The following is a 54,020-nucleotide window of genomic DNA, read 5'->3' on the forward strand; positions in this document are numbered from 1 at the left end:
TCGCAGGAGTCCGCCGCGGGGTGGGACGAGCCCGGCGTGCACGCCTGCGGCCGGTGCGACTACTGCTCCGTCCAGGTCCAGGAACGCCGGGACCTCTTCCTGACCGCCGGGATGTCCGCCCCACGCCGGCGGGCACTGCGGGAGCTGGGTGTCCGCACGATCGACGGGCTCGCGGCGCTCGACCCCCCGGCGGGGGACGCGACGCTCGCGCGGCTCGTCGCGCGGCGCGGCTGCAGACAGGCGCGGCGACCGGCGACGGCGGGGCGCTCGCCCCCGCGCACGGAGACTCCCCCGAGCACTGGGTCGCCTACGAGGTGCTCCCGGACCACCGGCTCGGTGCCATCCCGCCGCCATCCCCCGGAGACGTCTTCTTCGACTTCGAGGGCGACCCGCTCTGGTTCGACAGGACGTCGCGGACGTGGGGCCTGGAGTACCTGTTCGGCATCGTCGAGGCGCCCGGACCCGGTGCCGCCGCGGAGTACCGGGCCTTCACCGCGCACACGCTGTCCGAGGAGCGGCAGGCCCTCATCGACTTCGTCGACTACATCCAGCGGCGCCGGGGGCAGCACCCCGGCCTGCACGTCTACCACTACGCCGCGTACGAGAAGGCGGCCCTGCGCAAGCTCTCGGTGCGCCACGGCGTGTGCGAGGCCGAGATCGACTCCTGGCTGCGTGAAGGCCTGCTCGTGGACCTCTACCAGTCCGTCCGGCAGGGGATCCGGATCTCGGAGCGCTCCTACTCCATCAAGAAGCTGGAGCCGCTGTACATGGGCGGGGACCTGCGGACCGCCGAGCTGCAGGGCGGCGCCGCCTCGGTGGAGATGTACGCGCGGTTCACGGCCGCCCGCGAGAGCGGGGACCGGGCCGAGGCGGAGAGGGTCATGGACGCGATCCTCGAGTACAACCGCGACGACTGCGTCTCCACCCTGCGGCTGTGCGAGTGGCTGCGCGCACTCGCCGCCGCCCATCCCTCCACCACGCGGATTCCGGCGCGCGAGCGGCCCGCTCCCCCTCCGCCGGAACCCGTGGACGCCGCCGAGGCGGAGCTTGCAGCGTTCGTTGCGCGGCGGCGCGCAGCCCGCGCTGAGGGCGGAGCGGGTCCCGCTCGCGAGGCTGCGGACGACGACGCCCTCGGGCTCCTGGCCGCCGCCGTGCGCTACCACCCCCGCGAGCGCAAGGCGTACTGGTGGGCGCACTTCGACCGGCTCGAGAGGCCCCTCGCGTCGCTCGAGTCCGTGCGCGACGCGTTCCTCGTGGACCGGGTCGAGATCCTCCGGGACTGGGAGCCCGACGGGCGCAGCCACGCCCGCACCCTGCGCCTCATCGGGCTCGCCACCCCCGGCTCGGACTTCCGCGAGGGCAGCACCTGGTTCCGGGAGTTCGAGCCGCCCCTGCCGGAGGGGCTCGCCGCGACCGATGCCCTGGGGCTCGGCCGCAACGGGCTGTTCGGCACGAGGGTCCTGGGCGTGGGCATGGAGGACGGCGAGGACGTGCTCCAGGTGCTCGAGAGGTCCACCGCGAAGGTGCCGCCGTACCCGAACCTGCCGGTCGCGCTCACGGAGGATGCGCCGGTCAGGACAGCATCCATCGAGGCCGCGCAGCGTGAGGTGGCCCGCGCGGCCGCAGACGCGCTGCCCGGCATGCTCGCCCAGCCGGCGGTCGACCTCCTGCGACGCGTCCCGCCCCGGACTGTGGGCGGGGTGCCGCTGCCGGCACCGGCACCGTCTGCCGATGGCCTGGCGGAGTCCATCGAGGCGGCGCTCCGGTCCCTCGACCGCTCCTATCTGGCCGTCCAGGGGCCGCCAGGGAGCGGCAAGACCCATCTGGGCGGCCGGGTGATCGCCCGGCTCGTCTCCTCAGGATGGAAGGTCGGGGTGGTCGGCAGCTCGCATGCCGTCGTGGAGAACCTGCTCGTGCGCGTCGTGGGCGCCGGCGTCCCCCCAGAGCGCGTCGCGAAGAAGGCCAATCCACGGCCCGGGCCGTCGGCTTCACCCGCTGCGTGGCCCGAGGAGAACCAGCGGGAGGGTTCGGTCGCCGCACTCGTGTCCGCGCCCGGCGGCTGCCTGGTGGGCGGCACGGCCTGGCAGTTGACGGGTCCCGAAGTCCCGGCCGATTCGCTCGATCTGGTCGTCGTGGACGAGGCGGGCCAGTTCTCCCTCGCCGACACCGTCGCCGTGAGCCGGGCGGCGCCGCGCCTGCTCCTCCTCGGCGACCCGCAGCAGCTCCCGCAGGTCAGCCAGGGCCAGCACCCGGAACCGGTCAATGAATCCGCCCTCGGCTGGCTCGCCGCCGGTGCCCGGGTCCTCCCGGCCGCGTTCGGGTACTTCCTTCCGGAGTCCTGGCGGATGGCACCGCCGCTGTGCGCCGCCGTCTCCCGGCTCTCCTACGCCGCGCGGCTGCACTCCGCGCCCATTGCCGCGGCGCGCCGTCTGGACGGAGCGGCCGCGGGAGTCGAGACGGTCATGGTCGACCACGCAGACGACCGGGCGCATGAGCCGAGTATCCCAGACCGCAGCGTCAATTCCGCGTGCCGGCGGCGAAGATTCCCGTGCCGACGTACGGAGCCAGCCGCTCCCGCTGGTCCGGGGTGAGCCGCATGAGACGCCCGGAGGACTCCTCGACGAAGGCGAGCTGCGTCGTCGCACGCACGCACTCGTGGCCGTCGACAGGGTCGCGCACCACGTAGTCGAGAGTGAGGGCGGCCGCCTTGAGCCCGCTGACCCACACGTCGACCTCCGCGGGGACATTGCGGTAGTCGAGGGGCCTGAGGTACCGGACGCGGTGCTCGACGACGAGCGCGAGCGTCCCGTCCGGCACCGCGGAGAAGAGCGGCACGAGGGGCTCCACCCCGGCGGCGCCTGTGCCCCCGGGAGGGCCGAACGCAGCGATGCGGGCCTCCTCGAGCATGCGGATGATCTCGACATTGTTGATGTGCCCGTACGCGTCCATGTCGCCCCAGCGCATGGGGACCGTGACGCGGAGCCGCTCGCCGCCGTCGTGCGTCGTCACGTCCCCGCCGCCCGCGGGCCGCGCCGCGCTCTCACTGCTCACCCCACCGGTCTACCACAGCCGATCCCGGGGGCCGGGACAGGCATGACCGCGCGGTCAGGACCGCGCGGTCAGGACCGCGCGGTCCTGCCCGCGCGGGGCGCACGACGGCGCGCGGCGGCAAGGTGGCGCCCCGCCGCCGGGGTGACCTCCCGGGGCGGGGCGCAGTGCCGGGCGGTGCCTCTCCGCCCGACGCCGGTGGCCGCGGGGAACCGCCCGGGACGCTCCGTGCCCCGCCGGCGCCAGCCCCGCGGCTGGCCTGTGCTGTGCTCAGTTGTGCTCTGGGACCCAGTGCGCTGCTGCCTGGCCGTCCCGTCCGAACCGATGGCTCCAGCGTACGGAGGGCAGCTTGCGCCGGGGTGTCCCGTGTGTTTAATCGCGGTTACGGCGCTTGCTGGGGTTTCACCGTCGAGCTGCGGCTCCGAGCGGACGTGGCCAGCGGCTACGGTAAAGAGGTTCCGCAACCCTTCATCAAGGAAGTCCGCTGATGCACGTGACACCCGCTGAGCACCGAAGTGCGGATCGTGGCGGCCGGGACATGGATCGTGCGGCCGTGACGCGCCTCCCGCTGGCCCTCCTGAGGAGCCAGGCCCAGATCTTCTTCCAGCCCGCGTGGCTCACGGGAGTCCTGCTCCTCGCCGCCTTCGCGGTCGCGAGCCCTCTCCTGGCGGGGCTCGCGCTGCTCGGCGCGGCGGTCCAGTCCGCCACAGCCTGGTTCATCCCGGCGCTGGACCGGACCGACGTCGTCGAGGGCAAGCACGGGTTCTGCGGGGCCCTGACCGCCGTCGCGGCCGGCACGGCCCTGGGCCCGACGCCCGCGGCGCTCGTGTGGGCGGTGGCGGGCTCGGTGGCGTGCGCCGGCGTCGTGCTCCTCATGGACCGCGGCAGGACCGCCGAGCGGGGCCTGCCCGCGATGACCGCGCCGTTCTGCGCCGTCAGCAGCGTTGCGCTCCTGGCCACCGCGTCGATGCAGTCGCCGCCCCCGGCCTTCGCCTACCACCCGACGGGCACGCTCCTCGACCCGGTCGTCGCCGTGCTCCTCAGCGTCGCCCAGGTGGTCCTGCTGGACAACGTCTGGAGCGGCGCCCTCATCCTGGCGGGGCTCTTCGCCGCGGGATGGGCTGTGGGCCTGTGGGCCCTCGTCGGCGCCGCCGTGGCCTCCGCCGTCGCATGGGCCGTCGGCGCGGACGCGGACGGCGTGCTCAACGGCCTGGACGGGTACTCGGGCGTGCTCGTGGCGCTGAGCCTCGGACTGGTCTTCGCGCGGTCCCGGTACCGGGTCCCGATCACCCTCGCCGGAGTGGCGCTCACGGTCCCGGTGCGGCTCCTCCTGGCAGGCGCCGGCGTGCCCGTGTACACGTGGACGTTCGTGCTCGTGACGTGGGCCGCGCTGGTGCTGATCCACCTGGCGCGAAGCAGGACGAAAGGCGGTTCCGGAGCACCTCCCCGGCATGCCTAGGATGGGATCACTCGGAGAGAAAGAGGCGACAACGATGCTGTTCGACCACGACAACGACGATCCGATCCGCGTCCTGAACGACGCCGAGAGCTGGGAACTGCTCGAGGCCGCGCGCCATGGCCGTCTGGCCACCTTCGCCGCGGGTGAGCTCGACATCGTGCCCATCAACTTCCGGGCCTCGGGCCGCCGCCTGTTCCTCAAGACGACGCCCGGCACCAAGCTCGCGGAACTCACCATCCACCCCGGCGTCGCCTTCGAGGCCGACGGCGTGATGCAGGACGAGGCGTGGAGCGTCGTCGTCAAGGGCACCGCCCGAGTGCTCGAGCACTCCGCCGAGATCGAGGAGGCGGAGGCCGTCGGCATCGAGACGTGGCTGCCCACCGTCAAGTCCGTGTACGTCGAGATCGAGCCCCAGCACGTCGAGGGCCGCCACTTCCGCCTCGGCGCGGAGCCGGAGGCCACGACCGCGCACGACTACTGAGCCCTGGCACCGCGCCATGGCCAACTCGCCGTCGGGCGACTCGATGGTCCACCGCCTCGTGCGGGTCATCGAGGCGTTCGACGGCGAGCACCGCACCTTGAGCGCGGCGGAGCTCGCCCGCCGCGCCGGCCTGCCCACGACCACCGCGTACCGGCTCGTCGAGGAACTGCTCGCGGAGTCGCTCCTCGACCGTGACGGGCGGCGGCTCCGGCTCGGGACCCGGCTCTGGGAGCTGGTCTCCCGTGGCTCCAAGGTCCTGGGGCTCCGCGAGGCGGCCCTGCCCTTCATGGAAGACGTGCAGTCCGTGGTGGGCCACCACACCGTCCTCGGGATCCTGGACCAGAACGAGGTCCTCTACATCGAGCGGATCGGCTCCAACTCCTCGACCATCAACATCACCAAGGTGGCCGGCCGCCTGCCCGTCCACGCGACGTCGACCGGCCTGGTCCTCATGGCCTTCGGCCCCGCGGACGCGCAGGAGACCTTCCTGCGCCGGCGCCTGCCCCGGTACACCGACACGACCACGACCGATCCGGACGAGCTCCGCCGCAGGCTCGCCGAGGTCCGCCAGATGGGCTTCTGCGTCATGACCGGGGCCATCGTTCCCGAATCCACCGGCGTCGCCGTGCCGGTCTTCAACGCCGAGGGCACCGCTATCGCGGGCCTCAGCGTCGTCATCCCCCGCGCCGGGGGCCCCCTGCAGACCTCGATCTCCGCGCTCCAGACCGCTGCCCGCGGCATCTCCCGCGCGCTGGGGTGGGACGGGACGCTGCGGGACGCGATCCGCAGGAGCCTCTAGGGCACACGACGGCCGACCCCTTGCCCGAAACAATTCCCGATGATCGGGAATGTGTGATGTGCAGAACACGCCGAACCCCGACTCTCGTGAGTAGCCAGTTTCCCGGCTCGAAGGAGAGTCCCATGAAGTACCTCATCGGCGCCCCGCGCAGCTCGTACGACGTCGTCGTGCTCGGCTCCGGCGCAGGCGCCCTCACCGCCGCGGCGACGGCCGCGCGCTCCGGCAAGTCCGTCCTCGTCCTCGAGAAGGCCAGCCTGCTCGGCGGAACGAGCGCCATCTCGGGCGGCATGCTCTGGATCGCGGCGAACCACCACGCCCGCGAGGCCATGGCGGACGGCGGGTTCGCCGACACCCGCGAGGCCGCCGCTGAGTACGTCCGCGCAGTCTCCCGCGGCCGCGGCCGCGAGGAGCTCCTCGACGCCGCGGTCTCCTACGGCGACACCATGCTCCGCTACGCCGAGGACGAGCTCGGCGTGAAGTTCCTCTTCCTCGACAACTTCCCCGACTACCGCCAGGACCTCCCGGGCGCGCTGGACGGCGGCCGCACCATCGAGCCGCAGCTGGCCAACATCGCCGAGCTCCTCGGCGACCTCGCCGAGCATGTGCGCTCCGACGGCCGCGCCCCCTTCACGATGCAGGAGTACGAGGACTGGGGCGCCTTCACGCGCTTCCCCTGGGACGAGCTCGACGCCCGCGCGAAGGCCGGACTCGTCGCCAAGGGCCGCGCCCTCATCGCGATGCTCCTCGCGGCCGCCGTCCGCCACGGCGTCCACGTCGCGGTCGAGGCCCGCGGCGAGAGGCTGGCGCACGACGGCGGCCGGGTCACCGGCGTCGTACTCGCCACCGGGGAGGAGATCGCCGCGGCGGACGCCGTGGTGATCGGCACCGGCGGGTTCGAGTGGGACCACGCCCTCGCCGACTCGATGCTCGCGAGCCGCCTCTACACCATGTGCTCCCCGCCCACGAACGAGGGCGACGGCCTGCGCATGGCCCAGCGCCTCGGCGCCCAGACGCGCGGCACGCGCGAGGCCTGGTGGGCGCCCATGTCCATCACCGGCGACACCCGGGACGGCAAGCCGATCGGCACCCTCCTGCGCTTCGAGCGCCAGGGACCGGGCTCGATCATGGTCAACCGCCACGGGAAGCGCTTCGCCAACGAGTCGCAGAACTACAACGACCTGGCCCGCTGCCTCCAGTCCTGGGACTCCCCCGCCAACACCACGCTCAACACCCCCGCGCACGTCGTCTTCGACCACGCCTACCTCGAGCGCTACGGCATCCTCGCCCACCGCGCGGGCGAGCCCACGCCGTCGTACCTCATCGAGGGCGCGACCCTGCCGGAGCTCGCGGCGAAGATCGGCGTGCCCGCCGAGAACCTCGTCGCGACGGTCGAGCGGTTCAACGCGTTCGCGGTCAAGGGCGAGGACCCGGACTTCCACCGCGGCGAGACGGCCTACGACAGGTACTGGGGCGACGCCGAGAACGCGTGGCCCAACCCCTCGCTCGGCCCGCTCGAGCGCGGCCCGTTCTACGCGATGGAGGTGGTCAACGGCGCGTTCGGCACGAACGGCGGGATCGCCACCGACGGCCGGGCCCGCGTGCTCGACGTCGACGGCGCCCCGATCGCCGGCCTCTTCGCCGTGGGCAACGCGACCGAGAGCGCCTACGCGGCGGGCTACCCCGGCGCCGGCGCGACCCTCGGCCCGCTCATGACGATGGGCTACCTTGCCGGCCGGACGATCGCCGGGGAGCCGGCCGAGTACGACGCCGGGGCTGCCGCCGCCGGCGCTGTCACCGCCGAGCTGGCGGGGGCGGCGCGATGATCCGCCACGCCGTCCTGTTCAAGTTCAAGCCCGACTTCCCTGCCGAGCAGCGGGAGGCCTGGACCGCGGGACTGGACCGCATGCGCGGGAACGTCCCCGGGCTCCTGGCCCTGACGCACGGGCCGGACGTCATCCGCTCCGAGCGGGCCTTCGACTACGCGATCGTCGCGGACTTCGAGTCCGTCGCCGACATCGAGGTGTACAACACCCACCCCCTGCACGAACCGCTGAAGAAGTACTCCTTCCCCAACAGCGAGCAGATCATCTCCGTCGACTTCGAGATCAGCAAGGATGCACCATGAGCAACGTCGCTCCGCGCACCGCAGCAGCACCCGCGCCCTCCGCTGCGCAGCCCCGCAAGACCCCGGGCAAGGCGGCACTCGCGTCGTTCCTCGGCTCCACGCTCGAGTACTACGACTTCTTCATCTACGGCACCGCGGCCGCGCTGGTGTTCCCCGCGCTGTTCTTCCCCGCCGACAACCCGACCGCGGGCCTCGTGGCGGCGTTCGCGACCTTCGGCGTCGCCTACGTGGCCCGCCCGCTCGGCGGCATGGTCATGGGCCACTTCGGCGACCGCCTCGGGCGCCGCAACGTGCTCCTCGTGACGCTCTCGCTCATGGGGCTCGCCTCGCTCGGCATCGGCTTCCTCCCGACGTACGACGCCGTGGGCCTCCTCGCGCCCGTGCTCCTCACCCTCGGCCGGCTCATCCAGGGCTTCTCCGCGGGTGCGGAGTCGGCAGGCGCCTCGACGCTGACCCTCGAGCACTCCCCCGACGGCCGCCGCGGCTTCTTCACCTCGTTCGTCATGACCGGCTACGCCTCCGGGATGGTCCTGGCGACCCTCGTGTTCGTCCCGATCACGGCGCTGCCGAAGGACGACCTCATGTCCTGGGGCTGGCGCGTGCCGTTCTGGTGCTCCATCGTGGTCCTCGCGATCGCCTACTGGGTCCGGACGCACCTCGAGGAGACCCCGGTGTTCGAGGAGGCCAAGGAGGAGGCCCTCGAGACGGGCACGGCCCGCAAGCTCCCGCTCGGCCAGGTGCTCCGGTTCCAGGCGCCCGACGTGCTGCGGGTCCTGTTCATGTCCATCTTCTCGGTCATGCAGACCATCTTCACGGTGTTCGGGCTCTCCTACGCCACCGCCCACGGCGGCTTCGACAAGGGCGCGATCCTGACGATCAACGCCGTGACCATCGGCGCCTCCATGCTGGTGATGCCCGCCGTGGCCACACTCTCGGACCGGATCGGCCGCAAGCCCCTCATGCTCACCGCGATGCTCGGCTGCTCCGCCGCCCTGTTCGCCTACTTCTGGGCCCTCGGCACCGGCAACCTCGTCCTCGTGTTCATCGCGAGCTTCGTCTTCATGACGCTGCTGTACTCGGGCTTCAACGGCGTGTGGCCGGCCTTCTTCGCGGAGCTCTTCGCCGCCCCCGTCCGCTACACGGGCATGGCCCTGGGCAACCAGCTCGGCCTCCTCGTCGCGGGCTTCGGGCCCATGATCGGCGGCCTGCTCATGACGGCGGGCCCGACAGGCTGGGTCCCGGTTGCCGTCTTCGGGGCGGCCTGCGCGATCGCCGCCGCGATCGCCGCCTTCAGCGCCCGCGAGACCGCCCACACGCCGGTCGACGAGCTCGGCGAGCCCTACCTCACCGCCACCCGCACGAAGTGACCTCAGGAGACATCGGCACCATGAGCAACGACAAGACAGTGGCCTGCGACGTCCTCGTCGTCGGATCGGGAGCGGCCGGGATGGCCGCAGCCCTCAAGGCGGCGAGCCAGGGCCTGAGCGTGATCGTCGCCGAGAAGGAGCAGCACTTCGGCGGCACGACGGCGATCTCCGCCGGCTGGGCCTGGGTGCCCGGCAACCGTGTCGGCGCCGCCGCCGGGGACACCCGCGAGGAGGTCGAGACCTACCTGAAGAACCTTGCCCCCGAGACGTACAACGCCGACGGCGTCAGGCAGTTCCTCGACACCGTCCCCGAGGCGCTGGAGTTCTTCGAGCGGGAGACCGACGTCGAATTCGTCTACCCCGAGAAGGCTCCCGACTACCAGATGGACCTCCCCGGCGCGCGCCTGGGCGGCCGCGCGATCCTGCCCAAGGACACCGATGCACGCATCCTCGGGGACAAGCGCCTGCTCATGCAGCCCTACCTGTCCTCCTACACGGTGTTCGGGTACATGCCCCAGGTCGGGCCGGACATGAACGAGTTCGTCCACGTCAACCAGTCGCTGAAGTCCTTCGTGTACGTGGCGAAGAAGCTCCTGCGGACCTGGTTCGACACGGCCCGCTACCGCCGCCCGGTGCTGCGCACCAACGGCAACGCGCTCATGACCCTCATGGTCAAGAGCGCCCTCGACGCCGGCATCCGGCTGTGGGAGGGCACCCCGGTCGTCTCCCTCACCCGGGGCGACGACGGCGCCGTCACCGGTGCCGTGCTCGGCGGCCGGCACGCCGGGCGCGTCGAGGCGAGGCTCGGCGTCGTGCTCGCCGCCGGCGGGTTCTCCGGCAGCGCCGAGCTGCGGCAGAAGTACTTCCCGCACGACGCCGCGGGCGACGACCACTTCACCCCCACCGTGGGCCACGGCGGCGATGCCGCGAACCTCGCGCTGTCCGCGGGCGGCTACATCGACGACCGCGTCTCCTCGGTCGGCTCGTGGGCCCCCGTGACTGTGTTCCGGCACAACGACGGGCGCCAGCGGCTCTTCCCGCACCTTCGCGCGATCGGCCTTCCCGGCCTCATCGCAGTGGACCGGCACGGGAAGCGCTTCGGCAACGAGGCCCTGAGCTACCACGACTTCGGCGGGGCGATGATCGCCCACAACGCCGGCGAGGAGAAGACCTTCGGCTGGGTCATCGGGGACGCGAAGACCATGCACAAGTACGGCATCGGCTACGCCAAGCCGTGGCCCATGCCGCGCGGGTACTTCTACAGGGTCGGGTACCTCGTCAAGGGCGCCACCCTCCCGGAGCTCGCGGGGAAGATCGGCGTGGACGCCGCCGGGCTCGAAGCGACCGTCGCCGAGTTCAACCGCAACGCCGCAGCCGGCACCGACCCGGAGTTCGGCCGCGGCTCCACCGAGTACAACCACTTCCGGGGCGACATGGACCACCGCCCCAACCCCAACCTCGCCCCGCTGGACAAGGGCCCGTTCTACGCGGCCAAGATCCAGATGGGAGACCTGGGCACGTTCGCCGGGGTGGCCGTGGACTCGGACAACACGGTCGTGACCGAGGAGGGCGCGCCCATCCCGGGCCTGTACGCGGTCGGCGCCGCGGCGCGCAGCGTGTTCGGCGGCGGGTACCCAGGCTACGGCTCGCACATCGGCGCGGCCCTCGTGTTCGGCTACCGCGCCGGACGCGACATCGCCCAGCTCGCCGCCGAGCGCGGGGCGGCCCGCGGGATCGAGACCACCGAGGAGGCGGCACGATGAGCACGCTGTCGGACCGCGTCGCCGGAAAGGTCGCCCTCATCTCCGGCGCCGCCCGCGGCATGGGCGCCTCCCACGCCCGCGTGCTCGCCGCGCACGGGGCGAAGGTCGTCATCGGGGACCTGCTCGACGACGAGGGCCGCGCCCTCGCCGCAAAGATCAACGCGGAGTTCAACGCCGGCTTCGGCGGTGATGTGGCGCTGTTCGTCCACCTTGACGTGACGGACTTCGCGAGCTGGGAACAGGCGGTGGGCGCCGCCGTCGAGCGTTTCGGGACGCTGGACGTGCTGGTGAACAACGCCGGCATCTTCACGCGCGGCAGCGTCGAGGAGGCGGACGTCGACGAGTGGCGCCGCACCATAGACATCGACCTGACCGGGAACTTCCTCGGCATGAAGGCGGCGGTTCCGGCCATGAAGGCCTCAGGCGGCTCGATCATCAACATCTCCTCGATCGCCGGGCTCGTCGGGTTCAAGAACCGCGCCGCGTACGCCGCGGCGAAGTGGGGCGTCCAGGGTCTCACCAAGACGAGCGCGCTGGATCTCGGGCCGTACGGCATCCGCGTCAACTCCGTGCACCCGGGGTCGGTCAAGACGCCTCTGACGGCGGGCCTGAAGCGCGGGTTCGGGCAGATCCCGCTGGGCCGGGACGCGGCGCCTGAGGAGATCTCCGACCTCATCCTGTACCTCGCCTCGGACGAGTCGCGGTTCATGACCGGGGCGAACCTCGCGATCGACGGCGGCGAGACCGCGGGCAACAACCTGCGGCAGGACGCGTGAGCGCGTCCTTCACGGACCGCGTCGCCGTCATCACCGGTGCGGCGTCGGGCATCGGGGCCGCGACGGCGAGGCTGCTCGCCCAGCGGGGCGCCGCCGTCGTGCTCGGCGACGTCGCGGAGGGGGCGCACGACGTCGCGCGCTCCCTCCGCGGGGACGGGCACCGGGCGCTGTGCGTGCGCACCGACGTCACGGACGAGGACTCGGTGGCTGCGCTCATGGACCGCGCAGCCGCCGAGTTCGGCGGTCCCGACGTGCTCGTGGCCAACGCCGGCATCGCCGAGCCGAAGGCGCCGCTGCACGAGCTCGACGTCGACGCGTGGCGGCGCGTCGTGGAGATCGACCTCACCGGGGTAGCGCTGTGCGGGAAGCACGCGCTGCGGCACATGGTCGCCGCCGGCGGCGGCTCGATCGTCAACGTGTCCTCGATCCTCGGGACCGTGGGCCAGGCGAACAGCACGTCCTACTCGGCGGCGAAGGCCGCCGTCGCGAATCTGACCCGGTCCGCAGCCGTGACGTACGCGTCCCAGGGGATCCGTGTCAACGCGGTCGCGCCCGGCTATGCCGACACCCCGCTCGTGGCCGGTCTTCCCGACGAGGTCCGCGCGGCGATCGCGGCGCGGCAGCCGATCGGGCGGCTTGCCCGGCCCGAGGAGGTGGCCGAGGCCATCGCCTTCCTCGCCTCGGACGCGGCGTCGTTCGTGGTCGGCGCGGTCCTCGCGGTCGACGGCGGGTACACGGCGGTGTAGCCGGCCATGCCCACGCCCGCCGAACCCACCCGCGACTCGATCATCAGCCGCGTGGTGCGGATCCTGAGCTGCTTCGACCGCAGCACCGCAGCCCTGAGCCTGAGCAGCCTCGCTCGGCGCTCGGGGCTGCCGCTCACCACCGCCCACCGGCTCTGCGAGGAGCTGCTCCGGCATGGCCTCCTCGAGCGTGACGCCGCCGGCGACCTGCGTCCCGGGCTGCGCATCTGGGAGCTGGGTTCCCGCGCCTCCCACGCCCTCACGCTGAGCGAGGCCTGCCGCCCCTACATGGAGGACCTCCAGGACACCGTGCGCCAGCACGTGACCCTGGCGGTGATGGACCGCGGGAGCGCCCTCTACGTGGAGCGGCTCTCCGCGCCCGAGTCCCCGCTCGACGCCGCCCACATCGCCCAGCGCATGCCGCTGCACGCGTCCTCGAGCGGCCTCGTCCTGCTCGCGTTCTCGGACCCGGAGGTCAGGGCCAGCGCCCTTGCCGGCCCGCTCGAGAAGGTCACCCCCGCCACCGTCACCGACCCCGAGCAACTGCGGCGCCACCTCGCCGACATCCGGCAGAGGGGCTTCGCCGCGCCGCCCGGCGTGGGACGCGCCGAATGGATCGGCGTCGCCGTGCCGGTGTTCGGGCCCGGCCAGAGCGCGCACGGGCCCTGCATCGCGGCGGCTCTGAACTGCATCCTCCCCCTCGACGCCGCGGACCTCGTCCCGCGCGTCGTCCCGGCGCTGACGACGGCTGCCCGCGGCATGTCCCGCGCCCTCCGCGGCTGAGCCCTGCCCTCTCCCCACGCCCCACGTTGAGGAGCCACCTCCCCCTGTCGAGGGGTCACCTCCCCGTGTCGAGGGGTCACCTCCGCGCCGGGGGCGGCGACTTCTTCCGGTGACCGGAAGGGCGCCTCCCGCCACCCGCCGGGCTCGGCCAGACTCAATCCATCGACGTGATCAGCGTCACGGGGCAGGGCCCAGCACCCGCTCCGACACCCCAACCCTTGCGACCGCAGTGCGCGCAGTGCCGCGCGCCCTCGGCGGAAAGGACCCAGGATGACCATCACCTGCCCCTTCACCGGAGCCACGGCCGACGCCGCCGGTGCGGCTCCCAGCCCCGGCGACCAGGCCGGCGTCGTGCGCCCGACCGAACCGACCCTGCCGCCGTACTCGCACGAGCTCGACTGGCCCGACGGCCTGGAGCCCTTCAAGGTGGTCGACGACGGCAGTCAGGGCGACCCCTACGCTCACTACGCGTGGATGCTCGAGAACGCCCCGGTCCTGCGCGCGGCTTCCGCGACCACGGACGTCTGGTTCATCTCGCGCTTCGAGGACGTCCGCAAGGCGCTCCGCGCCCCCAAGGTGTTCTCCTCCGAGGTGGTCAAGCCGGTGCCGCTGACGTTCCTGACGCTCATCGACGCCCCGGACCACGCCCGGCTGCGGCAGATCGTCGCGAAGGCGTTCACGCCGAAGGCGATCGGCCTCTTCGAGGACCGCATCCGCGAAACCGCCACACGCCTGCTCGACGGGCTGATCGCCCGCGGAGGCGGCGACGTCGTCGAGGAGTACGCGATCCCGCTGAGCATGTCCACCATCAGCGCCCTCCTCGACGTCCCGGCCGAGGACTTCGACAAGATGAAGTTCTGGTCCGACGAGACGTTCAGCTACTTCGGCCGCCTCGCCCGCAACGCCCCGGGCACCGGGACGGACGAGGAGAGCGCCCTCGCGTTCTTCGCGTACCTCAAGGACACGATGGAGCGCCTGCACGCCGCCGGCAACGAGTCGGTCGGAGGCCAGATCGCCCGGATGTGGAAGGACGGGCAGCTCTCCGAGAAGGAAGCCAAGGAGCTGTGCGCGTTCGTCTTCATCGCCGGCCACGACACCACGACGATCCTCCTGGCCAACGCGTTCCGCGTCTGCGCCGAGAACCCGCAGCTGCTCGCGCAGGTGCGTGAGACGCCGTCGGGCGCCGAGAAGTTCGTCGAGGAGCTTGCCCGGTTCCGGGGCACCGTCCAGCGCGTTTCCCGGGTCACGACCGAGGACGTCGAGGTCGCGGGGGTGGTGGTCCCCGCCGGGTCGATCGTCCGGCTCATGCCCGCGGCGGCGAACCACGACCCCCGCAAGTACCCCAACCCGGACGTGTTCGACCTCGACCGGGACACGAGCGGCCACATGGGCTTCGGCCACGGTGTCCACGCGTGCCTCGGCGCACCCCTGGCCCGCCTCGAGACGGTCGTGACCGCCGAGCTCCTGAGCCAGCGCCTCGCCGGTGTGGCGCTCGACCCGGCGCAACCGATCGAGTATGTGCGCGGCAACAACCTGACCAACTCGGGGCCGGAGCGCCTCGTCGTCTCCGTGGAGGGACTCAAGACCGTGGAGGGAAGCCATGAGTGAGACCATCCAGCCGGCGCGGCCGATCGTCGTCGTCGGATCGGGACACGCAGGGGTCGGCGTCGCCGCGGGGCTGCGCTCGCGCGGCTGGGACGGCCGTGTGGTCCTCATCGACGCCGAGGGGCAGCTTCCGTACGAGCGGCCGCCGCTCTCCAAGGACCTCCTCGCCCCCGGCGCCGCGGCCGAGCCCGTGCCCATGCGCAAGGAGGCCTGGTACGCCGCGCGGCGGATCGAGCGCGTGCACGGCACGGCCGTTGCGGTGGACCGGGAGCGCCGCGAACTGACGCTCGACGACGGGCGCGTCCTGCCGTACGCGAAGCTCGTCCTCGCGACGGGTTCGACGCCGCGCCGGCTCACCGTCCCGGGTGGGGACCTCGACGGCGTCCTGCTCCTCAAGACCCTCCCGGACGCCCGCCGCCTCGCGGGCGAGCTGGCGCCCGGCCGGCACGTCGTCGTCATCGGGGCCGGCTACATCGGACTCGAGGTGGCTGCGGCGGCGGCGAAGCTCGGCTGCTCGGTCACCGTCCTCGAGTTCCAGGACCGGGTCATGAGCCGCGTGACCAGCGAGCCCGTATCCCGGTTCTTCGAGGACGTCCACCGGCGTGCCGGGGTCGAGTTCCGCTTCGGCGCCGCGGTCACCGCGATCGAGGGCACGGGTTCCGCGGGAGGCGCGGACCGGGTCGAGTGGGTCGTGACGGCCGACGGCGCGCGGCACCGTGCCGACGTCGTCGTCGCCGGGATCGGGGTGGTGCCCGAGCAGGGGCTCGCCGTCGCGGCCGGCCTGGACGTGAGCGACGGCGTGCTCGTCGATGCGGCCGGGCGGACCTCCGACCCGGACATCTACGCCGCCGGCGATGCGACCCGGTTCGCGAGCCTCTACGACGGGGCGAGCCAGCGTCTCGAATGCATCCAGAATGCCCGCGCCCAGGCCGAGGCCATCGCGGCGGACATCACCGGGCAGGCGCAGCCGGCCGCCGAGGTGCCCTGGTTCTGGACGGTCCAGCACGGCGTGCGACTGCAGACCGCGGGCGTGCGCCACCCGGACGACGACGTCATCCTGCGCGGCGCCCCGGCCACGGGGAAGTTCACCGTTGTCTACCTCCGCGACGGCCGCGTTGCTGCCGTGGACACCGTCGGATCGCTCGCCGACTTCAACGCCGGCAAGCGGCTCGTCGCCCAGCGGGCTGCACTCTCCCCCGCGCTTGCCGCGGACCCGTCCGTCCCGCTCGAGCAGGCCGTTGTGTCGCTCGAACCGGCATTCTGACCCCCCAACAACCACTGCCGAAAGGTGAGCGACATGCCCACGACCATCACCGCCGTCGACCGCGACGGCACCCAGCACTCCCTCGAATGGGACGAGGATCAGTCCCTCATGGAGGTCCTCCGCGACAACGACCTGCCCGTGCTCGCCTCGTGCGGCGGGACGGCGTCCTGCGCGACGTGCCACGTGTACCTCGACGAGCCCGTCGCGGTCCGGCTGGGCGCGCGCAGCGGCGACGAGGAGGAGCTCCTGGCCGACGCCGAGGGGTTCCGCGAGTGCGGCTCCCGCCTCTCCTGCCAGATCGCGCACGACCAGGAGCTGGACGGCATCCGCGTGGAGCTCGCGCCGGAGTCCTGAGGGGCCCCGCCGCGCCCGCGCCGTCTCGGGTACAGATATCCACGCCCCACGCCGTCTCGGGTACAGATATCCACGCCCCCGCCGTCTCGGGTACAGATATCCACGCCCCGCGCCATCTCGGGTACGCACGACGCCGTCGGGCGACCCACCTCCACATGCAGCCCGAGCCTGCTGGCCGACTTCTCGGTCAGGCCGGCCGAGTCGCCTGGCAGGGCGGTTCCTCCCCGACTGAGGCGCCGAGACGCGGATGAGACGGGTTGCGGGGGACGGCGAGACGCCCTGCCGCCGGTAAGACGCCCTCAAGCCGCCTCCCTCGCCGCAAGGCGTCTCCGCGTCTTGACGCTCGCCCCACCCGTCCGCCCGCAGCCCGCAGCCCGCAGCCCGCTCCAGAGTTGGCGTACCCGAGACGCCGCCAGCGCGAATCTGCCGTACCCGAAACGCCACCAGCGCGAATCTGCCGTACCCGAGACGCCGCCAGCGCGAATCTGCCGTACCCGAAACGCCGCCAGCGCGAATCTGCCGTACCCGAAACGGGGGGCGGGTCCCAGGGCGGGTGGGCACGGCCTCCCGGTACCCGAGACGCCGCAGGAGGGTGCGGGGCACCTAGGTGCGGGGCGGCGCTCCGGCCGACGCCGCGGTCTGCTCGTCGAGGTCGATCCCCCCTGCGAACTGGCTCATGTAGAGCCGGTGGTAGGCGCCGCCGCGCTCGAGGAGCTCCTCGTGCCGGCCCTGCTCGACGATCTTGCCGTTCTCCATGACGAGGATCGTGTCCGCGTCCCGGATCGTGGAGAGCCGGTGGGCGATCACGAACGAGGTGCGGTCCGTGCGGAGCGCGGCCATGGCCTTCTGCACGAGCAGCTCGGTGCGGGTGTCCACGGACGAGGTGGCCTCGTCGAGGATCAGCAGCGAGGGGTTCGAGACGAAGGCGCGGGCGATCGTGATGAGCTGCTTCTCGCCGGCGGAGACGTTGGTGCCCTCCTCGTCGATGACGGTCTGGTAGCCGTCGGGAAGCGCCCTGACGAACCGGTCCACGTAGGTCGCCCTCGCCGCGGCGATGACCTCCTCCTCCGTCGCATCGAGGTTCCCGTAGCGGATGTTGTCGTAGATCGTCCCGCCGAACAGCCACGCATCCTGCAGGACCATGCCCACCTTCGAACGCAGCTCGGCGCGCGAGAGGTCGCGGATGTCCACGCCGTCGAGCAGGATCCGGCCGGCCTGGATCTCGTAGAACCGCATCACGAGATTCACGAGGGTCGTCTTGCCGGCGCCGGTGGGGCCGACGATGGCGACGGTGTGGCCCGGCTCTGCCGTGAGCGACAGGTCCTCGATGAGCGGCTTGTCCTCGGAGTAGGAGAACGAGACGTGCTCGAAGTCGACGTGCCCGTCCGTGACCGCCGGCAGGTGCGAAGTGGCCGTCTCCGGCTCCTCTTCGTCGGCGTCGAGCAGCTCGAAGGTCCGCTCGGCGGAGGCGACGCCGGACTGGAGCATGTTGGCCATGCCCGCGATCTGGCCCAGCGGCTGCGTGAACTCGCGGGAGTACTGGATGAACGCGGTCGCGTCGCCGAGGCTCATCTGGCCGGCGGCGACTCGCAGGCCGCCGACGACGGCGATGCCCACGTAGGCGAGGTAGCTCACCCAGTTCATGACCGGGAAGATCATGCCGGACACGAACTGCGCGTTGAACGAGGCCCGGTACAGTTCCTCGTTCTTCTCGTCGAACCTTCGCACCATGTCCGCCTGGCGGCCGAACACCGTCGCGAGGTCGTGGCCGGAGAAGGACTCCTCGATCTGTCCGTTGAGCAGACCCGTGTTCTTCCACTGCGACTGGAACATCTTCTGGCTGCGCGAGCCGATCACGCCCGCCACGACGCCCGAGAGGGGCAGCGCGATGAGGGCGATGAGGGCGAGCTGCCACGACACGATGAACATCATGACGACGATGCCGAGCACCTGCAGGAGCGAGGACAGCAGCTGCGAGAACGCCTGCTGGAGGCCCTGCTGGATGTTGTCCACGTCGTTCGTCACCCGGGAGAGCACGTCGCCGCGCTGCCGGGTGTCGAAGTAGCCGAGCGGGAGGCGGTTGATCTTCGCCTCGATGTCCTGACGGAGCCGGTAGACGACCCGCATGACGAGCCGGTTGAGGATGTAGCCCTGCGCCCACATGAACACGCCGGCAACGAAGTACATGAGCAGCACGACGGCGATGAGGAACGTCAGCCGCGAGAAGTCGATGCCCTGCCCCGGCACGAGGTTCATGCCGGAGAGCATGTCCGCGAAGTTGCCCTGGCCCTGCGCCCGCAGGCCCTCGACGACCTGGTCCTTCGTGACGCCGGCAGGCATCTGCTTGCCGATGGCGCCGGCGAAGATGACGTCCATGGCCTGGCCGAGGATCTTCGGGGCGATCACGGTGAGCACCACGGAGACGAGGATGAAGAGCACGACGACGCTCATGAGCGCCCGCTCGGGCTTCAGCAGCCCCATGAGCCGCTTGGCGCTGGGGCCGAAGTTCTTGGCCTTCTTGGCCGGCATCTCGCCGAACATGCCGCCGTCGGCCTCGGTGGGGCGGTACTCCTCCTCGAGGATCTCCTCGGCTTCGGCGACCACCTGGCCGCCCTGGGGCGCTCCGTCCTGGGACACGGCTTCCTTCCGGACCTCGTTCTTGCCCTGCCTCGTGAATCGGCGATCAGCCACCGTGCACCTCCTTGCTGCCGGAGGAGACGCTCGCGGCCTCTTCGGCCGTGATCTGCGACTGCACGATCTCCTGGTACGTCGGCGAGGTCTCGAGCAGTTCCTCGTGCGTGCCGCGGTCCACGATCTTGCCCTTGTCGAGCACGAGGATGAGGTCGGCGTCGATGATCGTGGACACCCGCTGGGCCACGATGATGACCGTCGCGTCGGCGGTCTGCTTCTTCAGGGCGCGGCGCAGCCTCGCGTCGGTCGTGACGTCGAGGGCCGAGAACGAGTCGTCGAACAGGTACACGGCGGGCTTCGCGACGAGGGCGCGCGCGATGCACAGGCGCTGGCGCTGGCCGCCGGAGACGTTCGTGCCGCCCTGCGCGATGCCGGCCTCGAGGCCCTTGGGCTTCTCGCGGACGAAGTCCGCCCCCTGTGCCACGTCGAGTGCCTGCCAGAGCTCATCCTCGCTCGCGTCCTCGCGGCCGAACCGGAGGTTGTGGGCGATCGAGCCCGAGAACAGGTAGGGCCGCTGCGGGACCATGGCCACGCGGGAGGTGATCTCGGAGCGGGGCATCCTGTCTACGGGCACCCCGTCGAGGAGCACGTGGCCGCTCCCCGCGTCGTAGAGGCGCGGGATGAGGGACAGCAGGGTCGTCTTGCCCGAACCGGTCGCACCGATGATCGCCACCGTCTGGCCCGGCCGCGCGGTGAAAGTGAGGCCCGAGAGGACCGCGGCCTCCGCGCCCGGATACGAGAAGGAGACGTCGCGGAACTCGACGACGCCCTCGCGCTTGGCCGGGATCTCCGGATCGCCGGGAGCGGCCATCGAGGGCACGACGGCGAGCACCTCGCCGATGCGGTCGGCGCAGACGGAGGCGCGCGGGATCATCATGGCCATGAACGTGCCCATCATGACGGCCATGAGGATCTGCAGGAGGTACTGGAGGAACGCCGTGAGGGACCCGACCTGCATCTCGCCCGCGTCCACGCGCTGGCCGCCGAAGTAGAGGACCGCGGCGGTGGACAGGTGCAGGAGCATCATGATGATCGGGAACATGAGCACGAAGATCGCGCCGACCCGGAGGGAGATGTCGGTGAGGGCCTTGTTCGCCTCGGCGAACCGCCCTTCCTCGAACGGCTCGCGCACGAAGGCGCGCACCACTCGGATGCCCATGATCTGCTCGCGCAGCACCCCGTTGATCCCGTCGACCCGCTTCTGCATGCCGCGGAAGAGCGGCAGGAGCAGGTACACGAGGTAGCCGACGATCGCGAACAGCACCGGCACGGACACCCAGACGAGCCACGAGAGCCCGAGGTCCTCGCGAAGCGCCATAATGATGCCGCCCACGCACATGATCGGTGCGGACACCATGAAGTTCAGCCCCATCAGGAGGACCATCTGGACCTGCTGGACATCATTGGTCCCGCGGGTGATCAGGGTCGGCGCACCGAAGGACTGGACCTCCTGCGCGGAGTAGGACGTGACCTTGCGGAAGACTGCCTGCCGGAGGTCCCTGCCGAAGGCCATCGCGGTCTTCGAGCCGAAGTAGACCGCGGCGATCGCGGTGATCACCTGTGCCAGCGCAATGCCGAGCATGAGGGCGCCCTGCCGCCAGATGTACCCGGTATCACCCTTCGCGACGCCCTGGTCGATGATCTGGGCGTTGATGCTGGGCAGGTAGAGGGTCGCAATGGTGGTCGCGAGCTGGAAGACGACCACAGCCAGAATCCAGGGCCAGTAGCGGGCGCTGTAGCGCCGGATGAGTGTGAGGAGCATCGACGTCCTTCGAGTCTTGGGCCCCCGCGGGATGCCGAAAGGGGCGTGTCAAGCGTAGGCCCGCGCGCACCTGCGGGGCATCAGTCCTGAGGACTAATCAGCCAGCCTGCGGACAGCGATTGTCCGCAGGCTGGCTGATCGATGAGAAGCCTCCGACAGGGCCTCAGGTCGCCGTGTGGCGGCCACGCGTGGCGAGGTAGAGCGCCGCCTCCTTCTGGAGCTGCCGTTCGGCCGCGAGCTCGGCCTGGAGTTCGGCGAGCGACACCGCCGTCTCGGCCTGCGCCTTGGCCGTCTGGCCCTGCTCGGCGGCGATGCGCTGCTGTGCCTCGAGCTGGTCCGCGGCCCGGGAGAACAGCTGGCCCAGTTGGACCTGCTGCGCGGCGAGGAGCCGCTGCGTCTCCTGGAGGACGGCGACGTCGGGCACGCCGGCGGCACCCGCGCGCTCCGCGGACGAGGAGGCGGACTCGGCCTCGGCCAGCAGGAGCTGCAGCTCGCCGTCCAGGCCCACGGCCTCGCCCTCGCGCCCGGCCAGTGCGGCGCGGACCGCAGCCCGGCGGGACGCGTAGTCGTCGGCCGCACCCGCAGCGGGTATGCCTGCCTCCGCGCGGCGGTGGGCAGCGGACGACGGCGAGCCGGTCGCCTCGGGCGAGGAGGCGGCGTCGTGCGTCTGGCCCGGTTCGGAGGGCTTGACGATGTCCACCGTGCGGCGCAGCGGGACCTCCTTGATGAAGGCCACCGCGATGAGCGCGACGACCGCGATTACGGCCGCGATGAGGAACACCCGGGCGGTCGCGTCACCGAACGCGCCGCGGACGATCTCGGCGATGGGGGCGGGCATGTCCTTGAGGTCCATGCTCCCGCCGGCGGAGCCGCCCGAGGCCTGGATGCCATGGTCGGCGAGGCCCTGGACGACGAGGTCGCTCGAGCGGTTGCTCAGGACGGCGCCGAGCACCGACACGCCCACGGCGCCGAACACGGAGCGGAAGAACGCGACCGTGGAGCTGGCCGTGCCGATGTCCGCGGCGCGGACAGTGTTCTGCACGCCGAGCACGAGGTTCTGCATTGTCATGCCGAGGCCGAGGCCGAGCCCGAACGTGTACACGCCGGTGATCCAGAGCTCGGTGGTGTGGTCGATCGTGCCGAGCAGGCCCAGGCTCGCGATCGTCAGGACCGAGCCGAGGACGAGCCAGCGCTTCCACTTGCCGGTCCGCGTGATGATCTGGCCGGACACGACCGAGCCGAGGAAGTTGCCCGCGATCATGGGCAGGGTCAGCAGGCCGGCCTCGGTCGGCGTCGCGCCGCGGGCCACCTGGAAGTACTGGCCCAGGAAGGAGGACGAGGCGAACATCGCCACGCCGACGGCCGCGGACGCGAGGATGCTGAGCGCCGTCGTGCGGTTGGCGACGATCTTGAGCGGGATGATCGGCATGGCCACGCGGGACTCGACGACCACGAGGAGGATCAGGCCCAGGACGGAGCCGCCGACCATGGCGGCGGTCTGCCAGCTCCACCAGTCGTAGTAGTCGGCCTTGCCGGCGAAGGAGACCCAGATGAGCAGCGTCGAGACCGACGCGGTGAGCAGGAGGGTGCCGAGCCAGTCGATCTTGGCGGGGCGCTTCACGTGCTGGATCTTGAGCGTGGTCTGGATGAGGAACAGCGCGACGACGGCGAGCGGCACGCAGACGAAGAACGTCCAGCGCCAGCCCAGCGGCGAGTCCACGATGAAGCCGCCCAGGAGCGGGCCGCCCGCGGTGCCGACGGCCATGACGGCGCCCATGTAGCCCGAGTACTTGCCGCGCTCGCGCGGCGGGATCATGGTGCCGATGATCGCCATGGCCAGGGCCGTGAGCCCGCCCATGCCGACGCCCTGGATCACGCGCGCCGTGAGGAGGGACGGGATGTCCTGCGCGAACCCGGCGACGACCGATCCTGCGACGAACACCACGATGTTCAGCTGCGTGAGGAGCTTCTTGTTGAACAGGTCCGCGAGCTTGCCCCAGACCGGGGTGGTCACGGCGTTGGCCAGGAGGGCCGCGGTGATGACCCACGCGAAGTCGGTCTGGGTGCCCTTGAGGTCCGCCATGATGGTCGGCAGGGCGTTCGCCACGATCGTGGACGAGAGGATCGCGGTGAAGAACGCCGCGAGGAGGCCCGTGAGGGCCTCGAGGATCTGCTTGTGGCTCATCTGCGGAGCCGGTGCTTCAGTGGGCTGCACGCGCTTCCTCCTGTGCGGTCGTAGTGGTCATGGCTGTGAGGCGGCGGTCGGCGGACCCGCGCCGGAGGGCGTCCGAGAGCTGGGACAGGGCCTCGACCGCGGCGGCCGCCTGCCCCTCGTCCCAGTCGGCGAGGTAGCTCTGGAGCCGGGCGATCCGGTGCTCCTCGATCTCGCGCAGCGCGGCCCACCCGGACTCGGTGAGCGCGATGAGCTGGGCCCTGCGGTCCTCGGGGTCGCGGTGCCGCTCGACGTACCCGAGGGCCTCGAGGTCGGAGAGGTGCCGGCTCAGGACCGGGGCGCTCACCCCGAGCCGCGAGGCGATCTCGACGGCGCGCCCCCCGTGCTCGGCGACCATGCGCAGCACGCCCTGGAAGGCGACGCCGAGGTCGTGGTGCTTGAGCTCCGAGTGGGCGAGGCAGCGCACGACGCGCTGGAGGTCGAAGACCCGGTGGACGAGTTCCCGCGCGGTCTCGGGATCGACAGGCATTGCCGCCTCCTCAATTGATTGCTTACAGCAACTATACGCCACGAAGGTTGCCTACACAAACCAATTCACTAGGTAACCTTTGTAAGCTTCGCCACTCTCCGGCGCAGCGCGCCCGCCCTTAACGACGTCTGGGGGTCACCTCCTGGGGGTCACATCGAGTGACCCCCAGGAGGTGACCCCCAGACGGGGCGGGCGGGGCGGCGGGCGGGCCGGGCCGGCTACGCCTCCAGGTGCGTCGGGGCGAACATCTTCAGGAGCGTCTCGACCACGACGACGTTGGGCCCGTCCGCGGCGAAGCCCTCCTCGAGCGCCTCCCGCACGCCGTCCACGGAGACGCGCTTGGCCGGGACGCCGAAGGATTCCGCGAGCGCCACGAAGTCCGGGCGCGCGAGCTCCGTCGCGGTGGCCTTGCCGAAGGCACCCACCATGTACTCGCGCAGGATCCCGTACCCGCCGTCGTCGACGATGAGCCACGTGACCGGCACACTGTGCTGCCGCGCCGTCGCGAGCTCGGAGATCGAGTACATCGCGGACCCGTCACCGGACACCGCGAGCACCCGCGAGGGCTTGCCGACGGTCGCGAGGCCCACTGCGCCGCCGATCGCGGCGGGGAACCCGAAGCCGAGGCCGCCCGCGCCCTGGGCGGAGTGGAACTGGCCCTGCCTGGCGTCCCAGCAGCTCCAGGCCCAGTAGGCGGAGATCGTCATGTCCCAGAAGGTCTGCATGTCGTCCGGCACGGCCGCGCGGATGTCCGCCATGAAGCGCAGCTCCTTGCCGAGGTCCTGCGAGGCGAGGCGCGCGCGGACAGCTTCGAGCGAACCGGCGACCACCTCCTCCGGGCTCCTCCCGTGCCAGTCCGGGGCCGGCCGCTCCCCGTCGAGCGCCCCGGGCAGCGCCGCGTCCAGTGCGGCGTTCAGTGCGTCCAGCGCCTGCCCGGCGTCGGCCCGGATCCCGAGTCCGGGCCGGTTCGACTCGAGGACCCGCGGCTCGGCGTCGATCTGGATGATCCGCCCGCGCGGCTCGAACGTGAAGTAGTTCGACGTGACCTCCCCCAGCGAGGACCCGATGACCACGAGCACGTCCGCGTCCTCGAGGAGGTCGGTCATGTGCCGGTCCTCGATCCAGGACTGGAGCGAGAGCGGGTGCTCCCACGGGAACGCTCCGTTGCCGCCGGGCGTGCAGATCACCGGGGCCCGCAGGCGCTCGGCGAAGGAGAGCAGCGCCTTCTCGGCGTGCCCTCGCCGGGTCCCGCCGCCGGCGATGACCGCGGGCCGACGGGCCTCGCGCAGCCACCTGACGGCCTCGCGCACGAGCTCGACGCGGGGCGGGTTGTCGGCCGCGACCGCGAGCGCGTCCTCGACCGGCGGGACCATGATCGGCTCGAGGAGCACGTTCTGCGGGATCTCGACCCACACGGGGCCCTGGGGCGAGGAGATCGCGTCGGTCCAGGCGTCCTGGATGGCGGACGGGATGCCCGAGGCGTGCTGGATGAGCCGCTGGCTCTTCGTGACGTTGGCGGCGGAGGCCTTCTGGTCGTCGAGCTGGTGCAGCATGCCCTTGCGCCGCGCGCCGAGGCCCTCGAGCGGGATCTGGCTCGCGATGACCACCATCGGCACGCCGGTCGCGTACGCCTCCTGCAGGCCCGCGAGCGAGGTGAGCGCACCGGGGCCGGTGGAGAGGAACAGGACCCCGACCTCGCCCGTGGCGCGGGAATAGCCGTCCGCGGCGAACGCCGAGTTGTTCTCCACCCGGCTCGAGACGAACTTCAGGTTCCCGCGGCCCATCGCGTCGAACAGCCCGAGCGCGTGCTGGCCGGGGATTCCGAACACGGTCTTCGCGCCCAGCGCCTCGAGCGTCTCGACGACGAGGTCGCCGCCGTTCCGCACGGAACGGTCACCGTCCTGGCGCACGACGCCGTCCTGGCCGCCCTGCGCCGCGCGCTCGCCGTCCTCGCGGGCCGCCGCGGCGATGCCCGCCTCGCGGGCCTGGATTGCCTCGGCCTCCCCCGTGCGGGGCGACTCGACGGCGCTCACTGGGCGCCCGCCGTCGTGCGGTCCTGGTTGCGGCCGTGCTCTTGGTTTCGACTGCGCTCAACCACCGGGCGGGGAAGCTCGCTCATGAGCGTCACGAGGTCGTAGGCCACGTGGCTCGCGGCGACGCCCGTGATCTCGGCGTGGTCGTAGGCGGGGGCGACTTCGACGACGTCGGCGGCGACGAGGTTGAGCCCGCGCAGGCCGCGGATGATCTCGAGCAGTTCCCGGCTGGTCATGCCGCCGGCCTCGGGGGTGCCGGTGCCGGGAGCATGGGCGGGGTCGAGGACGTCGATGTCCACCGAGATGTAGAGCGGACGGCTGCCGATCCGGTCGCGCAGCTTTGCGACCACCTCGCGGACGCCCTGGTAGTAGACGTCCGAGGAGGTGACGATGCCGAAGCCGAAGCGGCGGTCGTCCTCGAGGTCGCGCTTGCCGTAGAGCGGGCCGCGCGTGCCGACGTGGGACAGGGCCTCGGTGTCGAGGATGCCCTCCTCGACGGCGCGCCGGAACGGGGTGCCGTGCGTGTACTCGGCGCCGAAGTACGTGTCCCACGTGTCGAGGTGGGCGTCGAAGTGCAGGAGCGCCACGGGTTCCCCCGCGCGTTCGGACGCGGCGCGCAGGAGTGGGAGAGCGATCGTGTGGTCGCCGCCGAGCGTGAGGAGGCGGGCGCCGTCGGCCGTGAGGTCCAGCGCGTCCTGCTGGATGGCCTCGATGGCCTCGTGGATGTTGAAGGGGTTCACGGCCATGTCGCCGGCGTCGGCGACCTGGGCGCTCGCGAACGGCGAGACGTCCTGCGCCGGGTTGTAGGGGCGGAGCAGGCGGCTCGCCTCGCGGACGTGGTTCGCGCCGAACCGCGCCCCCGGGCGGTACGAGACCCCCGAGTCGAACGGGACGCCGACGACGGCGATGTCCGCCCGCCGCACCTGGTCGAGGCGGGGCAGGCGGGCGAACGTCGCGGCGCCGGCGAAGCGCGGGATGCGGGACGAATCAATGGGGCCGAGGTTGCCGTTCTCCTCGATGCGCAGCTCTTGCACGATAACCCTCCGTAGGTGGTTCTTCTGTGAGCCAGCGTACAGGAGAAGTTGTCCCATATGCACCCCTTGTTTACCTGATCGCCTGGGTCAGCCGGCCGCCAGGCTCAGGACCATCGCCTTGACCTGCAGGCCCGACCGGGAGGCCCACCACGCCCTTGCCCCGTCCACGGAACCGCACTTCTCGACCTCGGGCCCCAGTTCCACGACCGGCAGGTAGGGTCCGCCGGGCCCCGGACCCTGCGCCGGGCCGCCCTGCGGGAGGCCGCGCAGGGTCCCCGGGCCATTCGCCGGGACCTCGCCCGAAAGCTTCAGGGTGCAGAGCGTGCCCGGGCCGCCGCCGCCCGCGGGCTCCTCCGCGAAGAAGGAGTACTGCAGCGCGGGGCTCCACCCGCCGGCCGCCATCCCGGGCAGCGCGCCCGACTCGATGACGGTCCACTGGACTGGCCAGCCGACGTCGTAGCTCGTGGCGTTGATCATCACCGTGAGGACCGTCTTCCCGGCGGCGTCTCTGAACTCTGCGGACTCCCCCATCACGGGTCCCCGCGGGAACGCCTTCGCCTCAACCGTCCACTCTGCCAGGTAGCGGAGGGAGAGCTTCTGGGTGGTGAAGGTGAACGTCGAGAGGTCCGCGGTCGCGGTTGGCGGGGCCGCTGACGCGGCGGCGGCGGTCCTGGTCTCCGCGGCGGTCGCAGTTGGCGACGCGGAGCCGGCGCCCGAGACCGCGGCGCAGCCTGACAGCGCGAGGACGATGCCGAATGCGGCGAGGACCGCGGCGGTGCGGGCTGCTGGGATGGGCTCCATGATGGTCACTCCTGGGTGCGGGCGCGGGAGGCGCGAGTCAACCGTGGCACCGCCATTCGGGGGCCCGCTAGGGCCGGAAGAGTATATCCATCGAAGTGAAATTCACTTGTTATCGGAACGGCGACGGCTCCACGGCGACTGTGAGCGCGCCGTGACCGCGCCGCACGAGGCTCCCCGGCGGCGTCGTGCGCAAAGACACCGCGAGCGAGCCGTAAAGGTTCCATAAAAGGCAGCAGTCCAGGCCGGAGCGCGGCTCTACGCTCCACTGGACGCCATCCCCGCGTCCCGCACCAGCAGGAGCCATGAGCACACTCACCCGACCCCCCGCCGAGCCGAGCCCCAAGCGACGCCACCACGACCAGCACCCGCTGAGGACCTGGCTCCTCGAGGGGATGCCCGAGACGGCCGGCAAGAGGCAAGGCCCCCACGGGGTGCCCAAAGAAGACCACAGGCCCGCCTCGTGGTGGCGGGTCATGTGCCTCACCGGCGTCGACTACTTCTCGACCCTCGGCTACCAGCCCGCCATCGCGGCGCTCGCCGCGGGGCTGCTGGCCCCGATGGCGACGGTCATCCTCGTGATCGTCACCCTCGCGGGAGCGCTCCCGGTCTACCGCCGGGTGGCGCGCGAGAGCCACCGCGGCGAGGGGTCGATCGCCATGCTCGAGCGGCTCATGGGCCGGTGGACCGGGAAGCTGTTCGTACTGGCGCTCCTCGGCTTCGCGGCCACGGACTTCATGATCACCATGACGCTCTCGGCGGCAGACGCGAGCGCGCACCTCATCGAGAACCCGTTCGCGCCGGAGGCGTTCCACGGCCAGCAGGTCACCATCACGCTCGTGCTCATCGCGGCGCTCGCGGTCGTGTTCCTGCGCGGGTTCAAGGAGGCCATCAACGTCGCGGTCGTGCTTGTGGGGCTGTATCTGGCGCTGAACGCGGTGGTGGTCGGGACCGCCGTCGTGCGCGTGTTCACGGAAGGTGCCGTGGTCACCGACTGGTGGACCACGCTCACCACCCAGCACAGCGACCCCCTCATGATGGTGGGCATCTCCCTGCTCGTGTTCCCGAAGCTCGCGCTCGGCCTGTCCGGCTTCGAGACCGGCGTGGCCGTCATGCCGCAGGTCAAGGGCTACCCGACGGACACCGAGGAGAACCCCGAGGGCCGGATCCGCGGGACGCACCGGCTCCTGACCACCGCGGCGCTCATCATGTCCTCGTTCCTGATCACCTCGAGCTTCGCCACGACCGTGCTCATCCCCGCCCAGGAGTTCGAGGACGGCGGCAAGGCCAACGGGCGCGCCCTCGCCTACCTCGCCCACCAGTTCTTCGGCGACGGGTTCGGCACGGTCTACGACATCTCCACCATCGCGATCCTCTGGTTCGCAGGGGCCTCGGCCATGGCCGGGCTCCTCAACCTCGTCCCGAGGTACCTCCCCCGCTACGGGATGGCGCCGGCGTGGACGCGCGCGGTGCGGCCGCTCGTGCTCGTGTTCTCCGCGGTCGCGTTCCTCATCACGTGGATCTTCGACGCGAACGTCGAGGCCCAGGGCGGCGCGTACGCCACCGGCGTCCTCGTGCTCATGACCTCGGCGGCGGTGGCCGTGACGCTCTCGGCGAAGCACCGCAGGCAGAGGTCCCGCACCTGGGCGTTCGGGATAGTCAGCGCCGTGTTCACCTACACGACGATCGCCAACGTGGTCGAGCGGCCGGACGGCATCCGGATCGCGGCGCTGTTCATCGTCGGCATCATCGTGGTCTCGTTCGCCTCCCGCGTGCGGCGCTCGTTCGAGCTGCGCGCCACCCACGTCCGCCTCGACGAGCAGGCCCTCGAGTTCCTCACCGACGTCGAGCAGGGCCCGATCCGGCTCATCGCCCACGAGCCGAAGCGCCTCGACTCCGAGCGCTACCGCAACAAGCTCGAGCACGCCCGGGCCGCGAACCACCTGCCCGAGGACGCGGACATCCTGTTCATCGAGATCGTCGTGGACGACTCCTCCGAATTCGAGCAGGAGCTCGACGTGGTGGGCATCAAGCGGCACGGCTTCAAGGTGCTCGAGGTGCACTCGAACAACGTGCCCAACACCCTCGCGGCCGTGCTCCTGCACCTGCGCAACGTCACCGGCCTCATGCCGCACATCTACTTCCGCTGGACCGAGGGCAACCCCGTCACGAACCTCACGAAGTTCCTGTTCTTCGGCGAGGGCGAGATCGCCCCGGTGACCCGCGAGGTGCTCCGCGAGGCCGAGCCGGACATCACCGAGCGCCCCTGGGTCCACGTCGGCTGACCCGTCTCCCGGCCCGCGGCCGTCTCGGGTACACATCACAACCCCCTCAGCCGCCTCGAGTACGCGAGATGCGGCGTGGGGCCCTGGCGGTTACGCACGACGGCGCCGGCCCACCTCGCGCTGACCGCTTGACCTTCCGTACTGAACGGCTTTTCGTTGAAATGACGGGGGCTTCGAAGGAGGACTGAGCCATGAGGGCCTTCTACAACCTCTGGTACCGCCGCGGCACTCCGCACTGGGTGGGCCCGGCCCGGGCGGAGCTCGTTCGGCTGGTCGAGTCGGGCCGCATCCCGCCGGGCCGGTCCCTCGACCTGGGCTGCGGCGAAGGGGACAACTCCGTGTTCCTCGCGCGGCACGGCTTCGAGGCGACCGGCGTCGACTTCGCCCCGGCAGCCCTTGCGAAGGCGAGGTCGAAGGCGGAGGCGGCGGGCGTCGTCGTGCGATTCATCGAAGACGACCTCACCACCATGCGCCGCGTGTCCGGTCCCTTCGATGTCCTCGTGGACTACGGCTCGTTCGACGACCTGCATGGACGCGACCGGGACGCGTACGTGCGCGCGGTCGTGCCGCTGCTCCGCGCTGGAGGGCTGTTCCTGCTGTGGTGCTTCGAGTGGGTTCCGTCGCTGTGGGAGAGGGCGGCCGTGGCAGCGCTGCCCTTCGGCGACATGGCGCTGCGCCCGGGTGAGGTCGAGGAGCGCTTCGGACGGGACTTCTCGATCGAGCGCATCGCGGGCGAGTCCGGGCTGAAGGGCTGGCCGCACGGGTGGGCTGCGTACCTCATGACGCGGCGGTGACGCGGGCCGCCGGCCTTCCCGGCCGGATGGGGCTTGCGCTGGGCAAGGGCCGGGTCAGCGCGAGGCTGCCGGGACGAGGATCCAGAGGACGGTCGCGGGCCTGTCCGTGGGGTTGACCCAGGTGTGCGGTTCGCGGCCGGGGAAGGTGAGCGTGTCCCCGGCACTGAGGGCGTACCGCTCGTTGGTCATCACGAGCTCGATCTGGCCGCGGACCACGTGGAGCACGTCCACGTCGCAGTCCACGGCATAGAGCTCCGACTCCCCGGTGCCGCGCGGCTCGATGTCCGCCTGCAGCACCTGCACCCGCCGCTCCGACCTCGCGGTGAGGAGCTTCTCCACGATCCCCTCGCCGCCGAGGGAGATCCGCGGGGCCTCGGCGGCACGGGTGAGGTGGGTCTCGGGCGTGGCGAAGAGATCGCCGATCGAGAGGGAGAGGACCTGGCACAGCGTCACGAGCGAGGCGACCGAGGGGGAGGTGAGGTCCCGCTCCACCCGTGAGAGGAACCCCTTCGTCAGCCCGGTCGCGTCTGCCACCTGCTCGATGGTCATCCGCTGGGACTGCCGCGCGGCGCGGATGCGGGAACCGATGGCGACGGGGGCGTTGCTCGGCTCGACGGGCAGGGCTTTCATCTGGTTCTCCCCAAGGCGCTGGAGGCAGGCTGGCGTTCTGCCAGGACGATGTGCTCGGTCCCGCAAGCCTAGAGGACAACAGCCGTTGCCTTCTAGGCACCCATGCCCGGGGAGCGCGGGATTGCGGCCCGCCTAACTCAGGAGCAACGGTATACCGGCCGAAAATCGGCGGCCAAAAGGACTACAGTGCTGGAGGCAAAGGCGCCCGCAGTTCGCCCGTGAAGCCCAGGAGACGCCATGCAGAAAACCTCCCCCACCGCGCCAGGACCCCGCCCGGACCCCTCCTCGTCCGACGTCCGGCGCTGGCGCCAGTACCTCGCCGACGAGCGGGCCGAGGCCGCGATCTACCGGGCGCTCGCCTCGCGCCGCGAGGGCGAGGAGCGCGACATCCTGCTCGGCCTGGCCGAGGCCGAGGGACGCCATGAGGCCCACTGGAGGACCCTGCTGGGCGAGAAGGCCGGCCGTCCCGTGGCGCCCTCGCTGCGCAGCCAGCTCCTCGGGTTCCTCGCCCGGCACTTCGGCAGCGTCTTCGTCCTCGCGCTCGCCCAGCGGGCCGAGAGCCGTTCCCCGTACGCGGATGACCCGTTCGCGACCCCCGCCATGGCGGCGGACGAGCGCATCCACGAGGAGGTCGTACGAGGCCTCGCGATCCGCGGCCGCACCCGCCTCTCCGGGACGTTCCGCGCGGCCGTGTTCGGGGCCAACGACGGCCTCGTGAGCAACCTGTCCCTCGTGGCAGGCATGGCCGCCTCGGGCGTCGCGAGCCATGTCGTGCTGCTCTCGGGCGTCGCAGGGCTGCTTGCCGGCGCGCTGTCCATGGGCGCCGGGGAGTTCATCTCCGTCCGCTCGCAGCGCGAGCTGCTCTCGGCGTCGCGCCCCACCCAGATCACCCTGACCGCCGCCCCGGACCTGGACCTCACCCAGAACGAGCTCGTGCTCGTCTACAAGGCGCGCGGCATGAGCCAGCAGGCCGCCGAGCACCGCGCGGCCGAGCGGCTCGGCCACTTCGCGTGCGACTGCGACCCGAGCCTGTCGCTCCACCCGGAGAAGGAGGAGGCCGAGGACGAGCACGAGGCCATCGGCTCCGCGTGGGGCGCCGCGCTCTCGAGCTTCTGCTTCTTCGCCTCGGGCGCGATTGTGCCGATCATCCCGTTCCTCTTCGGCATGATCGGGGTTCCGGCGCTGGTCCTGGCCGCAGTCCTCGTGGGCCTCGCGCTCCTCGCCACCGGGGCAGTGGTCGGCCTGCTCGCCGGCGCCTCGCCGCTCACGCGGGCCCTGCGCCAGCTGGGCATCGGCTTCGGCGCGGCCGCGGTGACGTATGTCCTCGGCTGGGTCTTCGGGGCCACGGTCGGCTAGCAGGGCGGAGGCCGGCATCACGGCGCGTCCCGCGGCTCCTGCCACCGGACGGCGCGCAGCCGCTCCCGCGCGGGGTCTGCAGGACTGGCGCACCGCGTGCCTAGACTGACCCTGCGGCACCTGGTGGGGCCCGAGAGCCACGATCAGGCGCCCGTACTGAGGAATCAGGGGAAACGGGAGGAACTGCCATGGACCAGATCGAGAATGCTCGGCGCAGCCTCAGCAGAAGGGGGCTTCTGGGAATTGGCCTCGGCGCGGTGAGTGCCGGAGCACTGGCCGCCTGTTCCAGCTCCCCCACGCTTCCGGCGTCGTCGGGATCCGCGAGCGCGGGGGCGTCCGCCTCCGGCTCGGCGATCGACCTCGCGGCCTTCGATGCCGTCCTCTCGAAGGGGGCGGTCGCGGATGCCTCGCTCGTGGACGGCAACTCCTGGGCCAAGGCCATCAAGGACCGCGGGATGATCAACCGCGGCGGCACCGACACGTCGTCGCTCTTCTCGCTCAGGGACCCGACCACGGGGAAGGTCGCGGGCTTCGACGCGGGCATCTCCCAGCTCCTGGCGAAGTACATCACCGGGCAGCCGAAGGAGAACCTCAGCCAGGTCACGGTCGACACCCGGGAGACGCTCCTGCAGAACCAGTCCGTCGACCTGATCGTGGCGACCTACTCGATCACCCCCGCCCGCCAGCAGAAGGTCGACTTCGCGGGGCCGTACTACGAGTCGAAGTCGGCGATCCTGGTCAAGTCCACCAACAACGACATCAACTCCGTCGACGACCTCGCAGGCAAGAACGTCGCGACCCAGGCGGCGAGCACCGGCGTCGCGCTCCTGCAGAAGTACGCGCCCAAGGCGAACGTGCAGACCTTCGACGACAACCCGAAGTGCCTCGCGGCGGTGCAGCAGGGCCGTGTCGACGCGTACGTGATCGACCAGTCGATCCTGCTGTCGAACGTCGCGAAGAACAAGGACGTCAAGATCGTCGGGGAGCCGTTCGGCTCGTCGGATCCGTACGGGATCGGACTGCACAAGGGCAGCGATGCGCTCGCCTTCGTCAACGCCTGGCTGAAGGTCATGGAGGGCGACGGATCATGGGCCGCCCTCTGGAAGGCGACCGTCGGCCAGGTGGTCAAGACGGAGCCGCCCGCGCCGCCCGCCATCGCCTCCTGACCCATGGAGGAGCTGTTCAGCACCTACCTGCCGGAGCTGCTCGACGGCCTCTGGATGACCCTCAGGCTCACGGCGGTCAGCTTTCTGGGCTCGCTCGTGGTCGGCACGGTCGCGGCTGCCTTCCGGATCAGCCCGATCGTGCCGCTCCGCGCCGTGGGCAGGGTCTACGTCGAGCTGTTCGTCAACATCCCGCTGATCAGCCTCCTGGTCGTCGTGACGTTCGGGCTGCCTGACATCGGGGTGACGTTCGACCTCTTCACGTGCGCCGCCCTGTCCATGACGCTGCTGGGCGGGGCGTTCACGTGCGAGGCCATCCGCACGGGCATCAACGCGGTCTCGGTCGGGCAGATCGAGGCGGCCCGCTCGATCGGGCTGGACTTCTCGGGGGTGCTCCGGCACGTCCTGTTCCCGCAGGCCTACCGGAGCGTGGTCCAGCCGCTCGTGAACGTCTTCATCGGGATCCTCCTGAGCTCCTCGCTCGCGGGGGTCATCGGCGTCAAGGACCTCACGCTCCAGGTGTCCGAGATCAACAACCAGGCGGCTCTGGGGCTCGCGGCGTACGTCGTCGTCGCCTTCGCCTACGTCATCATCTCGCTCCTCGCCGGTGGCCTCGGCGCGCGGCTCGAGAAGCGGTGGAGGGTCCAGCGGTGAGCACTCAGGAGCACATCTTCGACGCGGCAGGACCGCGGGCGCGGCGCACGATCCGGGCGGTGACGGCCCTCAGCCTCCTGGCGATCGCGGCCGTCGCCATCCTGATCGTCCTGCGCTTCGGCCAGGCAGGACAGCTCGCCGCCGACCGCTGGGCGGAGTTCACGCAGTGGCCCTACCTCCAGTTCCTGCTGGCGGGCCTGGGCAACACCGCCCTCGCGGCCGGGGCCTCCGCGGTCTTCGCCATCCCCACGGCGCTGCTCATGGCGTTGGGGCGCACCTCGCGCCGCGCCTGGCTGCGGCTGCCGGCGATCGCCTACGTCGAGTTCTTCCGTTCGGTCCCGCTCCTGCTCGTCGTCTACGTCTTCGTGAGCGGACTGCCGTCCTACGGGATCAACCCGGACATCTTCTGGAAGCTCGTCATTCCCATCACACTGTGCAGCTCGGCGGTGATGGCGGAGATCTTCCGGGCCGGCATCCTCGCCCTTCCCGCCGGGCAGGTCGAGGCAGCCCTCAGCATCGGGCTCCAGCCCTCTCAGGCCACCCGGTACGTGGTCCTGCCGCAGGCCGTGCGCATCGTTGTGCCCTCGATGGTCGCGCAGCTCGTCGTGCTCCTGAAGGACACGACCCTCGGCTACGCGGTCAGCTACCCGGAGCTGATGAAGACGGCCAACAACCTCACGGCGTACACGAGCCACCTCATCCAGACCTTCCTCGTCATCGCCGCCGTCTACATCGTCACCAACATCCTCATCTCGCACTTCGCCCGGTACCTGGAACGACGGATCTCGGGCCGGACCGCGCGGCCGGCCCGGGCCGTGGCCGAGCAGGAGCCCGCGGGGGCGCCGATCGGCTGAAGGGCGTCGGGGCGGCCGGCTCTGGGCCCGTCCCGCTCAGGCGCTCGCGATCCCGCGCGCGGCGGCGATGACGGCGTCGACCCGACGGGGCCTGCTCAGCCCCGGCGGGACGGCCGCCACCACGGCATTGTGCGGCGTCGGGTCAGAAACCGGCACCATGACCACGCCCGACGAAGCGAACAGCTCCCCCATCCCCTCCCAGACGTTCACCACCGAGTAGGCCAGGCCCCGGGCGACGATGCCCCGGATGTTCTCGGCGACGACGCTCCTCCACCGGACCCGCGGCTCGACCCCGGCGGAGCGGAACATGGCCAGGACCCGCTCCGCGCTGGGAGGAACGTCGAACAGGACCGCGTCCTCGTCGGCGAGGTCAGCGAACGCGAGCGACTCCCGGCCGGCGAGCGGGTGGGACTCGTGGAGCATGATCTGCGGACGGGACTCCGCCACCGCCACGAGGTCGACGCCGCCGATCGCCTGGAGCGAGTAGACGAACGCCGCGTCGAGCTCACCGTCTGCGACGGCGCGTTGGAGCTCCTCGGCCGCGCCCTCGCGGAACTCGACGCTGATCTCCGGCCAGCGCTCTCCGACCTCGGCGAGGAGGCGGGGCACGAGCCTCGGCCCAATCGCGATCATGCACCCGAGCCGGACCCGCCCGCGGAGCTCCTCGAAGCCCGTCCTGATCGCGTCCGGGATGTCGGCCGCCTCGGAGAGGATCCGGCGGGCCCGCGCCCCGAGCTCGACGCCGGCGGCCGTCGGAACCACCTTCTTGGAGCGCGCCCGGACCAGGAGGTCGACGCCGAGCGACCGTTCGAGCTGCGCGATGGCCATGGACGCGGCGGCCTGCGAGATCCGGCAGGCCTGCGCTGCCTCGGTGACGGAGCCCGTGTCGAGGACTGCGACGAAGTACTCGAGCTGCCGCAGCGTGAAGTCTGACATCAAGGCTCCTTATGTCTTGGCTCGGAATGATTGATTATACAAATGGAGTGGCCGAGGACACACTGGATCCCAGATCCGCAGGACCGGAAGAACAGGAATCCCCATGGCAGCCCCACTCGCCCCGCACATCGTCACCCTCGGCACCGCCGGCGGCCCCCGGTGGTGGGCCGCCGCCGACTCGGGCGAGCGCACCGGGATCGCGACCGCCGTCGTGGTCGGCGAGTCCTTCTACCTCGTGGACGTGGGCCAGGGAGCGGGCCGCCGCATCGCACAGGCGGGCCTTGACCTGAAGGACCTCCGGGCCCTGTTCATCACGCACCTGCACTCCGACCACGTCTACGACCTCGCGGGCCTCGGCATCTTCGGCCTCTACGCCCTGCAGGACCGGGCCGGGAAGGACCCGGTGCGCATCCTCGGCCCCGGCAACCGCGGCGCACTGCCCCCGGTGTCCCCGCGCGCCGTCGTGCGTCCCGAGCCCCTCGCGCCGCAGAGCCCGACGCCGGGCACCCGGGAGATGTTCGAGACCCTCATGGCCGCTCACGCCACGGACCTCAACGACCGCATCCTCGACTCGCTCAAGCCGAGCCCGCTGGACGTGTTCAGCGCCGAGGACATCGAGATCCCGGCCGGGATCGGCTACCACCCGAACGACAACCAGACCCCCGAGATGGACCCGTTCGAGGTCTACCGGGACGAGCTCGTCACTGTCACGGCGATCCTGGTCGAGCACCCTCCCGTCGCGCCGGCGTTCGCGTTCCGCTTCGACACCGCCGAGGGCTCGGTGACGATCTCCGGCGACACCTGCTACACCCCCAACCTCATCACCCTCGCGCAGGGCACCGACCTGCTCCTGCACGAGGCCATCGACTTCGACTGGGTCGAGTCCCTCTACGGGGACAAGACCGACGAAGCCTCCCGCGCCGCGCGCGACCACCACTACAAGTCGCACACGAGCGTCCGCGAGGCAGCCAAGGCCGCCGACGCCGCGGGTGCAGCCGCGCTCGCCCTGCACCATCTGGTGCCCGGCCACGCGCCGCAGGCCGTCTGGGCCGAGGCCGCCGAGCACTTCACCGGGAGCTTCGTGCTGCCCAACGACCTCGACGTCATCCCCTTCGGCCGCCAGCGCTGACGGCCGACCCACCTGAGTCCATCATTGGAAGAGGACCACCGTGACCACTGAAAGCACCGCCACCACCGAGAGCACCATGGCAACCGAGACCACCCGTCGGCAGCAGACCCGGTCGACCGAGACGCTCAACACGAAGGACATGCGCCGCATCCTGGCCTCGTCCTTCGCCGGCAGCGCCATCGAGTACTACGACTTCATGCTCTACGCGACCGCGGCCTCGCTCGTGTTCGACAAGGTGTTCTTCGCGAACCTCGGCCCCGGCTTCGCACTGTTCGCCTCGTTCGTGACCCTCGCCGTCGGATACGTGGCCCGGCCCCTCGGCGGGCTCATCTTCGGCCATTTCGGCGACCTCGTGGGCCGGAAGAAGATGCTCGTGCTGTCCATGGTGATCATGGGCGCCGGCACGATCGCCATCGGCCTGCTCCCCCCGACGGCCCAGGTCGGAATGGTCGCCCCCATTGCGCTCGTGCTGCTGCGCCTCGTCCAGGGCGTCGCGGTGGGCGGCGAATGGGGCGGCGCCGCGCTCATGGCGATCGAGCACGCTCCGCAGAAGCACCGCGGCTTCGCAGCCTCCTTCGCCAACGCCGGCGGCCCCGCCGGGGCGATCCTCGGCACGCTGGCGCTCTCGTTCTTCGCCGCGATCTCGGGCAGCCAGTTCCTGGCGTGGGGCTGGCGGGTGCCGTTCCTGCTCTCGGCGGTCCTGATCGCCGTCGGCCTCGTGATCCGCCTCAAGGTCTCCGAGACCCCGGCCTTCCAGCGGCTCGAGGCCGCGAGCGAGAAGCGCCGGGTGCCGATCGTCGACGTCCTGCGCCACTCGAAGCGCGCCGTCCTGCTCGGCCTGGCCGCGACCACCGCCTTCTACGTCTGCCAGGCCATGACCACGGTGTGGGGCGTCTCGGTCGCCGTCGAGTCCGGTGCCGACAAGAACGGCGTGCTCAACATCAAGGCGGGCGCGGCGGTCCTGACCCTCGTGATGTGCTTCGTCTCGGCGCGCCTCTCCGACCGGTTCGGACGACGCCGCGTGCTCGCCTTCGGCGCCCTGCTCGGCATCGTCGCGGCGTACCCGACGGTCCTGCTCATGACCAACGGCACGCTCTGGGGCTTCGGGCTCGCGATCTTCATCGGCAACGGCCTCGTGCAGGGCATCCTCTACGGCCCGATCGCGGCGTACGTCGCGGAGCAGTTCCCGACCCGGCACCGCTACACGGGAGCATCGCTCGCTTACCACACTGCGTCGATGCTGGGCGCCGGCTTCACCCCGATGATCATCACCGGCCTGACCCTCGCCGCCGGGGGCGCGCTGTGGCCCGTCGCGGCATTCTGGATCGGCATCCTGCTCGTCGCGTTCGTCGCGGTCCGCGCCACCCCGGAGGGGACCCGGCGGGACCTCGACTGATACCCCGAGCAGCGGGACAGGACCCCGCAACGACAGGGACAGGACCCTTCAACCGCACTGGTTGCGGGGTCCCGTCCCGTGCGTTGCGGGGTCCCGTCCCGTGCGTTGCGGGGTCAGCCGAGGACCGCGACCGCCTCCTCGACCGAGTCGACGAGATGCACGCGCCCAGCCATGCCCCGCCCCTCGGCGAGGCGCGCCAGCAGGGGCCACGCGGGCAGCTCCTCGGTCCAGTGGCGCACCCCGAGGAGGACCATGGGCGTGATCGTCTCGGGAGTGCCGTAGTAGTTCTCGCACGCGTCCTGGAACACCTCCTGGACGGTGCCGGCCGCGCCGGGGAGGAACACGACGCCCCCGGTGCACTTCTCGAGCAGCACCGCCTCGCGCACCGAGTTCGCGAAGTACTTCGCGATGTGGGTGGCGAACATGTTCGGCGGCTCGTGCCCGTAGAACCAGGTCGGGATGCCGAGGCTCGCCGTCCCGCCCGGGAAGCGCCCGAGCACCGCGAGCGCCGCCCGCGCCCACGCGCTCACGGACGGGCGGAACGAGGGGACGACGGCGATCTCCCGGAGCGCCGCGGCGAACTCGCGGTCGGGCAGGGCCGCGAGGTACGCCCCGAGGTTTGCCGCCTCCATCGCCCCGGGACCGCCGCCCGTGGCGACCACATGCCCCGCCGCGGCGATCGCGCGCCCGAGCCGCGCGGCGTCGTCGTACGTGTGGCTCCCCCGCGCCGCCGCGTGGGCGCCCATGACGCCGACCACGCGCCTCCCCGCGCCGAGCTCCTCGAGCGTGTCGAGGAGGGCGTCGCCGATGTGGTGGTCGTGGAGGGCCGCGGACAGGGCGGACTCGACGCCGGCGCGGCCCTGTCGCTTGGTCCAGGCGTAGATCCGGGCGTCCGGGGTCTCCTCGTAGGGCCGGGCGAGGACCCCCTCGTAGAGCTCGGGACCGGTGTAGAGGGTCGGACGGTAGGGGTTGAACGGCACACCGGGGAGTATCGGGAAGACCAGCGCGCCCCTGGCCCGCAGCGACTGCTCCATGCCGGGCTGCAGGGCGCAGCCGAGGAACATCGCCGCCGCCGGGTTGAGCGCCTTCAGCACGCCGGAACGCTCCGTGAGGTCGACGGACTGGACATGCCAGCCGGTCATCTCGGTGGCCCCCGCCTCGACGAGCGCGTCGAACTGCTCGAGCGACTCGACCTCCAGAGTGCGCGGCATCGGGTTGAGCGCTGGGGCGGGGTCCATGGGGCCAGCGTAGCGGGACACCGTTTCGGGTACAGATGATCGCGCCCAAGCGGCCTTTCGGGTACGCGACGGCGTGGCGGGAAGGCGCTCTGGTGCGAAACTCGCGTACCCGAAACGGGCGGGGCGCGAATTTGGCGTACCTGAAACGGGCGGGGCGCGAATTTGGCGTACCCGAAACGGGTCAGGCGCGGGCGGGGACCCCCACTTGGACGGGGGCGCCGGTCTCGAGGGACTCCTGGGCTGCGTGGGCCACGCAGGACGCTGCCACCGCGTCCTCCGGGGTGCAGGGATTCTCCCGCTCGCCGAGCACGAGCTCGACGAACGCCACAAGCTCGGCGCGGTACGCGGCGTCGAACCGCTCGGCGAAGGTCTTGTGCGTCTCGCCCGCGGGGAACGCGACCCCGGCCTCGGTGGATCGCAGCGCGGTCTTGTCGTCGAGCCCGACCATGACCGAGGACTTCGAGCCCTGGATCTCGAGCCGCACGTCGTGGCCAGTACCGTTGTAGCGGGTCGCGGAGACGGTGCCGACCGTGCCGTCGTCGAACGTGACGACCGCGAGCGCCGTGTCGACGTCGCCGACCTCGCCGATCGCCGGGTCGCCGTTGTTGGAGCCCTTCGCGTAGACCTCGGTGATCTCGCGGCCGGTGAGCCAGCGCAGGATGTCGAAGTCGTGCACGGAGCAGTCGCGGAAGAGCCCGCCCGAGGTGGCGATGAACTCCACCGACGGCGGGACCATGTCCCCGGTCATCGCGCGCAGCGAGTGGATCCAGCCGATCTCTCCCGCGTCGAAGCGGCGCTTGGCCTCGAGGTAGCCGGCGTCGAAGCGGCGCTGGTGGCCGATCTGGACCGTGCCGCCCTTCTCGGCGATGTACTCGAGCACGGGCCGGGACTCTGCGACGGAGCCCGCGACCGGCTTCTCGCAGAACACGGGCAGGCCGGCGTCGACGCCGGCGCGGATGAGCTCGGGGTGGGTCTGGGTGCCGGTCGCGACGACGAGCGCGTCGACGCCATGGGCGATGAGCCCGGCCGCGCCCCCGAGGACGAACTCCGCGCCGACCTCGGCGGCAACGCCGCGGGCGTGCTCCTCGGCCACGTCGGTGAGCGCGAGGCGCAGCTCGACGCCGCGCGCGGCGAGCTGCGGTGCGATTGCCGCGATGTTCCGGGCATGCATGACGCCGATCCGGCCGACGCCGACGAGCCCGAGGGTGACAGTCTTCATGAGGCACTCCATCGTGTTGTGGGAACGTTCCAACATTTCCCTTAGAGTATCTCTGAGGCCGCACGCGCGGTCAAGCTTTGTCCTGACATGAAAGGAGGTCGGGGTGGCGAAGTCCGTCACGATCCTCGACGTCGCCGCACGCGCGGGCGTCTCGAAGTCGGCCGCATCCCTCGCCTTGCGCGGGACGGGCTACGTGAGCGAGGCGAAGCGCCGCGCCGTCCTCGAGGCGGCCGCGGAGCTCGGCTACCGGCCGAACGCCGCCGCCCGCGCGATGGGCTCAGCCCGCAGCGGCACCGTGGGCCTCATCCTCGACGACCTGCGCAACCCGTGGTTCGTGCCCGCCGTCGAGGGCCTCTCCGACGGCCTTCACGCCGCGGGACTGAGCCCGCTGCTCGGGGACTGGCGGCTCGAGGGCGCGGCCGTCGCCGAGCGCTTCCTCGAACTGCGCGTGGAGGGCCTCGTGCTGGTGGGGACGCTCGACGGCGCCGAGACCGCCCTCCCCTCGCTCGCCGGGATCCCCGTGGTCCAGGTCGGCTCCCCGGTAGCCCAGGTCCCGGGCGCGGCCGTGGTGACGAACGACGACGCCGAGGGCGCCCGCCGCGTGATCCGCCACCTCGCGGCCCTCGGCCACCGCCGCATCGCGCACCTCTCCGCCCCCGGCACGCCGGTGGGCGAAGCGCGCCGCGCAGGGTTCGAGGACGAGGCCCGGCACGCCGGGATCGAGGCATCCACCGTCCCGGGCGGGCTGACGGAGGAGGCCGGGCGCCGGGCAGCCCTCGAGGCGCTCCGGCAGGATCCGCGGCCCACGGCGCTCTTCGCCGTGAACGACATGGCCGCCTTCGGTGCGCTCTCCGCCGCCGAGGAGCTGGGCCTGGGCGTCCCCGGGGACGTCTCCCTTGCGGGCTACGACGACACGCCCGCGTCGAGGCTGCGCGCCGTCGGCCTCACGAGCGTGGACAACGCGAGCCGCGAGGCCGGGCGCGTCGCGGCTGACCTGCTCGCCCAACGCATCGCCGGCGCGCAGGACTCGGGCCCGCGTGGCGCGGACGACGGCGGGACGGAACCTCCCGCCGTCGTCCTCCTGACCCCGGAGCTCAAGGCGCGCTCGAGCACGGCGCCGCCGCCCGCCCCGCCGACCGGCGTCGTGCGCTGACCCGGCCCCGCAGCGGTCCGCGCCCTCGGCGGTGCATCAGGTGAGCCGGAACGCGGGCACGAAGCCGGGGTCGGTCAGGGCCGGCCGGGTCAGCGAGAAGGGCCCGATCGGGAGGGAGGCCGCGCCGTCGACCGTGAGCTCGGCGAGGATCTTCCCGATGAGGCTCGCGAACTTGCCCGCGTGCCCGGCGCCGTTGAAGACCGCGACGTGGGGGCTGCCGGGGAGCGTGTCGAGGACGAAGTCGCGGTCCGGGGCCATGTCGTACACGCACGTCTTGTTGGCCCAGACCGGGCCGACCGCGGCGGGCAGGTGCCGCTCGAGGAAGCTGCGCAGGATGGCGGCCTCATCGTCGTCGCCCTCGAAGACCCGCTCGCTGCTGGTGATGAACCGCCCGCGCATGTCCCGGGCGAGCTTGACGCCCGGCTCTCCGTACACCGGGAAGCCGTAGAAGGTCTCGTCGCCGTGGAAGATCCAGATGGGGAACTTCTCGGGGGCGAAGTCGCCGAGGTTCGGCGAGGTGAAGTAGGTGACCTGCTCCTGTGAGAGCGTGAGCGGGTAGTCGAGCCCGAGGTCCGGCATGAGCTCGGGGAGCCAGGACGCGGCCGCGACGACCAGGTTCTCGGCGTGGAACTCGCCGCCGTCGGTCCTGACGGTGACGCTGTCTGGCCGGACGTCCAACCCCGTGACGCGGGTGTCGGGGAGGAACTGCACCCCGGCGGCGAGCGCAAGCGAGGTGTGGGCCGCGACGGTGGCGCGAATGTCGACCAGTCCCCCTGCGTCCTGGTACATGCCGGTGACGTCGTCGTCGATGCGCCACTGCGGGTAGCGCGCGCGGATCTCCGCCGCCGTGAGGTCCTCGTACGGGATGCCTTCGGCGGCGAGGGAGGCACGGTAGGCGTCGAGCTCGGCGAGGCTTGACTCGGCCGAGGTCGCGAGGTCCAGGCCGCCCGTCTTCACGTAGAGGGTCATCCCCGAGCGCTCCTCGACCTCGGCCCACGCCTCGAACATCGCCGGCGTGAGCTTGGTGTAGTCGCTGCTGTGGTAGGCGTGGCGGATGATCCGCGAGACGTCGCCGGAGGAGTTGAGCGTGTTGACGAGGCCGAACTGCTCCACCACGAGCACGCGCGTGCCGGGCCTGCGAGAGAGCCAGTAGGCGGCAGCGGATCCGATCGCGCCGGCTCCGATGACGATGTGGCTGTACCCGTTCTGCATTCCCTCTCCTCCGGAACGGCCTAGGAGGTCTGCGCCTTCGCCTTGGCCGCTGCCTTCTGCGCGCGCTTGTACTCGCGGACCTTCGCGAGGGACTCCGGCGAGACGATGTCGGCGACGCTGCGGTACGAGTCCTCCTCCCCGTAGGCACCGGACGCCTCGCGCCAGCCCGCGCCGGAGTACCCGTACTGCTTGCCGAGCAGGGCGAGGAAGATCTTCGCCTTCTGCTCCCCGAAGCCGGGCAGCTTCTTGAGCCGCTTGAGGACCTCGGCACCGTCAGGGTCGCCCTCGGTCCAGATCGCCTTGGCATCCCCGCCCCATTCCTGCTCGACCGCCCCGCACAGCGCCTGCACGCGGGCCGCCATCGAGCCGGGGAAGCGGTGCACGGCCGGAGTCTCCTTGAAGAGCTCCGCGAATTGGTCGGGGTTCATGTGCGCGAGCGCCTCAGGATCGAGGGTCCCGGCGCGCTGGGCGATCTTGAGCGGTCCGGCGAAGGCCGTCTCCATCGGGACCTGCTGGTCCAGGAGCATCCCGATGAGCAGGGCGAGCGGATCGTCGGTGAGCAGGCGGTCGGCGTCGGCGTCGCCGGTGATGCGCAGGGTCATGCGGCCCAGTCTCCCACCGGCCGCCGCTCGGGTCGACCGGCCGAACCCGCCCCGCGCCGTCGTGCGCTAGACCCCATCGACTGCTCCGCAAGTGTCGGTTTCAGGGCTCATAACGACACTTGCGGAGCAGTCGATGGGTTGGGGGTGGGGGTCAGGCCCGCGCCGGGGTGCCCTCGCCGATCATCCGGGCGGCCTCGAGCAGGACGCCGGCGGCGACCTCGAGTCCCTCGATCCGGCCGAGCGAGACGTCCTCGTGCTCGATGTTGACCATCATCTCCGGGTCCACGTCGCGCAGGGCGGCCAGGAACTCGGCCCAGTAGGCGGCGTCGTGCCCGCGGCCGAGCGCCACGAAGTCCCACGCCGAGTCCTTGGGCCACTCGTTCGCCCACTCGTCGCCGCCGAGGTTGGTGCGGGGCTCGTCCGGGGAGAGCCGGCGGAAGCGGTTGTCGAGGACGCCGTAGAGGCGCGCGTTCTCGGGGTTGACGCGCACGTCCTTGGCGGCCGCGTGGAACACGAGCGGGCCGAGCTCGCGGACCACCGCGACCGGGTCCATCTGCTGCCAGAACAGGTGCGACGCGTCCAGCTCGACACCCACGTGGGTCGCACCGGTCAGCTCGACGAGCCGGTACACGTCCGCCGTGTTGAACACGATGTTCTGCGGGTGGAGCTCGAGGGCCACCTTGACGCCGTGGTCCGCGGCGAACCGGTCGGTCTCGCGCCAGAACTCCGCAGCGATCCCCCACTGGTAGTCCAGCACGTCCAGGGCGGCCGAGTTCCAGGCGTTGACCACCCAGTTCGTCACGGTGGCGCCGGGCTCGCCGCCGGGCAGGCCGGACATGGTCACCACCCGGGTCTGGCCGAGCCGTTCCGCGAGGCGGATGGAGCGGCGGATGTCCTCCGCGTGCTTCTGGCCGATCTCGGGCTTCGGGTGCAGCGGGTTGCCGTTGCAGTTCAGGCCCGCAATGGCCACACCGGTGCCCTCGAAGAGGCCGAGGTAGTCGTCGCGGGCGGCGTCGCTGACGAGGATCTCGTCGAAGGTGGGGACGTGGACGGCGGGCAGGAAGCCGCCGGTGTTGATCTCGATCCCGGTCAGGCCGAGGTCGGCGATGACCTTGAGGGCCTCGGGCAGGGAACGGTCGTGCAGGACCGCATTGTAGACGCCGAGCTTCATGGTGTCGGTTCCTTTCAGGGGGTCAGCGCACGACGGCGGCGGCGGTCGGCTTGGGGGCGGATCCCACCTCGACGCGGCGGCCGGCATCCGCGGCGGAGGCGGCGACGGCGTCGAGGATCTCCATGTTCCGCACGCCCTCGTCGAAGGACGCGCAGCGCGGGAGGGACTCGGCCTCGGACAGGCCGGCGACCTCCTCGAGGAACGCACGCGCCTGGTAGCCGAAGGCGTCGTTCTGGCCGAAGCCCACGCTCGGGGCGTCCATGGCGAGCCCGCCGGCGATGTACGGGTGGTCGGGGCCGAGGATGACCTGGCGGTAGCCGTTCTGGGCGTAGGGGCCCTCGTGGAGGAACAGGCCGATCTCGGCCGGGCGGCGCTGGTCGAACACGGCCGCGCCGTTCTCGCAGAACACCTCGAACATGAGCGAGTTCGCGTGCCCTGCGGCGACGCGGGAGACCGAGAGCGAGCCGATGCACGAGGCGAACTCGGCCGAGAAGGAGGCGACGTCGTCGTTCTCCACCGGCTCGAAGCGGTCTGAGACGGCCGCGTGGTCGTGGCCCATGACGGCGCCGAGGGGCAGCGGGCGCTGGGCGATCGCCGTGGAGAGCTGGCCGCCGGAGACGGACTGGATGTCGCTGCAGAGGAACTCGCCCACGTAGGCGAGGTGGCTGCCGACGTCCGCGAGCGCTCCCGAGCCGGGGCCGCCCTTGTAGCGCCAGCTCATCGGGGCCTCGGGGCTGCAGCCGTAGTCGGTCCAGTAGCGGCCCGAGAAGTGCAGCGGGCGGCCGAGCGTGCCGTCCTGAATGAGCTGGCGGATCGCGGCGATGCCCGGCGTGCGGCGGAACGTGAAGCCGATGCGGCCCAGGACGCCGCGCTCCTCGGCGGCGCGGGCGGCGTCGGCCATCGCGCGGGCGTCCCCGAGCGAGTCGGAGAGCGGCTTCTCGCAGAGGACGTGCTTGCCGGCGGCGAGGAGGCCCTCGACGACCTCGCGGTGCAGCGAGTTGGCGATGACGACCGAGACGACGTCGATGTCGTCCGCCTCGGCGATGGCCTGCCAGCTCGGGTCGTGGCGGGCGTAGCCGAAGCGGGTCGCGGCGGCCTGGCCGAACTCGGCGTTGACGTCGCCGATGGAGACGAGGCGGATCTCCGGCAGGGTGGGGCGGTAGAGGGTGCTCGCGGTGCGGTACGCGGCGGCGTGGGCCTTGCCGGCCATGCCTGCGCCGATGACGGCGACGCCGAGGGGCTTGCTCATGTCTCTCTCCTTCGAGGGGTCCGGCGTCGCCGGAGGCAAAATGTGCTTTTGGAGCGCTCCAAAACAGAGTAGAGGCGGTGAGTTTGTCCTGTCAATAGAGAGAGTGGCGGGGCGTTTCCCGGTGCGTGCCCGGCGGCGGGTGCCATGATGGACCCGTGCCAGCCGATGCGAGCCCCCGTCCGACGATCTACGACGTCGCGCAGCGGGCCGGCGTGTCGAAGTCGCTCGTCTCGCTCGTGCTGCGCGGTTCCCCCCACGTGAGCGAGGCGCGGCGGGAGGCCGTCGAGGCCGCCATCGAAGAGCTGGGCTACCGTCCGTCGCGTGCCGCCGCAGCCCTCGCCAGCCAGCGCACGCGCACGGTCGGGGTCCTCATCGACGACTTCCACAACCCTTGGTTCGTCGAGCTCCTCGCGGGGCTGCGCTCGGTCCTCGACCCGGCCGGGTACACCGCGAGCGTCGCCGATCTCCAGCTCGACGCGGCTTCGGGCCGCAATCCCGTGGACGGCTTCCTCGCCCAGCACGTCGACGCGCTCGTCGTCGCCGCCGAGCCCGCGCCCGGCGCGCTCGACGGCGTGGGCGTGCCGATCGTCGTCGCCGGCACCCGCGAACTGGGCGGCGCGCAGGACGCCGATGTCGTGGCCGGCGACGACGAGGTGGGCGCGCGCCTCGCGACTGAGCACCTCATCGGTTTGGGGCACCGCCGCATCGGCCACCTGACCGGCCGCAGCGGGCCCGGCGCGCATCGGCGACGGGGATACGAGGCCGCGATGGCGGCGGCTGGCCTCGCGCCCGCCGTGACAGGCGAGGACGGCGGGACCTCCGAGGAGGACGGCTATGCCGCGGCGTGCGACCTGCTCGACGGGACCGCGGGCGTGACGGCGATCGTCGCAGGCAACGACGTCATGGCCGTTGGGGCGCTGGCGGCGCTTCGCGAACGCGGCCTGTCCGTGCCGGCCGAGGTGTCGCTTGTCGGTCACGACGACTCGCCTCTCGCCGCCTACCGGTACCTCCAGCTCACGAGCGTCGACGGACACTCACGAGAGGTCGGCGCCGCCGCCGCCCGGACCCTGCTCTCCCGGCTGGACCACCCTGACGCTCCCCCGCACCGCGAGCTCCTGGCGCCCGAGCTCGTGGTCCGCGCCTCGACGGCCCCTGCGGCTTCCGTCTGAGGGTCCTCTCCTGAGGGTCATCTCCTGAGGGTCATCGTCTGAGCGGCGCCCGAAACTGCACATCTCGCGGAAGACGCCCCCAGTGGTCGCTTCTGGCCGTGGCTTGCGCAGTTCCTGACATCTGCCGCGCCCGGCGCCGCGCATATCGACACCATTCAGAGCCCAATCCGACCCTGCGGAGCCCCTTCCGGCGCCGAGTGATGTCGATATGCGCGCCTCACTCCCCCGGGTAGACGATTCCCACCTGTCGCCGCAGCTCGTCCGCGACGCGCAGCGCCAGGATGCTTGCCTCGAGCGGCCGCTCCGCCACCTCGGTTTCCCCCTGGAGCTCTTGCGTCGATTTCGACGACGTCCATCACCCCTGTCAACAGTTTGTCCATACATATGCACTAATTTTTGGAGCGCGCCGAAGCGGAGATGATGGTTTGTCACCTCCTAGAGACAAGTGCGGGCAGACCACCCTCCCGCCGAAATTCCCGGAGGAATGGGGTTGCCGCTGCTAAGATGAGCATTGAAAATTTGTCCTATCAAATAAACAAAGCGGTTCGGGGACACAGGACCCGTCACCTCGACCCAAGGAGGGGTCATGGCAGCCAGCCTCAACATCCCGATCGACCGCTCGTCCCCCATTCCCCTGTACCACCAGGTGGTCCAGGGCATCGAGGCGATGATCCGCAGCGGCACCCTTGAGCCCGGCTCGAGGCTCGAGAACGAAATCGAGCTGGCGGCGCAGCTCAACCTCTCGCGCCCGACCATGCGCAAGGCGATGGACGAGCTGGTCCGCGCCGGCCTGCTCGTGCGCAAGCGCGGCGTGGGCACCCAGGTCGTCGCGAGCCAGGTGCGCCGGCACCTCGAGCTCTCGAGCCTCTTCGACGACCTCTCCCGCGGCGGCAAGCAGCCCACCACGAAGGTCCTCGCGTTCCGTCATGGCCCCGCCGAGCGGGACATCGCGCAGACGCTGCAGCTGCCGCCCGACGTCGGCGTCTACCACTTCACACGCCTGCGCTCGGTCGGCGAGAAGCCGTTGGCCCTCATGGAGAACTGGGTGCGCGACGACGTCGCCGAGCTCACCGAGGAAGGCCTGCGCCAGAGCGGCATGTACCAGATCCTGCGCGACGCGGGGGTGAACTTCCGCCTCGCGAACCAGCGCATCGGCGCCACCGTCGCCGACGAGTACCAGGCCGAGCTCCTCGAGACCGCGCCCGGCTCGGCGCTCGTGACGATGGAGCGCACCGCCGTGGACGACACCGGGCGCAACGTCGAGACCGGCCGGCACGTCTACCGGGCGGACTCGTACAGCTTCGAGATGACGCTGGTCCAGCGCTGAGGCAGCGCCCGAGCAGCACCTGACGAAAGGAATCACATGGCAGAGTGGGTCTACCCCCTCGGGACGGCCAAGGACGGCGACTGGCAGGTCTCCCTCGGCGCCCACGACAGCTCCACGGCCGTGGACGGCTGGGAGCACACGGGCCTCAAGGTCGCCGAGCTCGCGCCCGGCGCCTCGGTCTCCCTCGAGGCCGCTGGCGAGGAGCGGATCGTCGTGCCTCTCGCCGGCGCATTCGAGGTGACGGTCGACGGCGTCGTCCACTCCCTGCGCGGCCGCGCCTCGGTCTTCGCCGGGCCGAGCGACGTGCTCTACACCGGGATCGGGAGGTCGGTGGAGATCTCGAGCGCCCAGGGCGGCCGCGTCGCCGTCGCGCTCGCCCCCGCGAAGGCGGAGTACCCGACCCGGCTCGTGCGCGCCGAGGAGACCCCGGTCGAGCTGCGTGGCGCGGGGAACTGCTCGCGCCAGGTGCACAACTTCGGCACGCCCGCCGCGCTCGAGGCCGACCGCTTCATCGTGTGCGAGGTCATCACGCCGGCCGGCAACTGGTCCTCGTACCCCCCGCACAAGCACGATGAGGAGAAGGACGGGGAGACGTTCCTCGAGGAGATCTACTACTTCGAGACACGTCTGGCCCCGGGCTCGCCCACGGGTTCCGAGGCTGCCGCGGGCCAGGATCCGGTGGGCTACGCGCGCGTGTACGCCTCCGACGAGCGGCCGATCGATGTCAACGCAGAGGTGCGCACGGGCGACGTCGTGCTGGTCCCCTACGGCTGGCACGGCCCGGCGATGGCGGCCCCCGGCTACGACCTCTACTACCTCAACGTGATGGCCGGCCCGGGCCGGGTCCGCGAGTGGCTCATCAGCGACGACCCGCACCACGGCTGGATCCGCTCCACCTGGGACGCCCAGCAGGTCGACGCCCGCCTCCCCTTCACCGCCTGACCCACCGCCCACCCTGTTTCGGGTACAGCTCTTCCCGCCCCACGGCGTTTCGGGTACAGCTCTTTCGCTCCACACGCTTCTCAGGTACGACGGCGGGTGGCCGGCCCCGGCGGGGCGGCCGCGCCGTCGTGCGCGCGCGGGGTGACCTCGCCCCCACACGGGATGACCTCGCCCCCACACGGGGTGACCTCGGGCGCACACGGGGTGACCTCGGGCGCACACGGGGTGACCTCGGCGGCGGGGGACGGCGAAGGGCCCAGGCGCGGTGAGCGGGTCACCGGGCCCGGGCCCTTCGGGATCCGGTCATCCCCCCATCGGGGCGTCCGGAAGCTGCGTCAGCGGGAGGCGTTCGCGACCCGGTCCTGCATGGTGCGCAGCTGGAAGCGGGACACCTCGTCGGCGGTCTCGTTCTCGGCGAAGACGCTTGAGACCATGACGGTGTCGTCGCGGTCGAGGAAACCGATCTCGCCCAGGCCGCCGAAGAACTCGTCCCAGTTGACGTCGCCGTCGCCGATCTTGAGGTGCTGGTGCACGCGCACGTCGTTGCCGGGCGGATTGGTGATGTACCGCAGTCCGTGGGAGGCATGGTGATTCATCGTGTCGGAAACGTGGACCACGCGGAGGCGCTCCCCGGCCGCCCGCATGATCTGAAGCGGTTCGTCCTTCATGTGGAAGGTGTGCGAGGCGACGTAGACCATCCCGATGCTGGGCGAGTTGATGCCGCGGATCACGCGCAGGGCTGCGAGGCCCTCCTCGACGAAGTCGTCGGGGTGCGGATCGATCGCCACGTGGACGCCCTCGCGCTCGAAGACGGGGACGAGCTCCTCCATGGACTTGTAGAAGCAGGCCTCAGACTCCTCGGGCTTCTCGGGGCGCCCCGAGAATTCCGTGTTCATCTGGCTGCATCCCAGGTCCACGGTGATCTGGACGGCACGCTTCCAGTACCGCACCGCGGCCTCGCGCATCGTCTCGTCCGGGCCGGACCAGCGCAGCACGGGCAGGACCGAGGCGACCTCGACCTCCGCGTCGGCGCACGCCTTGCGGAACTGCCGGACGAGCTCGTCGTCGGCCTTGGGGTGCGTGAAGAACGGGATGAAGTCCCGGTGCGGGGTCATCTGGAGGTACTTGTAGCCCAGCTCCGCGGCGAGGGCGGGGAACTCGAGCAGCGAATGCGTGGAGTGGAACGGGGTGGGATCGAGCGCGAACTTCACTTCGCCGCCTCCGCAGCTGCGCCGGCACGGTACAGCTCCGGCTTCTCGTTGAGCACGACGGCGACCTTCTCGCCGCTCTTCTGCGCCTCGACACCCGCCTCGCAGCAGGCAGCGGTGGCGTAGCCGTCCCAGGCCGAGGGGCCGCCGATCCCGCCACGCAGCGCCGCATCGACCCAGGCCTGGACCTCGACGTCGTAGGCTGCGCCGAAGCGCTCGATGAAGCTGGGCGTGACCTCGCCGCCCCAACGGCCGGCCCGGCGGATGTAGGCGCCGCCGTCGTTGCCGATGTCCACGATCCCGTCCTCGAACGCGGCCTGGGTGGCGACCTCGTAGCCGAACTGGGCGTTGACGAAGATCTCGACGTCGGCGAGGACGCCGGACTCCGTCTCGATGAGGACGTGCTGCGGGTCGTGCTGGCCTGCCGGCGCCTTCGAGGAGGCCTTGCCGAGGCGCACCTGGACGGAGGTGATCTCCTCGCCCGTGAGGTAGCGGATCACGTCGAACTCGTGCACCACGGAGTCATTGATGAGCATCTCGTTGGTGAAGCCTCCCGGGGTGTCGGGGTTGCGGTGCCTGCAGTGCAGCATGAGCAGCTCGCCGAGGTCGCCGCCGCGGATAAGGCCGCCCAGCTGCGCGTACTCGGCGTCGAAGCGGCGCATGAAGCCGACCTGGATGCGCTGGCGGCCCAGCCGCTGCTCGGCCTCGACGATCTTCCACGCCGAGGCGGCGTCCGGGGTGAGCGGCTTCTCGCACAGGATCGGGATGTCCAGCTCGAGGGCCTCGAGGAGGGCCTGCTCGTGCAGGAAGCCGGGCGTGGCGATGAGGACGGCGTCCACCGTGCCGGACGCATAGGCCTCCGCCGGGGTCGCGAACGCCTGGGCGCCCGGGATGTCCGCGATCGCGGCCTTGGCCCGGTCGAGGTCGATGTCGACGACGGCGGCGACGTCGGCGCCGTGGATGCGCGTGTGGAGGCGCTGGATGTGGTCAGCGCCCATACGGCCGGCGCCGATGACGGCGACGCGCAGGTTCTCAGCCATGGGAATGTGCCTTTCTTGGTCTGTGTCCGTGGACCGGCAGGTCAGGAGACGCGGGTGCGGGACCCGCAGGAGAGGAGGTAGTTGCGGGTGCGCTTGGCGATCGGGAGCGGGACGTCGAACGCGACCGGGTACATGTCCTGCTCGACGATGCCGAAGATCGGGCGGTCGAGCTTCTCGACCTCCTCGAGGACCTCGCGCAGATCCGGCAGGCCCCCGGGCGGCTCGGTCATCACGCCGGCCGCGTTGGCGGCCGCGAACGTGAGGTTCTCGGCCCGGACCCGCTCCATCACGCCAGGGTCCACCTGCTTGAGGTGCAGGTAGCCGATGCGCTCGGGATACCTGCGGATCAGGTCCACGCTGGACGCGCCGCCGTACTCCGCGTGCCCAGTGTCGAGGCAGAGGTTCAGGAGCGCGGGGTCGGTGTTCTTCAGGAGGGTCTCGATGTCCTCCTGCGTGAGCACATGCGAGTCGGCGTGGGAGTGGAACTGCTGCGCCAGGCCGAACTGCTCGTGCAGGCGGCGGCCCAGCTCGTTGTGGCCGTTGAACAGCGAGTCCCACTGCTCGGAGGACAGGACCTGGTTCTCGACCGCCTCGCCGGTGACGTCGTCGCGCCACATGGCGGGGATGACGACGATGTGCTCGCCGCCCATGGCCGCCGTCAGCTCGGCCACGCGCCGGGCCGGCTCCCAGGCCTCCTCGAAGGCCTCGTCCCCCGGCCGCCCGCCCCGGTGGAACGCGGTGAACACGGTCCCTGCGGAGACCTGCAGGTCGCGGGCCTTGAGCTCGTCGGCGAGCCGGGACGGGTCCGTCGGCAGGTAGCCGTAGGGGCCCAGCTCGATCCACTTGTAGCCGGCCTCGGCCACCTCGTCGAGGAAGCGCTCCCACGGGGTCTGCTTCGGGTCGTCGGCGAACCAGACGCCCCACGAGTCGGGGGCCGTCCCGATGAGGATCTTGTTCTCGGTGTCAGTCATGGTGCTCCTTCGTGGTCGGGCCGAGCCGGTGGTTGAGCGGAGTCGGAACCACTTACGGGTTCCGACTCCGCTGGGCTCCGCTGAACCAGCGTGGCTAGTTGGAGGGGAAGTTGTAGGAGGCGCCGGAGGCGTGGGCGGGTTCGGGCCAGCGCTGGGTGATGACCTTGGCGCGGGTGTAGAAGGCCACGCCTTCCTCGCCGTAGATGTGCTTGTCCCCGAAGAGGGAGTTCTTCCACCCGCCGAAGGAGTGGTACGCGACCGGGACCGGGATCGGGACGTTGACCCCGATCATGCCCACGTGCACCCCGCGGTGGAACCTGCGGGCGTTGGACCCGGAGGAGGTGAAGATCGCGGTGCCGTTGCCGTAGGGGTTGGAGTTGATCAGCTCGATCGCCTCCTCCACCGTCTGGACCCGCACCACGGACAGGACCGGGCCGAAGATCTCCTCCGTGTACGCCTCGGTGTCGATGGCCACGTTGTCGATGACGGTGGGCCCGAACCAGTTCCCGCCCTCCTTCCCGGCCACGGTGAACTCCCGCCCGTCCACGACCAGGTCCGCCCCGGCCTCGGCCGCGGCGGTGACGATGCCCTTCATCCGGTCCCTGGAGGCGGCGGTGATGATCGGGCCCATCTCCGCGCCCGGGTCGGTGCCCTCGGCGACCTTGACGGCCTCGGCCCGGTCCTTGACCTTCCCCACCAGCGGGTCGGCGGCCTCCCCGACGGCCACGGCGACGC

46 protein-coding genes are annotated in these 54,020 nt (G+C 71.3%); 26 read left to right on the top strand and 20 right to left on the bottom strand.

The features are described from left to right. The first annotated feature begins 314 nt into the window (after positions 1 to 314). Complete coding sequence (locus tag ACQ5BE_RS15050) at positions 315 to 2,591, top strand: TM0106 family RecB-like putative nuclease (RefSeq protein WP_430297819.1); 2,277 nt, start codon at positions 315 to 317, stop codon at positions 2,589 to 2,591. Here the strand turns inward: ACQ5BE_RS15050 and ACQ5BE_RS15055 are convergent. After that, positions 2,518 to 2,964: an acyl-CoA thioesterase gene (locus ACQ5BE_RS15055; protein WP_344299774.1), complete on the bottom strand. Its 447-nt coding sequence runs from the start codon at positions 2,962 to 2,964 to the stop codon at positions 2,518 to 2,520. The genes ACQ5BE_RS15050 and ACQ5BE_RS15055 overlap by 74 nt on opposite strands. A gap of 637 nt (positions 2,965 to 3,601) precedes the next feature. On the opposite strand from ACQ5BE_RS15055, the gene ACQ5BE_RS15060 reads away from it, so the two are divergent. The 13 genes from ACQ5BE_RS15060 to ACQ5BE_RS15120 all read left to right on the top strand — a co-directional run bounded on the left by ACQ5BE_RS15060 (position 3,602) and on the right by ACQ5BE_RS15120 (position 16,567). Further along, positions 3,602 to 4,507 (top strand): urea transporter, encoded by a 906-nt coding sequence (locus tag ACQ5BE_RS15060; protein WP_430297820.1) that lies wholly within the window; start codon positions 3,602 to 3,604, stop codon positions 4,505 to 4,507. A gap of 34 nt (positions 4,508 to 4,541) precedes the next feature. Beyond that, positions 4,542 to 4,988 carry a pyridoxamine 5'-phosphate oxidase family protein gene (locus ACQ5BE_RS15065; RefSeq protein WP_208711822.1) on the top strand — a complete coding sequence of 149 codons (447 nt, stop codon included), beginning with the start codon at positions 4,542 to 4,544 and terminating at the stop codon, positions 4,986 to 4,988. A 16-nt stretch (positions 4,989 to 5,004) separates the two neighbouring features. Then, positions 5,005 to 5,787: an IclR family transcriptional regulator gene (locus tag ACQ5BE_RS15070; protein ID WP_430297821.1), complete on the top strand. Its 783-nt coding sequence runs from the start codon at positions 5,005 to 5,007 to the stop codon at positions 5,785 to 5,787. 122 nt (positions 5,788 to 5,909) lie between these two features. Continuing rightward, positions 5,910 to 7,610, top strand: coding sequence for an FAD-dependent oxidoreductase (locus tag ACQ5BE_RS15075; protein ID WP_430297822.1), 1,701 nt, complete (start codon positions 5,910 to 5,912; stop codon positions 7,608 to 7,610). Beyond that, positions 7,607 to 7,912: a Dabb family protein gene (locus ACQ5BE_RS15080; protein WP_208711819.1), complete on the top strand. Its 306-nt coding sequence runs from the start codon at positions 7,607 to 7,609 to the stop codon at positions 7,910 to 7,912. Before ACQ5BE_RS15075 ends, ACQ5BE_RS15080 begins: the two co-directional genes overlap by 4 nt. After that, complete coding sequence (locus ACQ5BE_RS15085) at positions 7,909 to 9,279, top strand: MFS transporter (RefSeq protein WP_430297823.1); 1,371 nt, start codon at positions 7,909 to 7,911, stop codon at positions 9,277 to 9,279. Before ACQ5BE_RS15080 ends, ACQ5BE_RS15085 begins: the two co-directional genes overlap by 4 nt. Positions 9,280 to 9,299: 20 nt before the next feature. Continuing rightward, a complete protein-coding gene (locus ACQ5BE_RS15090) occupies positions 9,300 to 11,042 on the top strand; it encodes an FAD-dependent oxidoreductase (protein ID WP_430297824.1) in 1,743 nt (580 codons plus the stop codon). Beyond that, positions 11,039 to 11,818 (top strand): SDR family oxidoreductase, encoded by a 780-nt coding sequence (locus ACQ5BE_RS15095; protein WP_430297825.1) that lies wholly within the window; start codon positions 11,039 to 11,041, stop codon positions 11,816 to 11,818. The genes ACQ5BE_RS15090 and ACQ5BE_RS15095 overlap by 4 nt, the downstream gene beginning before the upstream one ends. Beyond that, entirely contained in the window at positions 11,815 to 12,564 is a 750-nt protein-coding gene (locus ACQ5BE_RS15100) for an SDR family NAD(P)-dependent oxidoreductase (RefSeq protein WP_430297826.1), read from the top strand. Before ACQ5BE_RS15095 ends, ACQ5BE_RS15100 begins: the two co-directional genes overlap by 4 nt. A 6-nt stretch (positions 12,565 to 12,570) precedes the next feature. Next, positions 12,571 to 13,344 carry an IclR family transcriptional regulator gene (locus ACQ5BE_RS15105; RefSeq protein ID WP_430297827.1) on the top strand — a complete coding sequence of 258 codons (774 nt, stop codon included), beginning with the start codon at positions 12,571 to 12,573 and terminating at the stop codon, positions 13,342 to 13,344. A 270-nt stretch (positions 13,345 to 13,614) separates the two neighbouring features. Continuing rightward, the gene (locus ACQ5BE_RS15110; protein ID WP_430297828.1) at positions 13,615 to 14,952 is read left to right on the top strand and encodes a cytochrome P450; all 1,338 of its coding nucleotides are present in this window, start codon (positions 13,615 to 13,617) and stop codon (positions 14,950 to 14,952) included. After that, complete coding sequence (locus ACQ5BE_RS15115) at positions 14,945 to 16,213, top strand: NAD(P)/FAD-dependent oxidoreductase (RefSeq protein ID WP_430297829.1); 1,269 nt, start codon at positions 14,945 to 14,947, stop codon at positions 16,211 to 16,213. Before ACQ5BE_RS15110 ends, ACQ5BE_RS15115 begins: the two co-directional genes overlap by 8 nt. 33 nt (positions 16,214 to 16,246) lie before the next feature. Continuing rightward, positions 16,247 to 16,567 (top strand): 2Fe-2S iron-sulfur cluster-binding protein, encoded by a 321-nt coding sequence (locus ACQ5BE_RS15120; protein ID WP_430297830.1) that lies wholly within the window; start codon positions 16,247 to 16,249, stop codon positions 16,565 to 16,567. Between the two features lie 603 nt (positions 16,568 to 17,170). On the opposite strand, the gene ACQ5BE_RS15125 is transcribed toward ACQ5BE_RS15120, so the two are convergent. The 7 genes from ACQ5BE_RS15125 to ACQ5BE_RS15155 form a co-directional block, all read right to left on the bottom strand. Beyond that, positions 17,171 to 19,108 (bottom strand): ABC transporter ATP-binding protein, encoded by a 1,938-nt coding sequence (locus ACQ5BE_RS15125; RefSeq protein ID WP_430297862.1) that lies wholly within the window; start codon positions 19,106 to 19,108, stop codon positions 17,171 to 17,173. A 142-nt stretch (positions 19,109 to 19,250) separates the two neighbouring features. Further along, complete coding sequence (locus tag ACQ5BE_RS15130; RefSeq protein ID WP_430297831.1) at positions 19,251 to 21,020, bottom strand: ABC transporter ATP-binding protein; 1,770 nt, start codon at positions 21,018 to 21,020, stop codon at positions 19,251 to 19,253. A gap of 163 nt (positions 21,021 to 21,183) precedes the next feature. Next, positions 21,184 to 23,205 carry an MFS transporter gene (locus ACQ5BE_RS15135; protein ID WP_430297863.1) on the bottom strand — a complete coding sequence of 674 codons (2,022 nt, stop codon included), beginning with the start codon at positions 23,203 to 23,205 and terminating at the stop codon, positions 21,184 to 21,186. 16 nt (positions 23,206 to 23,221) lie between these two features. Continuing rightward, the gene (locus tag ACQ5BE_RS15140; protein ID WP_430297832.1) at positions 23,222 to 23,722 is read right to left on the bottom strand and encodes a MarR family winged helix-turn-helix transcriptional regulator; all 501 of its coding nucleotides are present in this window, start codon (positions 23,720 to 23,722) and stop codon (positions 23,222 to 23,224) included. Between the two features lie 218 nt (positions 23,723 to 23,940). After that, complete coding sequence (locus ACQ5BE_RS15145) at positions 23,941 to 25,632, bottom strand: thiamine pyrophosphate-binding protein (RefSeq protein ID WP_430297864.1); 1,692 nt, start codon at positions 25,630 to 25,632, stop codon at positions 23,941 to 23,943. Positions 25,633 to 25,751: 119 nt separating this feature from the next. Continuing rightward, positions 25,752 to 26,789 (bottom strand): agmatinase, encoded by a 1,038-nt coding sequence (speB, locus tag ACQ5BE_RS15150; protein WP_430297833.1) that lies wholly within the window; start codon positions 26,787 to 26,789, stop codon positions 25,752 to 25,754. Between the two features lie 87 nt (positions 26,790 to 26,876). After that, entirely contained in the window at positions 26,877 to 27,590 is a 714-nt protein-coding gene (locus tag ACQ5BE_RS15155; RefSeq protein WP_430297834.1) for a hypothetical protein, read from the bottom strand. A 302-nt stretch (positions 27,591 to 27,892) separates the two neighbouring features. Here ACQ5BE_RS15155 and ACQ5BE_RS15160 point away from each other — a divergent pair, with 302 nt between their 5' ends. Both ACQ5BE_RS15160 and ACQ5BE_RS15165 read left to right on the top strand, forming a co-directional pair. After that, positions 27,893 to 29,872 (top strand): amino acid transporter, encoded by a 1,980-nt coding sequence (locus ACQ5BE_RS15160; protein WP_430297835.1) that lies wholly within the window; start codon positions 27,893 to 27,895, stop codon positions 29,870 to 29,872. Between the two features lie 191 nt (positions 29,873 to 30,063). Next, complete coding sequence (locus tag ACQ5BE_RS15165; RefSeq protein WP_430297836.1) at positions 30,064 to 30,666, top strand: class I SAM-dependent methyltransferase; 603 nt, start codon at positions 30,064 to 30,066, stop codon at positions 30,664 to 30,666. A gap of 54 nt (positions 30,667 to 30,720) precedes the next feature. On the opposite strand, the gene ACQ5BE_RS15170 is transcribed toward ACQ5BE_RS15165, so the two are convergent. Beyond that, positions 30,721 to 31,296 (bottom strand): cupin domain-containing protein, encoded by a 576-nt coding sequence (locus tag ACQ5BE_RS15170; protein WP_344299305.1) that lies wholly within the window; start codon positions 31,294 to 31,296, stop codon positions 30,721 to 30,723. A gap of 237 nt (positions 31,297 to 31,533) precedes the next feature. Here ACQ5BE_RS15170 and ACQ5BE_RS15175 point away from each other — a divergent pair, with 237 nt between their 5' ends. From ACQ5BE_RS15175 to ACQ5BE_RS15190, 4 genes are all read left to right on the top strand, one after another. After that, a complete protein-coding gene (locus ACQ5BE_RS15175; protein WP_430297837.1) occupies positions 31,534 to 32,652 on the top strand; it encodes a VIT1/CCC1 transporter family protein in 1,119 nt (372 codons plus the stop codon). 188 nt (positions 32,653 to 32,840) lie between these two features. Beyond that, positions 32,841 to 33,818: a glutamate ABC transporter substrate-binding protein gene (locus ACQ5BE_RS15180; RefSeq protein WP_430297838.1), complete on the top strand. Its 978-nt coding sequence runs from the start codon at positions 32,841 to 32,843 to the stop codon at positions 33,816 to 33,818. 3 nt (positions 33,819 to 33,821) lie between these two features. Beyond that, on the top strand, positions 33,822 to 34,469 hold the full coding sequence (locus ACQ5BE_RS15185) for an amino acid ABC transporter permease (RefSeq protein WP_430297840.1): 648 nt from the start codon (positions 33,822 to 33,824) through the stop codon (positions 34,467 to 34,469). Then, positions 34,466 to 35,323, top strand: coding sequence for an amino acid ABC transporter permease (locus ACQ5BE_RS15190; RefSeq protein WP_430297842.1), 858 nt, complete (start codon positions 34,466 to 34,468; stop codon positions 35,321 to 35,323). The genes ACQ5BE_RS15185 and ACQ5BE_RS15190 overlap by 4 nt, the downstream gene beginning before the upstream one ends. Positions 35,324 to 35,359: 36 nt before the next feature. On the opposite strand, the gene ACQ5BE_RS15195 is transcribed toward ACQ5BE_RS15190, so the two are convergent. After that, positions 35,360 to 36,259 carry a LysR family transcriptional regulator gene (locus ACQ5BE_RS15195; protein WP_430297843.1) on the bottom strand — a complete coding sequence of 300 codons (900 nt, stop codon included), beginning with the start codon at positions 36,257 to 36,259 and terminating at the stop codon, positions 35,360 to 35,362. 103 nt (positions 36,260 to 36,362) lie between these two features. Here ACQ5BE_RS15195 and ACQ5BE_RS15200 point away from each other — a divergent pair, with 103 nt between their 5' ends. Then, complete coding sequence (locus ACQ5BE_RS15200) at positions 36,363 to 37,388, top strand: MBL fold metallo-hydrolase (RefSeq protein ID WP_430297844.1); 1,026 nt, start codon at positions 36,363 to 36,365, stop codon at positions 37,386 to 37,388. 40 nt (positions 37,389 to 37,428) lie between these two features. Beyond that, on the top strand, positions 37,429 to 38,784 hold the full coding sequence (locus tag ACQ5BE_RS15205) for an MFS transporter (protein WP_430297845.1): 1,356 nt from the start codon (positions 37,429 to 37,431) through the stop codon (positions 38,782 to 38,784). 113 nt (positions 38,785 to 38,897) lie between these two features. Here ACQ5BE_RS15205 and ACQ5BE_RS15210 read toward each other — a convergent pair whose 3' ends face one another. Continuing rightward, the gene (locus tag ACQ5BE_RS15210) at positions 38,898 to 40,022 is read right to left on the bottom strand and encodes an LOG family protein (protein WP_430297846.1); all 1,125 of its coding nucleotides are present in this window, start codon (positions 40,020 to 40,022) and stop codon (positions 38,898 to 38,900) included. Between the two features lie 181 nt (positions 40,023 to 40,203). Beyond that, complete coding sequence (locus tag ACQ5BE_RS15215; protein WP_430297847.1) at positions 40,204 to 41,241, bottom strand: Gfo/Idh/MocA family protein; 1,038 nt, start codon at positions 41,239 to 41,241, stop codon at positions 40,204 to 40,206. A 103-nt stretch (positions 41,242 to 41,344) separates the two neighbouring features. Here ACQ5BE_RS15215 and ACQ5BE_RS15220 point away from each other — a divergent pair, with 103 nt between their 5' ends. Beyond that, on the top strand, positions 41,345 to 42,394 hold the full coding sequence (locus ACQ5BE_RS15220) for a LacI family DNA-binding transcriptional regulator (protein WP_430297848.1): 1,050 nt from the start codon (positions 41,345 to 41,347) through the stop codon (positions 42,392 to 42,394). 36 nt (positions 42,395 to 42,430) lie between these two features. Here the strand turns inward: ACQ5BE_RS15220 and solA are convergent, their stop codons facing one another. The 4 genes from solA to ACQ5BE_RS15240 all read right to left on the bottom strand — a co-directional run bounded on the left by solA (position 42,431) and on the right by ACQ5BE_RS15240 (position 46,628). Beyond that, positions 42,431 to 43,606 (bottom strand): N-methyl-L-tryptophan oxidase, encoded by a 1,176-nt coding sequence (gene solA / locus ACQ5BE_RS15225; RefSeq protein ID WP_430297849.1) that lies wholly within the window; start codon positions 43,604 to 43,606, stop codon positions 42,431 to 42,433. 20 nt (positions 43,607 to 43,626) lie between these two features. Further along, a complete protein-coding gene (locus tag ACQ5BE_RS15230; RefSeq protein ID WP_430297850.1) occupies positions 43,627 to 44,208 on the bottom strand; it encodes an HhH-GPD-type base excision DNA repair protein in 582 nt (193 codons plus the stop codon). Positions 44,209 to 44,359: 151 nt separating this feature from the next. Beyond that, positions 44,360 to 45,379, bottom strand: a complete 1,020-nt coding sequence (locus tag ACQ5BE_RS15235) for a sugar phosphate isomerase/epimerase family protein (RefSeq protein WP_430297851.1) — start codon at positions 45,377 to 45,379, stop codon at positions 44,360 to 44,362. A 22-nt stretch (positions 45,380 to 45,401) separates the two neighbouring features. Further along, a complete protein-coding gene (locus ACQ5BE_RS15240) occupies positions 45,402 to 46,628 on the bottom strand; it encodes a Gfo/Idh/MocA family oxidoreductase (protein ID WP_430297852.1) in 1,227 nt (408 codons plus the stop codon). A 155-nt stretch (positions 46,629 to 46,783) separates the two neighbouring features. Here ACQ5BE_RS15240 and ACQ5BE_RS15245 point away from each other — a divergent pair, with 155 nt between their 5' ends. The 3 genes from ACQ5BE_RS15245 to iolB all read left to right on the top strand — a co-directional run bounded on the left by ACQ5BE_RS15245 (position 46,784) and on the right by iolB (position 50,066). Further along, positions 46,784 to 47,797: a LacI family DNA-binding transcriptional regulator gene (locus ACQ5BE_RS15245; protein WP_430297853.1), complete on the top strand. Its 1,014-nt coding sequence runs from the start codon at positions 46,784 to 46,786 to the stop codon at positions 47,795 to 47,797. Positions 47,798 to 48,383: 586 nt separating this feature from the next. Next, entirely contained in the window at positions 48,384 to 49,124 is a 741-nt protein-coding gene (locus ACQ5BE_RS15250; RefSeq protein ID WP_430297854.1) for a GntR family transcriptional regulator, read from the top strand. Positions 49,125 to 49,160: 36 nt separating this feature from the next. After that, positions 49,161 to 50,066: a 5-deoxy-glucuronate isomerase gene (gene iolB / locus ACQ5BE_RS15255; RefSeq protein ID WP_430297855.1), complete on the top strand. Its 906-nt coding sequence runs from the start codon at positions 49,161 to 49,163 to the stop codon at positions 50,064 to 50,066. Positions 50,067 to 50,401: 335 nt separating this feature from the next. Here the strand turns inward: iolB and ACQ5BE_RS15260 are convergent, their stop codons facing one another. From ACQ5BE_RS15260 to ACQ5BE_RS15275, 4 genes are all read right to left on the bottom strand, one after another. Next, entirely contained in the window at positions 50,402 to 51,277 is an 876-nt protein-coding gene (locus tag ACQ5BE_RS15260; RefSeq protein ID WP_430297856.1) for a sugar phosphate isomerase/epimerase family protein, read from the bottom strand. Beyond that, complete coding sequence (locus ACQ5BE_RS15265) at positions 51,274 to 52,314, bottom strand: Gfo/Idh/MocA family protein (protein WP_430297857.1); 1,041 nt, start codon at positions 52,312 to 52,314, stop codon at positions 51,274 to 51,276. Before ACQ5BE_RS15265 ends, ACQ5BE_RS15260 begins: the two co-directional genes overlap by 4 nt. A gap of 41 nt (positions 52,315 to 52,355) precedes the next feature. Beyond that, positions 52,356 to 53,285 (bottom strand): sugar phosphate isomerase/epimerase family protein, encoded by a 930-nt coding sequence (locus ACQ5BE_RS15270; RefSeq protein WP_430297858.1) that lies wholly within the window; start codon positions 53,283 to 53,285, stop codon positions 52,356 to 52,358. A 94-nt stretch (positions 53,286 to 53,379) separates the two neighbouring features. Then, positions 53,380 to 54,020: aldehyde dehydrogenase family protein (locus ACQ5BE_RS15275; RefSeq protein WP_430297859.1), on the bottom strand; the 641-nt coding region annotated here is incomplete at its 5' end.

It is taken from the genome of Sinomonas sp. B1-1 (assembly GCF_050474465.1).
Classification (GTDB): Bacteria; Actinomycetota; Actinomycetes; order Actinomycetales; family Micrococcaceae; genus Sinomonas; species Sinomonas flava.

Bases quoted from the DNA above. Each gene is read 5' to 3' on its own strand.
- ACQ5BE_RS15055 (WP_344299774.1), bottom strand. From the start codon at position 2,964: ATGCGCTGGGGCGACATGGACGCGTACGGGCACATCAACAATGTCGAG.
- ACQ5BE_RS15065 (WP_208711822.1), top strand. From the start codon at position 4,542: ATGCTGTTCGACCACGACAACGACGATCCGATCCGCGTCCTGAACGAC.
- ACQ5BE_RS15070 (WP_430297821.1), top strand. From the start codon at position 5,005: ATGGCCAACTCGCCGTCGGGCGACTCGATGGTCCACCGCCTCGTGCGG.
- ACQ5BE_RS15075 (WP_430297822.1), top strand. From the start codon at position 5,910: ATGAAGTACCTCATCGGCGCCCCGCGCAGCTCGTACGACGTCGTCGTG.
- ACQ5BE_RS15080 (WP_208711819.1), top strand. From the start codon at position 7,607: ATGATCCGCCACGCCGTCCTGTTCAAGTTCAAGCCCGACTTCCCTGCC.
- ACQ5BE_RS15085 (WP_430297823.1), top strand. From the start codon at position 7,909: ATGAGCAACGTCGCTCCGCGCACCGCAGCAGCACCCGCGCCCTCCGCT.
- ACQ5BE_RS15090 (WP_430297824.1), top strand. From the start codon at position 9,300: ATGAGCAACGACAAGACAGTGGCCTGCGACGTCCTCGTCGTCGGATCG.
- ACQ5BE_RS15095 (WP_430297825.1), top strand. From the start codon at position 11,039: ATGAGCACGCTGTCGGACCGCGTCGCCGGAAAGGTCGCCCTCATCTCC.
- ACQ5BE_RS15105 (WP_430297827.1), top strand. From the start codon at position 12,571: ATGCCCACGCCCGCCGAACCCACCCGCGACTCGATCATCAGCCGCGTG.
- ACQ5BE_RS15110 (WP_430297828.1), top strand. From the start codon at position 13,615: ATGACCATCACCTGCCCCTTCACCGGAGCCACGGCCGACGCCGCCGGT.
- ACQ5BE_RS15115 (WP_430297829.1), top strand. From the start codon at position 14,945: ATGAGTGAGACCATCCAGCCGGCGCGGCCGATCGTCGTCGTCGGATCG.
- ACQ5BE_RS15120 (WP_430297830.1), top strand. From the start codon at position 16,247: ATGCCCACGACCATCACCGCCGTCGACCGCGACGGCACCCAGCACTCC.
- ACQ5BE_RS15125 (WP_430297862.1), bottom strand. From the start codon at position 19,108: ATGTTCGGCGAGATGCCGGCCAAGAAGGCCAAGAACTTCGGCCCCAGC.
- ACQ5BE_RS15130 (WP_430297831.1), bottom strand. From the start codon at position 21,020: ATGCTCCTCACACTCATCCGGCGCTACAGCGCCCGCTACTGGCCCTGG.
- ACQ5BE_RS15135 (WP_430297863.1), bottom strand. From the start codon at position 23,205: ATGAGCCACAAGCAGATCCTCGAGGCCCTCACGGGCCTCCTCGCGGCG.
- ACQ5BE_RS15140 (WP_430297832.1), bottom strand. From the start codon at position 23,722: ATGCCTGTCGATCCCGAGACCGCGCGGGAACTCGTCCACCGGGTCTTC.
- ACQ5BE_RS15155 (WP_430297834.1), bottom strand. From the start codon at position 27,590: ATGGAGCCCATCCCAGCAGCCCGCACCGCCGCGGTCCTCGCCGCATTC.
- ACQ5BE_RS15160 (WP_430297835.1), top strand. From the start codon at position 27,893: ATGAGCACACTCACCCGACCCCCCGCCGAGCCGAGCCCCAAGCGACGC.
- ACQ5BE_RS15165 (WP_430297836.1), top strand. From the start codon at position 30,064: ATGAGGGCCTTCTACAACCTCTGGTACCGCCGCGGCACTCCGCACTGG.
- ACQ5BE_RS15170 (WP_344299305.1), bottom strand. From the start codon at position 31,296: ATGAAAGCCCTGCCCGTCGAGCCGAGCAACGCCCCCGTCGCCATCGGT.
- ACQ5BE_RS15175 (WP_430297837.1), top strand. From the start codon at position 31,534: ATGCAGAAAACCTCCCCCACCGCGCCAGGACCCCGCCCGGACCCCTCC.
- ACQ5BE_RS15180 (WP_430297838.1), top strand. From the start codon at position 32,841: ATGGACCAGATCGAGAATGCTCGGCGCAGCCTCAGCAGAAGGGGGCTT.
- ACQ5BE_RS15185 (WP_430297840.1), top strand. From the start codon at position 33,822: ATGGAGGAGCTGTTCAGCACCTACCTGCCGGAGCTGCTCGACGGCCTC.
- ACQ5BE_RS15195 (WP_430297843.1), bottom strand. From the start codon at position 36,259: ATGTCAGACTTCACGCTGCGGCAGCTCGAGTACTTCGTCGCAGTCCTC.
- ACQ5BE_RS15200 (WP_430297844.1), top strand. From the start codon at position 36,363: ATGGCAGCCCCACTCGCCCCGCACATCGTCACCCTCGGCACCGCCGGC.
- ACQ5BE_RS15210 (WP_430297846.1), bottom strand. From the start codon at position 40,022: ATGGACCCCGCCCCAGCGCTCAACCCGATGCCGCGCACTCTGGAGGTC.
- ACQ5BE_RS15215 (WP_430297847.1), bottom strand. From the start codon at position 41,241: ATGAAGACTGTCACCCTCGGGCTCGTCGGCGTCGGCCGGATCGGCGTC.
- solA (WP_430297849.1), bottom strand. From the start codon at position 43,606: ATGCAGAACGGGTACAGCCACATCGTCATCGGAGCCGGCGCGATCGGA.
- ACQ5BE_RS15230 (WP_430297850.1), bottom strand. From the start codon at position 44,208: ATGACCCTGCGCATCACCGGCGACGCCGACGCCGACCGCCTGCTCACC.
- ACQ5BE_RS15235 (WP_430297851.1), bottom strand. From the start codon at position 45,379: ATGAAGCTCGGCGTCTACAATGCGGTCCTGCACGACCGTTCCCTGCCC.
- ACQ5BE_RS15240 (WP_430297852.1), bottom strand. From the start codon at position 46,628: ATGAGCAAGCCCCTCGGCGTCGCCGTCATCGGCGCAGGCATGGCCGGC.
- ACQ5BE_RS15250 (WP_430297854.1), top strand. From the start codon at position 48,384: ATGGCAGCCAGCCTCAACATCCCGATCGACCGCTCGTCCCCCATTCCC.
- iolB (WP_430297855.1), top strand. From the start codon at position 49,161: ATGGCAGAGTGGGTCTACCCCCTCGGGACGGCCAAGGACGGCGACTGG.
- ACQ5BE_RS15265 (WP_430297857.1), bottom strand. From the start codon at position 52,314: ATGGCTGAGAACCTGCGCGTCGCCGTCATCGGCGCCGGCCGTATGGGC.
- ACQ5BE_RS15270 (WP_430297858.1), bottom strand. From the start codon at position 53,285: ATGACTGACACCGAGAACAAGATCCTCATCGGGACGGCCCCCGACTCG.